Genomic DNA, 57671 nt, shown 5'->3' on the forward strand with positions numbered 1-57671 from the left:
CATCCCCCACCACCACACAAGGCGGAAAAAGGAACGCAGTGGATGTTCAACCAAAGGAATCCGTCCCCCACCCCAAAAGGTGGGTTGAACGGGGTTGTGCATCATGCACTGGCTTTTAACACACTGTTGAGTTCTCAAGAAACGGACGCGTACACCATCACCCTGACCAGCCAGATCGGCCGACCCGAACTCCGGGGCGTTCGTTTTGTTTTATTCTGTTCTTTCGTTGTGCCTTTATTCTTTCAGGTCCGCTTTTTCGTGTCAAACCGGCTTGTTTTGCTCCGGTTGATTCGATCTAGCTGGTCCTGCTGGAATTCAGGCGACTCCGTTTCCAGAGCAACCCCTCAAACTTACCAGCCCTTGAGCGGCTCTGCGAACCGATCTTCGAGACCGTTGGTTTCAAAGGGATTGTCGGCAAACACGACACAAGCCATACGTAAGTCACCGAAGTGATTGGAGTGGTTTGCGCCGGACCCTGCCGACATCAAAAGATTAGCAGCCCTCCCGGACCGCTCGAGACGTAACGACGAACCCCGCGGCCGTATTCCCCGGGCGGGCCTCGGCCCGCGAGCCGGGCGGGCCGAGCCGGCTGAGAGGCCCAGCCCGGCCAGGCGGGCCCAGCAGTCCAAAGCCGACAGCGAAACGGACCGGCCAAGCGGGGCGAGCCGACAGAGTCGACAGAGTCGGCCGTGCCGGACGAGGCGGCAGCCGGGCGGAACCGCCGAGCCGCCCGTACAGGACGACGGTCGAGCGGGTGCACCCCGAACAGGCACCGGCGGAAACATAGACTCGGCTGAGTGAGCAGCCAGACGCCGCCGACGGCGAAGAAGGTTCCCAGCGAGCGCGTGCACCACGGGGACACCGTGGTCGATGACTACGCGTGGCTGACGGTCAAGGACGACCCGGAGGTGGTCGCCTACCTGGAGGCGGAGAACGCCTACACGCAGGAGGCGACCACCCACCTCAAGCCCCTGCAGGAGACGCTCTTCCAGGAGATCAAGGGACGCACCCTGGAGACCGATCTCTCGGTCCCCACCCGCAAGGGCGGCTGGTGGTACTACTCCCGGACGGAGGAGGGCAAGCAGTACGGCATCCAGTGCCGGGTGGCAGCGGACGGTGAGACGCCGCCCGAGGTGAAGGCCGGGGAGTCACTTCCCGGCGAGGAGGTCCTGCTCGACGGCAACGAGCTCGCCGGAGACTCCGACTTCTTCTCGATCGGCACCAGCTCGGTCAGCCCCGACGGCACCCTGCTGGCGTACTCCACCAACTTCACCGGCGACGAGCGCTTCACCCTGAGGGTGAAGAACCTCGCCACCGGCGAGACCCTCCCCGACGAGATTCCCGGCATTTTCTACGGCGGCGCCTGGTCCGCCGACGGCACGACGTTCTTCTACACGACGGTCGACGACGCCTGGCGGCCCAACCAGGTCCACCGGCACGCGATCGGGAGCCCCGCGCAGGACGACGTGCTCGTCCACGAGGAGTCCGACGAGCGGTTCTGGGTCGGCGTCGGGCTGAGCCGCAGCGAGCGCTACCTGATCCTCTCCGCCGGGAGCAAGATCACCAGCGAGGTGAGCGTCCTGGAGGCCGACGACCCCACCGGCGAGTTCCGGGTCGTCAGGCCACGGGAGACCGGCGTCGAGTACGGCATCGACCACGCGGGTGACCACTTCCTGATCCTGCACAACCGGAACGCGGAGAACTTCGAGCTGGCCACCGCGCCCCTCGACGACTCCGGCAGCTGGACGCCGCTCATCGGGCACCGTGCCGACACCCGGCTGCTCGACGTCGACGCCTTCGAGGGTCACACCGTCGTGCACTTCCGCAGGGACGGCCTCACCGGCATCCGCATCCTGCCCCGCGACGGGGAGGCGTACGAGATCTCCTTCCCCGAGCCGATCTACGACGTGGCCCCGTCGGGCAATCCGGAGTTCGTCACGGGACGGCTGCGGCTCGGCTACACCAGCATGATCACTCCGCCGTCGGTCTACGACTACGACCTGGGCGCGGGCGAGCTGGTCCTGCTGAAGCAGAAGGTCGTGCTGGGCGGTTACGACCCGGCCGACTACGAGCAGTTCCGCGAGTGGGCGACCGCCTCGGACGGCACCCGCGTCCCGATCTCGATCGTGGTCAAGAAGGGCACGGAGCGGCCCGCCCCCACCGTGCTGTACGGCTACGGAAGCTACGAGATCTCGATCGACCCGTCGTTCTCCATCGCGAGGCTCAGCCTGCTCGACCGGGGCTTCGTCTTCGCCGTCGCGCACGTCAGGGGTGGCGGTGAGATGGGCCGCCGCTGGTACGAGAACGGCAAGTTCCAGCAGAAGAAGAACACCTTCACCGACTTCGTCGCCGCCGCCGAGCACCTCTCCGCCACGAACTGGTCGAGCGCGGTCGTCGCCAGGGGCGGGTCGGCGGGCGGGCTGCTGATGGGCGCGGTCGCCAACCTCGCGCCGGAGACCTTCGCGGGCGTGGTGGCGGAGGTGCCCTTCGTGGACGCGCTGAACACGATCCTCGACCCGTCGCTGCCGCTGACCGTGATCGAGTGGGACGAGTGGGGCGACCCGCTGCACAATCCCGAGGTGTACGCCTACATGAAGTCGTACACGCCCTACGAGAACGTGGACGGCCGGGTCTACCCGCCGATCCTGGCGATCACCAGCCTCAACGACACCAGGGTCTTCTACCACGAGCCCGCCAAGTGGGTCGCGAAGCTCCGCGACGTCGCGCGCGGCGGGCCGTTCCTGCTCAAGACGGAGATGGGCGCCGGACACGGTGGCCGCAGCGGCAGGTATGACTCCTGGCGCGAAGAGGCTTTCACCCTCTCCTGGATTCTCGATACGACAAAGGTGGCTCAGTGACATATATCGCGGCGAACGACAGGTACGACGATCGCCAGCCGTACAACAGGGTCGGCAAGAGCGGGCTCAAGCTGCCCGCCGTCTCCCTGGGGCTCTGGCACAACTTCGGTGACGACAAGTCCTTCGAGGTCCAGCGGGACATCCTCAGGAGGGCTTTCGACCTGGGGGTGACCCACTTCGACCTGGCCAACAACTACGGCCCGCCCCCCGGGACCGCGGAGAGCAACTTCGGCCGGCACTTCCGCGAGGACTTCGCCCGGTACCGGGACGAGCTGGTCATCTCCACCAAGGCGGGCTACGACATGTGGCCGGGGCCGTACGGCGAGTGGGGGTCGCGCAAGTACATGCTGTCCAGCCTGGACCAGTCGCTGGAGCGGATGGGGATCGACTACGTCGACATCTTCTACAGCCACCGGTTCGACCCGGACACCCCGCTCGAGGAGACGATGGGCGCGCTGGACCACGCGGTCCGGTCGGGCAAGGCGCTGTACGCGGGCATCTCCTCCTACTCGCCCGAGCACACCAAGGAGGCGGCGCGGATCCTGCGGGAGATGGGCACGCCGCTGCTGATCCACCAGCCCTCGTACTCGATGCTGAACCGGTGGATCGAGGGCGGGCTGCTCGACGTCCTGGAGGAGGAGGGCGTGGGCTGCATCGCGTTCTCGCCGCTGGCGCAGGGCATGCTGACCGACCGCTACCTGAACGGGATCCCCGAGGGGTCGCGGGCCTCGCAGGGGCGCTTCCTCACCCCGGACATGCTCACCGACGAGACGATGCGGCACATCCGCATCCTGAACGAGATCGCGGGCCGGCGCGGCCAGTCGCTGGCGCAGATGGCGCTGGCGTGGGCGCTGCGCGACAGGCGCGTCACCTCGGTGCTGATCGGCGCGAGCAGCGTCGAGCAGCTGGAGAACAGCCTCGCGGCGGTGGAGAACCTGTCGTTCGACGCCGATGAGCTGGAGGCGATCGACAAGGACGCGGTCGAGGCGGGCATCAACATCTGGGCCACGTCCAGCGAGGCCTGACCTCACCCGCCCGTACGTCCACATGGAGGCCGCCGGTCCAGGTGATCGGCGGCCTCCGCCCGTGAAGGGCGCGAGGGGACCGCTTGAGGACACGGGTGAAGACGGGGCCGGACGGGGTCAGAGCGCGTTGTGCCGCTGCAGGTACGTGAACGCGGCCCAGCCCGGCAGGACCGGCAGCCAGAAGGTCAGCAGCCGGAACAGCAGCACGGCCGAGGGCGCCACCTCCTTGGGCACTCCCGCCAGGGTCAGGCCGGCCGTGAGGGACAGCTCGACGGCACCGAGCCCGCCGGGGGTCGGGGCGGCCGAGCCGATGGCGTTGCCCGCGAGGAAGACGATGGCGACGGCGGCGAAGTTGATGGAGCCTCCGAAGGCGCGGACGCAGGCGTCCAGGCAGGCCACGAAGAACAGGGTGAGCAGCAGGGTGCCGCCGAAGCCCTCGATGATCTTCCGGGGCGACTGGAGGATGTCGAGCAGGCGCGGGATGACGCCGGAGAACAGCGAGCGGAGCTTCGCGGTGATCATGCGGCGCAGGCGTGGCACGCTCACGGCGACCAGCATCAGCACGGCCACGGCGAGCAGCGTGATCACGAGAGTGCGCGACGGCGTGAACGACGAGGCGGTGTTGGAGCCGGTGATGTAGGCGAACAACAGCAGCAGGGCGATGTGACAGGCCAGCCCGATGAGCTGGGAGGCCCCCACGCTGGCCACCGCCTGCCCCGAGGGGATACCGCGTTTCTGCAGGTAACGGGTGTTGACCGCGACCCCGCTCACCGCGGCGGGCGCGACGAGCTTGACGAACGACCCGGCGAACTGGGCGAGCACGGTACGGCCGAGGGGCAGCTTCTCCGGCACGAACCCCATCAGCATGAGGGCGGCGGCGACGTAGCTCAGCATCGCGGCGACCAGCGCCATGCCGGTCCAGCCCCACTTGGCCGACGTGATCATGTCGAGGTTGATCCGGCTCAGGTAGTAAACCAGGAAGTACGCGGCGAACGCGGTGCCGATGATGGTGATCAGGGTCCGGGGACGGAAGCGCTCCAGGCGCACCTCGTCGGCCTCGACCCTCGGCTTGAGCTCGACGATCCGATCGCGGATCTCGGTGAGCAGTTCCTTGTTCCTGGTGAGCGCGGCCCTGGTCTCGCGGGTCAGCGCGATCCGCTGGAGCAGGGGGAGAGCGTCGGCGAGCACCCCGGACCCGGCCACGGCCGCGGCGGCGGCGACCGCCCGCTGGGCGCCGACCCGCAGGCTGAGGTAGGTGAGCAGCTGGGCGATGTCGAGGCGGAGCAGCAGGTCACCGGCGGCGATCTCGCCGCTGCGGGCGTCCATCAGGATGACCCGGCCCTCGCCGTCGACGTGGATGCTGTCGCCGGTCAGCCGCCGGTGGGCGAGCCGCTGGACCTGCAGCAGCAGGACCTGCTCCCAGATCTGGGCGAGCAGGTTGTCGTCGATCTCCTTGTCGGGGATGTTGTCGAGCGCGCGGGTGGGGGTGTGCTCGTAGGCGAGCAGCGCGGCCTCGGTGCCGATCTCGCTGGTGCCGACGAGCCTGGGGGTGCTCGCCCCCGCCGCCTGCGCGGCGTACGCCATGAGGGCCTCGCGCTCCAGCTCGGCGCGGAGCGAGCGGATGGCCTTGCGGCGGGTCTCGGAGTTGAGGCGGATGCGCCGCCAGAGGCGGTAGAGCACCCCGGCGACCTGGCGGTCACGGTCGAGGACGGTGACGTCGAGGCGGCTGCCGTCCTTGAGGTCGACGGCGTAGCGGCGGCTGCTCTGGTGGTCGTCGTCGAGCCTGCGGGCCCTGAGGGGGACGAAGCCCAGCTTGCGGAGCGCCACGACGACCGCGCTGCCCGGGGGGCGGGTGTTGGGGCTGCCCACGCCGTACAGGGTGGCGTAGCCGACGGCCAGCCCGACCAGGATGGAGACGACGATGCCGAGGATGGTGGCGGCGAGCCCGGCGAACAGGGCGACGGCGTTGAGCGCGACCGCGCTCCACAGGGCCGCCCGCCAGGTGGGACGGCGGGATATTCGCACCGCGGTGACGTAGGCGATGATCGGGGTGAGCAGGGTGTTGATCGGCTCGACACCGGTCCGGCCGCCGGTCAGCAGGACCCGCAGGTCCTCGGGGCCCGCGTTGAGGATCCACTCGCCGAGCACGAAGGAGAACACCATCGCGGCGATGGCCGCGAAGAGTCCCTCGGCCACCCGGAGGCCGTCGCGGTGGAGCACCCGCTCGATGGCGAAGGCGACGGGCACGCCGAGCATGGCCGACGCGCTCAGCACCCCGGCCAGACCGCTGAGCAGGAACGGCGCCCGGCTGGTGCCGTCGGCGACGTCGCCCTCCAGGCCGTTCAGGGTCTTCTTGGCCACGAGGGCGAGCAGGACCACGGCCACGAGCGCGAGCAGGGTCGCCAGGAACCTCAGCAGGTCGGAGGGGCGGCGGATCCGCTGCGGGAGCAGCGGCTCGACGACGTGCACGGCGAGATCGTCGTCCGTCGTCGACCTTGTGCCGTCAACGGACGCCGTTTCGTCCAGTTCCCTGATTTCCGTCACCGCCTGCGATTCTGCACGCTCCGCATTACAGGTGCGTCACCGATCTTCTTCTTGAGTGTCCACAATCAGAGTCATGCGTATCTCAGTGGCCTCCGACAGTCTTGACGGTGTGGCTTCCATCTTGGTCTCTGAAATCGAAAAAAGAGGTCACACGGTGATACCTCACGGTGCCGTGACCGACGAGCGGGCCGACTGGGCCTGGTGCTGCGCGCGTGCCGCCGAAGATGTGGCCTCGGGATCGGCCGACCAGGCGATCGTGTGCTGCTGGACCGGGACGGGCGCGTCGATCGCGGCGAACAAGGTGCCCGGCGTCCGGGCGGCGCTGTGCGCGGACGCGGCCACGGCGGACGGGGCACGTCGCTGGAACGACGCCAACGTGCTGGCGATCAGCCTCCGGTTGACCTCCGCCCCCCTGCTCGGGGAGATCCTGGACGCCTGGTTCGCGGGAAGCCCCAGCCTCGACGAGGGGGACCAGGCGAACGTAGCGTACCTGTCGCAGATGGAGAATTGACCATTCTACCTGCGGGAACAATCGATTTGATGGGTGACGGCCTGAAAGGCTGAACGGCATGTTCCGTCACCCGCCCGCGTCCCGTCGAGCCGCGTCCGAGGGCCGGAAAGCCCCTGCCGCCGCTCCGAGGAAGTCGACGGCCACGGTCATCATGGTCTCGGTGATGTCCCTGGCCGCCGTGTCCACAGCGTCCGCCGTCCCCGCCGGCGCGGCGCCGGTTCCCGGAGGCGGCTCCGGACCGGCCGCCGTGTCCGCGGTGTCCACTGTCCCGACCGGCGTGGAGCCGGTTCCCGAGGGCGGTGGCTCCGAACCGCCGGGCGGGAGCCTGCTGACGCCGGACGCGAAGAGATTCGGTCTGTCGATCACTTCCGCGGACCTCAAGCGGCACCTGAGGAGGCTTCAGGACATCGCCGGCGCCAACGACGGCACCCGGGCGGCGGCGACGCCGGGCTACGACGCCTCGCTGGCCTACGTCGCGGACAGGCTCCGCGAGGCCGGATACCGGGTCACCTCGCAGGAGTTCAAGTTCTCCTTCTTCCGCGAGACCGCGGCCCCCGTGCTCAGGCGGACACGGCCCTCCGTCAAGGCGTACGTGCCCGGCACCGACTTCAGGACCATGACGTACTCCGGCTCGGGGGACGTGACGGCCCCGGTGCAGGGGGTCGACCTGGTGCTGCCGCCGCGGAGGACGTCGGAATCCACCTCGGGGTGTGAGAGGAGCGACTTCTCCACCTTCGTCCGGGGCAACATCGCGCTGATCCAGCGCGGCACCTGCAGTTTCCAGGTCAAGGCGGAGCAGGCCGAGGCCGCGGGCGCGTCCGGCGTGATCATCTTCAACGAGGGCCAGGCGGGCGAGGGGCCCGCCGACCGCAGGCCCCTGCTCGGCGGCTCGATCAACACCTCCACCGTGCGCATCCCGGTCGTCGGCACCAGCTTCGCGACCGGTGAGGAACTGGCGGTCCCGGGGACGAGGGTGACGCTCACCGTGAACGCCGAGAGCGCTCCCGACCGCAGGACGCGCAACCTCTTCGCCGAGAGCCCCTGGGGCGACCCGGACAAGGTCGTCATGCTCGGCGCCCACCTGGACAGCGTCATGATGGGCCCCGGCATCAACGACAACGGCTCGGGCACCGCGGGCATCCTGGAGACGGCGCTGGCGGCGAAGTCGCTGCGGACGAAGAACAGGCTGCGCTTCGCCTTCTGGGGCGCCGAGGAGCTGGGCCTGCTCGGTTCGAAACACTACGTGGCCGCCCTGCCCCCGGCGGAGCGCGCGAAGATCAAGGTTTACCTGAACTTCGACATGATCGCCTCGCCGAACCACGTTTTCGGGATCTACGACGGCGACTCGTCCGGCGAGGTCCCCGGCGCGACCCCGCCTCCCGGATCGGGCCACATCGAGAAGCTCTTCCAGGCGTACTTCACGGCGGTGGGCGAGCCGTACCAGGACGCCGAGTTCAGCGGCCGGTCCGACTACGGCCCCTTCATCGCGGTCGGCATCCCCTCGGGCGGGCTGTTCACCGGCGCCGAGCGCCTCAAGACCGCCGAGGAGGCCGAGAGGTTCGGCGGCACCGCCGGGGTCGCGTACGACAAGTGCTACCACCAGGCGTGCGACACCATCGCCAACATCAACGACAAGGCGCTGGGGGTGAACGGCGGCGCGATCGCGGCGGCGGCGTTCGCCTACGCGCACGCCCTCGAACTCCCCGGCTCCGGCCGTCCCAGCGGGCCCCAGGCTCCCGAGGGGCCCGAGGGGCCCGGTAAAGGCGCTGCCACCCCCGGCGCCCCGGACACCACTGGGCCGGGAACCGGCGCGGGCGGCCTGAGGCCCGGCCACGATCACGACCACGGACACGGGCCCGGACACGGCGGCCTTCTCAGGTGACACGCCTTCCCCGGTGACACCGGGACCGCGGGGCGTGCCGCCACGGGAGGGCCGGGCGTGCGGGGTGGGAAAGGGGAACGCGCGTGCGCTCCGGGCGGGGGGCGCGGCTACAGTCGGGGCATGTCGTCAGGCGAATTGCGAGTGCTGGGGGCGTGCCCGCTGGACTGCCCCGACACCTGCTCCTGGGTGGTGACCGTCCAGGACGGCAGCGCCGTCAAGATGCGTGGCAACCCGGATCATCCGTACACCCGCGGCGCGCTCTGCGTGAAGGTCAACCGCTACCTGGAGCACACCCGGGCGGCCGACCGCATCCTGCACCCGATGCGGCGGGTCGGTCCCAAGGGATCCGGCCGGTTCGAGCGGATCAGCTGGGACGAGGCCCTGGAGGAGATCTCCGTACGGCTGCGGGGCATCGTCGACGAGCACGGCGGCGAGGCGATCTGGCCCTACCTGGGCACCGGCACGCTGGGATACGTCCAGGGCTCCGAGGGGATCGCCGGGAGGCGGTTCTGGAACGTCCTCGGGGCGTCGAGGCACTTCCTGAACATCTGCTCCTCGGCCGGGAACTCCGGACTGCGACAGGTCTACGGCACGCCCGGCGGCATGGACCCGGAGACGTTCGCCCTGTCCAGGCTCATCCTGCTGTGGGGGACGAACACGCTGACGACCGGGCACCACCTGTGGAAGTTCATCCAGGACGCCCGCGCGGCCGGGGCGCACGTGGTGGCGATCGACCCGATCCGCACCCGCACCGCCGAGCAGGCCGACGAGCACCTGCCGATCCGGCCCGGCACCGACGCGGCCCTCGCCCTGGGGCTGATGAACGTCGTCCTTTCCGAGGGCGCCGAGGACCGCGACTACCTGGAGAACCACACGAGCGGCTGGGAGAACCTCCGCGAGGAGATCCTGCGCCATCCCCCGGCACGCGTGGCGGAGATCACCGGACTGCCCGAGGCCGACATCCGGGCCCTGGGGACACGCCTGGCACGTACGCGGCCCACCGGCATCCGGGCCACCATGGGCGTGCAGCGGCACGCGGGCGGCGGCACCGCGATGCGCACGATCTCCTCCATCCCCGGCGTGACCGGCGACTGGCGCCACCCGGGCGGCGGGATCGTGTACTCCACCAGCGGGCACGTCCACCTGAACATCGACACCCGCGACGACCTGCTCCCCGGGCCGGTCCGCACGCTCACCATGACCCGGCTGGCCGACGAGCTGGACGAGTCGGTGAAGTGCCTGTGGGTGTACGCGGCCAACCCGATGGGCTCCACCTCCGGCCAGAACCGGGTCCGCGAGAGGCTGCTGCGCGAGGACCTGTTCACCGTCGTGATGGAGCAGTTCCCGACCGACACCGTCGACTACGCCGACATCGTCCTTCCCGCCACCATGCAGATCGAGCACGCCGACCTGCACGCGGGGTACGGGCACATGTACCTGATGTGGAACGAGCCCGCCGTCGAGCCGCCGGGCGAGTGCCTGTCCACCACCGAGACGTTCCGCCGCCTGGCGCGGCACATGGGGCTCACCGAGCCGTCCCTGTACGACTCCGACCTGGAGCTGGCCGAGCAGCTGCTCACCTCGGGGCACCCCTCCCTGGAGGGGATCACGCTCGACCGGCTGCGCAAGGAGGGCTGGGTCCGCCTCAGCATCCCCCAGCCGTTCGTGCCGTTCACCGACGGCTTCCCGACGCCCTCGGGGCGGATGGAGTTCGGTTCGGGCCCGGCCTACGTCCCGTCGCACACGGCCTCGGCCGCACCGGGACCGTACCCGCTGGCGCTCATCACCCCCGCCTCCCACACGTTCCTCAACACCACCTTCGGCAACAACCCCGAGCTGCTGAAGCGCTCGAAGGGCCCGCGGGTCCTGGTCAACCCCGAGGACGCCTCGCGGAGGGGGCTGAGCGAGGGGCAGCGGGCCCGGGTGTTCAACGACGAGGGCGAGTTCGAGGCCGTGGTCGAGATCAGCGAGAAGGTACGGCCCGGCGTGGTCGCGTCCACCAAGGGACACTGGCGCAAGCTCAGCCCGGGAGGCGCGACGGCGAACGCCGTGGTGGCCGCCCGCGACGCCGACATGGGCCGGGGCGCCGTCTACCACGACAACCTGGTGGAAATCGCTCCGTGCTCCACCACCGAACGACCGGCGAACCCGTAAGCGACCAGATCGGCGCGAACCCGCTGGACGATCAGGTCAGCGCGATCTTGTAGCCCACGAGGGCTGCTTGTAGCCCACCACCTCGCCGTCCGGCTCCGCGACGATCAGCTCGTCGCCGGGGTCCGCGTCGATGATCTCGCAGGCGGCCGAGGGGTGATCGTCGAACGAACGACACCGCGCGTACGACCTCCCCCGAGGGGGCGACTCCGGGGACAGTCAGGGTTGCTCCCCGATGTGAGCAAGGGGGCGTGAAAGGCACGCTGGTGGCATGAAAGAAGAACTGACTCGAAGTGACGAGATGTCCATCGCCGGAGCGGCGCTGCGCGGTGCTCCCTGGAAGACCGCGGCGGTGGCCGGTGGCGCGACGGCGGCCACCGGTTTCGTGCTGAGCGTGTTCGCCAACGGCGGAGACCTGCCGTGGGCGATGGCGATCGGTATCGGCCTGTTCTCGCTCATCGCGGCCATCGGCTCGATCAGCAGGCCCGCCGTCGGGGACCGGGTGACCCGGGAGGCACGGCTCTGGGCGCTGCGCCACCCCTGGAGGTTCGCCCTCTATCCGGCCCTCGGCTCCGCGATCCTCCTCTATCCCGTGCAGCTCGTCCTCGACCGCGAGGGCGTCTTCGGGGCGGCGCTGGACGCGCTGCAGGGGGGTCTCGCGATCTACCTGATCACCGCGTTCGTGGCCATGACCCTCAAGGGACGCGGCCAGACCTCGCTTCCCGGTGGCCGCTGAACCTCACGGCCCGGCCGTTCGGGCCCCGGTGGCCCCCGGACCCCTTCGGGTGGCCGTCCGGTCTCACGCGGTCACCCGGCCTCACACGATCGTCCGGTCGTCCGGTCTCACCCGGTCGTCCGGTCTCACGGCCCGGCCGGCCTTTCGGCGTGACCGGGCCGAAGGCCGCCCCGGGACGCTAGACCCTCTCGTACTCGGCGCGGCAGACGCAGAACTCGTTGCCCTCGGGATCGAGCATCGTGACCCAGCCGCCGCCGTCGGGGGCGCGGTGATCCTCGGAGATCGTGGCGCCGAGTTCGGCCAGGCGCTCGACCTCCTCCTCGCGGGTGGTGCCCGCCGAGCCGGTGAGGTCCAGGTGGACGCGGTTCTTGACCGCCTTGCCCTCGGGGACCTTGATGAACAGCAGGTCGACCCGGCCGCCCTGGAGAAGGATCTCGTCGTCGTTCTTCTCCGTATCCGGGTGGAGCTCCCCGCCGGTGGCGTCGCGCCAGAAGGTCGCCAGCTCGTACGGCTGGGCGCAGTCGAAGGTCACGCAGTGAACGTCAATCATCGCCCCACCCAACCCGACACCACCAAAACCGTCAAGCCGGTTTCCGGTGAGTCGGTTCAGGACCCCGGCCACAGGTCGCGCCGGTAGCCCTGCCCTCGTCGCCTGCACCCCGCCCCTCAGAGGGCGCCGGGACGCCCAGGGGCGGTCAGTGGCCGCCTCCGACGAGGTTGAGCCCGACGACGCCCGCGATGATGAGCAGGATCGAGGCGATCTTGAGAACCGACGCGTCCTCGCCGAGCGCGACGATGCCGAGCGCGGCGGTGCCGACGGCTCCGATGCCCGTCCAGACGGCGTAGGCCGTACCGACCTCCAGCGTCTTCAGACCCACGGCGAGCAGGCCGAAGCTGAGCACGCTGAAGACCACGAAGCCGATGCTCGGCAGCGGCACGGAGAATCCGTCGCTCAGCTTGAGCGAGTACGCCATCGCGACTTCGAACAGACCGGCGACCAGAATGAAGACCCAGGCCATGACAGCTCCCCCTTGATCAGGAGCGTCGTCTTTGCCTACCGGGTACGGCGCGTCTCGTCCGGGAACGTCTCTTTTGAGGGTCCGCTCATGGAACGCGGCCGGATCTCACTTTGATTCCCACCAGAGTGTGAACCACCGGTCGCGGGGCACCGGCCACATGTCCAGCTCGACCACCGCCGCGATGACCTCGTCGGCCCGCTCCCGCCCGAGGCAGAGCCTGCGGCAGGCGCTCTCCGCGAGGTCGTCGAGCCTGGTGAAGCGGGGCAGCGGGGCCACGCGCCACTCGTGGTGGACCTCGTGGCCGAGCCCTTCGGCGATGGCGATCACGTCGTGGGCCGTGGGCCGGTGGGGGCGGGTGACGCCGTGGAAGTGCTGCCACAGGGGGTTGAGCCAGCTCATCGGGTGCTGCCCGGTGAGCTCCAGGACGACTCGGACGCGGGCGTGGCGGGTGAGCTCGGTGAGGAACTCCGCCAGCTCGGGCACGTCGTAGACGACGTGGGCGGAGACCGCGACGTCCGCGACCGGTGTCCGCGCCGCGACGTCCGGCCAGCGGCCCTTGACGATCCGGGTGGCGACACCGAGCGCCGAGGCCCGGGAGGTCAGCTCGGCGAGCATGGCCTCGGAGGCGTCGACCGCGATCAGCTCCCCCAGGGCCGGGCCCAGCGGCAGGGAGGCCGCCCCGGTCCCCGCGCCGACGTCCAGCACGCTCCCGCCGGGTGGGAGCGCCTCGGCGAGCCGCGCCAGGGTCGGCCCCTCGGGGAGCGCGAGGGCGAGGTCGGTGCGCTCGGCGAACCGCGCCGGGGAGTGACCCCAGGGATTCACCGGCGCCCTGGCCGCGATCTCCTCGGGAATGCCCCACATCCCGAGGTCGGCCCGCCACTGCTCGTCCATGGGACGAGCCTAGGAGAGCTTTCCCCGCCCGTCGATCATCCCCGCTGGAGCGCCCGCGGGCAGAGCGGCGAATGTCCGGATCGGGGTTGTTTTCTAGGGGTTACTCGCGGGTAGCATTACGGGTAACGTTACTGGCGAGTATGGAAGTCCCGGATCCTCGGTTTCAAGGAGCAGACCCCATGGGCCACTACAAGAGCAACGTCCGTGACCTGGAGTTCAACCTCTTCGAGGTCTTCGGACGCCGGGACATTCTGGGCACCGGCCTCTACGCCGACCTGGATGAGGACGTCGTGCGGAGCATCCTGGAGGAGGTCAACCGTCTCGCCACAGGCGTGCTCGCCGACTCCTTCGAGGAGGGTGACCGCACACCGCCGGTGTTCGACCCCGCCACCTCGACGGTGACGATGCCGGAGGGCTTCAAGAAGTCCTTCGCCGCCTACCGCGACGCGGGCTGGACCAACCTCGGCCTCCCCGTCGAGATGGGCGGGCCCGGCCTGCCGAGCAGCGTGAACTGGGCCCTGGCCGAGCTGATCCTCGGTTCCAACCCCGCCGTGTGGATGTACTCCAGCGGCCCGGCGTTCGCCCACATCCTGCACTCGATCGGCACCGAGGAGCAGCGGCGCTACGCCGAGCTGGCCATCGAGAGGCAGTGGGGCGCCACCATGGTCCTCACCGAGCCGGACGCCGGCTCCGACGTGGGCGCGGGCCGCGCGAAGGCCGTACGGCAGGACGACGGCACCTGGCACATCGAGGGCGTCAAGCGCTTCATCACCAGCGCCGAGCACGACCTGACCGACAACATCTTCCACCTGGTGCTGGCCCGCCCCGAGGGACACGGCGTCGGCACCAAGGGCCTGTCGATGTTCCTGGTCTCGAAGTATCACGTGGACCTGGAGACCGGCGAGCTGGGCGAGCGCAACGGCGTCTACGTCACCAACGTCGAGAAGAAGATGGGCCTCAAGGTCTCCACGACCTGCGAGGTCACCTTCGGCGGCGAGCACCCCGCCGTGGGCACGCTGATCGGCGAGGTGCACGAGGGCATCAAGCAGATGTTCATGATCATCGAGCACGCCCGGATGATGGTCGGTTCGAAGGCGATCGCCACGCTCTCCACCGGCTACCTCAACGCCCTCGCCTACGCCAAGCAGCGGGTGCAGGGCGCCGACCTCACCCAGATGGCCGACAAGTCGGCCCCGCGCGTGACGATCACCCACCACCCGGACGTACGCCGGGAGCTGATGCTCCAGAAGTCGTACGCCGAGGGCATGCGGGCCCTGGTCATGCTCACCGCCACCTACCAGGACGACGTGCTGATCGCCGAGCACGAGGGCCGCAGGAACGAGCACGCCGAGGCGATGAACGACCTGCTGCTGCCGCTGGTCAAGGGCGTCGGCTCCGAGCGCTCGTACGAGCTGCTGGCCCGTTCACTGCAGACCCTGGGCGGCTCCGGCTACCTGCAGGACTACCCGATCGAGCAGTACATCAGGGACGCGAAGATCGACTCCCTCTACGAGGGCACCACCGCGATCCAGGGCCTGGACCTGTTCTTCCGCAAGGTCCTGCGCAACCAGGGGACCGCCCTCGGCTCGCTGTACGGCGACGTGAAGGCCTTCGCCGACTCCGAGGCGGGCAACGGGCGGCTGAAGAAGGAGCGCAGGCTCCTGGGCGAGGCCGCGGACGAGGTCAAGGCCATGGCCGACACCATGGCGGGCTGGGCGATCGGCTCGCTGGAGACCCCGCAGGAGGTCTACAAGGTCGGCCTCAACACCACCCGGTTCCTGCTCGCCCTGGGCGACGTGGTGATCGGCTGGCTGCTGCTGCGCCAGGCCGAGGTGGCCCTGACCGCGCTGGGGTCGGCCACCGAGGGGAGCGACCACGCCTTCTACACCGGCAAGGTCTCCGCGGCCGCGTTCTTCGCCCAGACCGTCCTGCCCCGCATCGCCGCCGAGCGCCGCACGCTCGACGCCACCGACCAGGACCTGATGGAACTGCCGGAAGAGGCCTTCTAACCCGGCCCGACCCGACCCACCCGACCCCACCTGACAGACCCCGAGCCGACCCTGTCGGCCCGGGTCGGAAGACCACCTGCTCCCGCGGCAGGCGCGATGAGGGACCGCCCCCGTTCTCAGAGGGCCGGTCCCTCACTCGTTTTCGGCCCCCCGCGTCGTGATGTGACCTCCCGGACGTCCAGATCCACCTCGTTTCGCTCCTGCCCCGGCCACGCGGGGCGGTCGGATCACGGGATGGGCGGCGCAGGGGCGAAGAAGGATGGATCACCGCAAAGTCATTGACATCGATCCTTTGTTATTCTCATACTGAGATTGTCTCAACTTGAGAAGGACATGGGATGGATGAATCAGAGTTCCTGGCCGGCTACGACCCTCGGGCATACCCGGCGGTCGCGGTGACGGTCGACGTGGTGGCGCTGACCATTCGCGGGGGCGGGTTGCGCGTTCTGCTGATCAGGCGGGCCGAGCAACCCCATGCGGGGCTGTGGGCGCTGCCCGGAGGGTTCATCCGGCCGGAAGAGGATCTGCCGCAGGCCGCGGCGCGAGAGCTGGCCGAGGAGACGGGGCTGTCCGGGCCGTCGGACCGAATTCACATCGAGCAGCTCGCCAGCTACGGGGCGCCCGAGCGCGATCCGCGGATGAGGGTCGTGTCGATCTCCTACCTGGCGTTCGCCCCCGACCTGCCCGATCCCCGGGCGGGCACGGACGCGGCCGACGCCTCCTGGCACCCGGTCGACAAGCTGCCGGAGCTCGCGTTCGACCACGACCGCATCCTGGCGCACGGGCTGGAGCGGGCGCGCGGCAAGCTGGAGTACACCCCGCTGGCCACCGCGTTCGCCGGCGAGAGGTTCACGATCTCCGAGCTGCGCGGCGTCTACGAGACGGTCTGGGGCGTGCCGCTGCACGCGGGCAACTTCCACCGCAAGATCCTGTCGGTGCCCGGCTTCGTGGAGAGCACCGGTGAGACCACCGAGAGCGGCGGTGCCAGGGGCGGGCCGCGCGCCAAGCTCTACCGGGCCGGCGACGCCCGGCTCCTGCACCCCGCCCTGCTGCGACCTGCCAGGGAGGAGCAGATCAGATGACCACCACGGCCGAGGCGATCGCGCTGGTGACCGCCGCCCGCACACCCGGCGACCTGTTCGGCGGAGACGCCCCCCACCGGGCGTACCGGAGGCTGGCGAGGCTGCTCCACCCCGACCTCGCGCCGGGAGCGGAGGCCGCCGAGGCGTTCACCCGGCTGGCGGGCCTGTGGGCGGCCCGCGACGGAGCCACGGAGCCGGCCAAGGAGACGGTGATCACCACCAGGCGGGGGACCTACCGGATCGGGGGCGTCTTCCGGCGGGGCGCGTCGGCCGTACTTTACGAGAGCGGCCCCGACACGCTGCTCAAACTTCCGCGCAGCCACACGGACAACGACCTCATGCGCCGCGAGGCGGAGTCCCTGGGGAAGATCGCGCGTGACGGCGACCCGCTGCTCCTGCCGTACGTGCCCCGCCTGGTGGAGTCGTTCCGGCACCGCTCGGAGGGGGTCGAGCGGCAGGCCAACGTGATCAGCCTGGTGCCGGACGGGTTCCTGAGCCTGGACGAGGTCAGGCGGCGGCGGCCGGTGCTCGACGTGAGGGACGTGGCGTGGATCTGGCGGCGGCTGCTGGTGGCCGTCGGCGCGGCCCACCGGGCGGGGATCGTGCACGGCGCGGTGTTCGGGCACCACGTCCTCGTCCACCCGCTCGACCACGGCCTGGTGCTCGTCGACTGGAGCCAGTCGGTCCCGCTCGGCACCCCGATCACCGCCCTCGTGGCCAGGCACCGCGACGACTACCCGCCCGGGGTCCTGGCCAAAAAGCCCGCGACCCCGGCCACCGACATCCACCTGGCCACCCGCTGCGTGGCCGCCCTGATGGGCGACCGCGTCCCCACCCCGGTCAGGCACTTCGTCCGGGGCAGCCTGCTCAGCCCGCCGGACGACGCGTGGCGGCTCCTGGGAGAGCTCGACGACCTGCTCGACGACCTGTACGGGCCGAGGAAATACCGGCCGCTCCAGCTCTGACCCTCACAACGACCTCATAGAACGTTGCACCCCTGATCCGAGGAGATCACCCGTGGGAAGCGGAATCTGGTCCACCGACGTCTACTCCGCCGCCGCGAGCTACCGCGCGGCCAAGGGTTCGAGCGCCTTCGCCTACAGCGACAGCGGCGCCCGCTCCGCTCACCCCGACCTCGACCCGCACGGAGTGGCGCTCCGCGAGAGCCGCGACTCCGCCGAACACCCCAACTCCCTGGCCGTGGCCGTCCTGTTCGACGTGACCGGATCGATGGGCGGGGTGCCCCGCACCCTCCAGACCAAGCTGCCCGACCTGCTCGGGCTGCTGCTCCGCAAGGGGTACGCCACCGACCCGCAGATCCTCTTCGGCGCGATCGGCGACGCGACCTGCGACCGGGCTCCGCTGCAGGTCGGCCAGTTCGAGTCCGACAACCGGATGGACGACCACCTGGGCAGGATCCTGCTCGAAGGCGGGGGTGGCGGCCAGATGACCGAGTCGTACGAGCTGGCGATGTACTTCATGGCCAGGCACACCTCGATCGACTGCTTCGAGAAGCGGGGCCGCCGGGGCTACCTGTTCATCATCGGCGACGAGCTTCCCTACTCGCAGGTCAGGCGGCGCGAGGTCGAGCGGTTCGTCGGCGATCGGCTCCGGCACGACATCCCGACCAAGGACATGGTCGCCGAGCTGACCAGGATCTACGACGTCTACTACATCCTCCCCGCCGGGGCGAGCTACGCCGGGGACGGCCGGGTGCTGGCCGCCTGGCGCGAGCTGCTCGGGCAGAACGTGCTGGAGCTGGACGACCTGGACGCCGTCTGCGAGACCATCGCGCTCACCGTCGGCCTCGGCGAGGACGCCATCGACCTGCGGGAGGGGCTGGACGACCTCGACGAGCTCGGCTCGAACGCCGGAACCGCCGTGGGCAAGGCCCTCGCCAAGCTCGACCGGGGCACCCTCGTGGTGGCCGACGGGCTCGACCTGGGCGGCGACAGCGGCGTGATGCGGCTCTGAAGACCTCCCCGCCGTGCGGCGGCCACCGCGAAAGCGGCGGGGAGTGCCACCACGAAGGGAGACGGTTCCTCCCCGGCGGGACAACGCCCCGCCGGGGAGGGGCTTTCGGTGGCGGACCCGGCGACGAACGGCTCGCCGGGAAGAAGGGGCAGGGGAAGACGAGGGTGAACGGGTGGCCGTATGCGTGAGCACGTGATCGTGACCGACCTCGGGTACGGCGACGCGGGGAAGGGCACCGTCGTCGACTGGCTCTGCGCCCGCGAGCCCGTCCAGGCGGTCGTCAGGTTCAACGGGGGCGGGCAGGCGGGTCACAACGTCGTCCTGCCCGACGGGAGGCACCACACGTTCGCGCAGTTCGGGTCGGGCACGTTCAGGGGTGTGCCGACCCACCTGTCGAGGTTCATGGTCGTGGACCCGCTGTCGCTGGCCAGGGAGGCGGACCACCTGGGCGAGCTGGGCGTCCCCGACCCGTTCTACCTGCTCACGGTGGACAGGGACGCCCTGCTCGCCACGCCGTACCACGTGGCCGCGGGACGGGCCAGGGAGCTGGAGCGCGGCGAGGACCGGCACGGGTCGTGCGGGATGGGTGTCGGCGAGACCATGGCCTACGCCCTGGAACACCCCGATCTCGCGCCGACCGCGGGCGACTGCGAGGAGCCGGTCCGGCTCGCCCGCAAGCTACGCGCGCTCCGCGAGGCCCTGGGGGTGACCGGGCCGCCCGTGCAGGACTGCGTCGACGCCTACCGGGCGTTCGCCGAGCGGGTGATCCTGGTCGGCTCCTCGTTCATGACCGCGCTGCTGCGCAGGCGGCCCGTGGTCTTCGAGGGGGCGCAGGGCGTGCTGCTCGACGAGTGGCACGGCTTCCACCCGTACACCACCTGGAGCACGACGACCTTCGCCAACGCGCTGGAACTGCTCGACGGGGTGCCCGCGACGCGGCTGGGCGTGCTGCGGACCTACACCCCGCGGCACGGCCCGGGACCGCTGGTCACCGAGGACGCGGCGCTCGCGCCGCCCGAGGCGCACAACGGGACCGGCCCCTGGCAGGGGCCCTTCCGCACCGGCCACTTCGACGCGGTGGCCCACCGCTACGCGCTGGCGGTCTCCGGCGGGGCCGACGCCCTCGCGCTCACCCACCTGGACGCGCCGGTGTCGCGGATGTGTGTGTCGTACGACATCGGCGAGCTGCCGGTGGGCACGGCGGGTGACCTCGACGGGCAGGCCCGGCTGACGGAACGGCTGCGGGGGGCCGGGCCGCGCTACACCGACGGGATCGACGACTGGCCCGCGGCGGTGGCGGAGGCCCTCGGGGTGCCGGTGTGGCTGGGCTCGTCGGGGCCCACCGCCGCAGACAAGGTCCTTCTCGGTGGTGTGATCACGCCTGAGAGGGTATGACCAATCCCAGACTCTCCCTTTACCTGGCGGACAGCCTTACCCGGAGGAACTCATGGGTGTCGGGGTCAGCATCTTCTTTCTCACGCTCGGCGCCATCCTCCGCTTCGCCATCGATCCCGACGTCCTCGGTGAGGCCGTGCACATCGACGTGATCGGCCTGATCTTCATGATCGTCGGCGCCGTCGGAGTCGTGCTGAGCATCGTGATGGCCCCCAAGCGCGGGCACACGTCCGAGGAGCGCCTGATGCACCGCGAGAACCACCCCCCGGACGTGTAGTCCCCCGCGCCGCCCTAGACCTCGAACTGCGCCGCCGCCCGCGAGGCCACGATCGGCTTGATGTGCTTGGCGATCGCCGCCTGGTGCAGCGGGTGGTCGCGGTAGACGAGGAAGTCGTCGGCGCTGTCGAAGTCCGCGACGACGGCGAACTGGTGGTTGCCGGGGTTCACGCCCGCGTCGGGGCCGAGGGTGTAGGAGCGGATCTCGGTGATGGCCTCGGGCAGCTTGGCGAGCTCCGTGGCGACCCTGGCCCTCTGCTCCTCGGTTGACTCTTCCGTCCAGGTGAACAGCACGACATGCCGGAACATGATCTTCCCTTCGTTCGGGTGCCCTGAGTGCCCGGCCAGCGTACGGCCAGGCTCGCCGGGACCCGGCGGCGCCCCGGCGACACGGGAGGGCGCCGATCCCCTATGGGAACCCGCTCTCACGCCGGGCGCGGCGCGGATCCGCGGCGCCTGGCGGACTTGATCCTTATCTGGCTGGAGCGTCTCGGCACGGCTTCGAGCACGATCTTGTGGGCCGCCTCGGGGATGAAGCGGAGGTCGTGGGTGATCAGGATGGTCGTGCGCCCCGCCATGAGCCTCTTGAGCGGTTCCATGATCCGTGCCGCGGTGGGCGCGTCGAGGCCCGTCATCGGCTCGTCGAGGACGAGGACGGGCGCGTCGCGCAGGATGGCCCTGGCGATGGCGATCCGCTGGCGCTGCCCGCCCGATATCAACCGGCCGCGCTGCCCGATCGGCGTGTCGTACCCGAGGGGAAGCGTGGTGACGAAGTCGTGGACGTCCGCCGTCACGGCGGCCCCGACGACGGCGTCCAGGTCCGCGCCGGGACTCCCGTAGGCGATGTTCTCACGTACGGTCCCGGAGAAGAGCAGGTTCTCCTGCTGCAGGATGGTGATGTTGTCACGCAGCGACTCGCGCGACAGGTCCCGGATGTCCGTCCCGTCGAGGAGCACGCGCCCGGCGGTGGGGTCGTAGAAGCGCAGCAGGAGCTTCGCGATCGTGGACTTGCCCACGCCGCTGGGTCCGGTGCACACGACCAGTTCCCCCGGCTCGACGGCGAAGGACAGGTCCCGCAGCGTGGGCCTCTTCCTGTTCGGATAGGTGAAGCCGACTCCCTGGAACTCGATGTGACCTCGTCCGCGGCCCAGGTGGACGGCGTCGTCGCGATCGACGACGGTCGGCCGGGTCGTCAGGATCTCGATGACACGGTCGGAGCCCGCCGCCGCCTCGGAGACGGTGAGGGCGATCTGTCCCAGGTTCTGCACCGCCGGGTAGAGGTAGGCGAGGTAGGCGGCAAAGGCGAGCAGGCCGCCGATGGTGAGGCGTCCCGAGGAGATCTCCCACGCGCCGAACCCGAGGATGGCGATCAGGCAGATGGTCTCGATGACCTGCACGACGGGCCCGTACAGGGAGGAGAGCCACGCCTGCGCCACATTGGCCCGCATCCAGGTGCCTCCCTCGGAGTGCAGTCGCTCGGCCTCGGTGCCCTGACGGTTGTAGGACTGGACGAGCGACTGGTTGGCCAGGCCCTCCTCGATGACGCTGTTCATGGTCCCGTTGCTGAGCCGCTCGCGCGCCGACACGGTCCTGAACCTGCTCGCGAAGACCTTGGAGACCAGCAGGAAGGCCGGGACCAGCAGGAACGTCAGCAGCGCCAGGTCCCACCTGATGTAGAAGGCGGCACCGGCGAAGAAGATGACGCTGACGAGCGTGGTGAAGAGCTTGACCAGGCCCGAGCCGACGAGTTCCTCGATGGCCTCGATGTCGTCGGTGAGCCTGGCCATCAGGTCACCCAGGCGGCGGTTGTCGAAGAAGTCGGGCGTGAGCGTCTGGATGTGCTCGAACACCCTGTCACGCAACCGCAGCAGGAAGCGCTCGCCGCCCAGGGCGGTGAGGTAGGAACCCGCGAAGGAGACCAGCCCCGCGACGGACGCGAGGCCCAGCCAGGCCGCGGCGGGGAACCAGAAGGCCCCCAGGTTCTGCTTGCTGAGAACCTCGTCCGTGATGTAGCCGAACAGGCCGATCGTGGCGACCTCGCAGATGGCCGCGACGATGGCGAGCACGCCACCGGCCACGAGCAGATGGCGGATACCGCGGGTGTAGGGCCAGAACTCCCGGAACGTCCTGCGGATGGAGACCGTCGGCGCCAACGGAGGACGGCGCACAACGGCCTTCGCCCCGTGGGGCGAGAGCGACTCTGAGAATGAGAGCCGACGGTTGACCCGCCGGCTCTCATTTGTCTCCGCTAGCACCGGGCCCGGCTCACCACCAGCCGCATCCACAACAACAACGGCGCCGGCAGCATCCCCAGCCGGCTACCCAGTCCAAGCGTCGGCCAGTCGGGAAGAGCTGCTTGAGAATCATGGCTTCCCCCTTCGCGCTGAGGTTGTCGCGCTTACCAACCCCGACACTAGCACCCATACCGGCATAAATCACCAAATTCGAGGCGCATTAAAGATGTTTTAACAAGCCATTCGTAAAAGCCATAAAACGTATTGAAGGTAAAACACGACCCAACTTTCAAGCGTTGTCCCGGAGTACCGCCCGAGCCAGGGATGCGCACCTTGGAGCTTGATCGACAGTAGGCGAAAAGGGGTTTCCCATTACCGCCCGAGTGGCGGCCGGGGCGGCGTTCCGGCGTCCGCACAGGACCTCTCGAAGTTCTCGCTTGTTTCTCATCGTGGCAATTGACCGGCGAAGTCAGAAAATGTCAGGCAAACGCTCCGGGGGTATATCGGAAGCCCTCTCCGACCCCACCTTCCCGGCTCCACTCCGTTCCCGGACCGTTCGCGGGCCCGCCCCCTCAGAAGAGAGAGCGGGCCCGTCGGTGTCGCGGGGTCAGCCCCAGGCGAGCATGCGGAGAGGGTCCTCAAGCATGGCGCCGACGTCGCGGAGGAACAGCGAGCCGAGTTCCCCGTCCACCACCCGGTGGTCGAACGAGAGGGCGAGCGTGCAGACCCTGCGCGGCACGACCTGCCCGTCCACCACCCAGGGCAGGTCCCTGACCTGGCCGAAGGCCAGGATCGCCGACTCGCCCGGGTTGAGGATCGGGGTGCCCGCGTCCACCCCGAAGACGCCCACGTTGGTGATCGTGATCGTGCCCCCCGCCATGTCGGCGGGCTGGGTGCGGCCCGCCCTGGCGGTCTCGGCGAGGGCTCCGAGGGCACCGGCCAGGTCGGGCAGCGACAGGCGGTGGGCGTCCTTGACGTTGGGGACGAGCAGGCCGCGGGGGGTGGCCGCGGCGATGCCCAGGTTGACGCGATGCTTGACCACGATCTCCTGGCGGGCCTCGTCCCAGGCAGAGTTGATCATCGGGTAGCGACGGGCGGCGACGAGCATCGCCTTGGCGACCATGAGCAGCGGGGAGACCTTGACCCCGGCGAAGTCGGGCAGCCCGCGGAGGCGCTGCACCGCCTCCATGGTGGCCGTCACGTCCACCTGGAGAAACTCCGTCACGTGCGGCGCGGTGAACGCGGAGGCCACCATGGCCTGCGCGGTCGCCTTCCGGACCCCCTTGACCGGGATCCGCTCCTCGTCCTCGCCCTCCCACGTCGCGGCCGCTGCCCGCGCCCTGGCGGGCGCGGCCTGGACCTCGTCCCCCTGGGCGGGGGCGGCGGCGAGCGCGGCCTGGACGTCGTCCCTGGTGATCGACCCGTGCGGGCCGGTCCCCAGGAGGGAGGCCAGGTCGACCCCCAGGTCCTTGGCGAGCTTCCGCACCGGGGGCTTCGCCAGAACCGCGCCCCTCCCCGGCGACGGGGCCGTACTCGCGCCGGGCCCGTTCACGCCGGGTTCCTCCACGCCGGCCCTGTTCACGCCGGACGGCACCGTCTCGGGAGCCCGCGCCACGGACACCGTCCCGGCGGGCGCTCCCGGCGATCCCTCACCGGGCCGCGCCGCCGCCGGAGACGTACCGGACGTACCCGAGGGAGGGGTTTCGGGGGAGGACGGTTTGCGGGGGCGGCGCTTGGCCGTGCCCGGCTTGACGCCGTACCCCACCAGCACCGGCTGGCGCACCTCGGCCGGCGGGGTCGGCACCATGTCGTCGGCCAGGGCCTCCGCCCGATCCGCGGCGGGAACGGGGGCCGAAGGGGGGCCCGTGCCGTCGTCCACCGAGATGATCGGCCTGCCGACGTCCACGACCTCGCCCTCGTCCGCCATCAGGGCGGCCACCACGCCCTCGAACGGGCAGGGAAGCTCGACGACGGCCTTGGCGGTCTCGATCTCCACGATGATCTGGTTGACCTTGACCGGGTCCCCCGCCTTGACGTGCCAGCGGACGATCTCCGCCTCGGTCAGGCCCTCTCCCACGTCGGGGAGCTTGAACTCCTTCATCTCCAGCCCCTCCTCAGAACGCGAACGCGCGGTCGACGGCGTGCAGGACCCGGTCCAGGTCGGGCAGGTAGTGGTCCTCGAGCCGCGAGGGCGGGTAGGGGGTGGAGGGTCCTCCGGCCCTCAGGACCGGGGCCTCCAGGTGGTAGAAGCACTCCTCGGTCACGCGGGCGGCGACCTCGGCGCCGAAGCCGTTGAAGACGGGCGCCTCGTGCACCACGACGCAGCGCCCGGTCCTGCGCACCGACTCCACGATCCTCGCGGTGTCGAGCGGATTGAGCGAGCGCAGGTCCACGACCTCCAGGGAACGGCCGTCCTCCTCGGCCGCCTTGGCGGCCTCCAGGCAGGTCTTCACCATCGGCCCGTACGCGAGCAGGGTGAGGTCCGTCCCCGGCCGCACCACCCTGGCCTCCTCGAAGGGGGTCCAGCCGGTGGAGTCGACGTCCACCTCGGCCTTCTCCCAGTAGCGCCGCTTGGGCTCGAAGAAGACCACCGGGTCGTCGCAGCGGATCGCCTGCTGGATCATGGTGTAGGCGTCGGCCGGGTTGGAGCAGGCCACGACGCGCAGGCCCGCGGTGTGGGTGAAGTAGGCCTCGGGCGACTCGCTGTGGTGTTCCACCGCCCCGATGCCCCCGCCGCACGGGATGCGTACGACGACCGGCAGTTTCAGCTTGCCCAGCGAGCGGAGCGGCATCTTGGCGAGCTGGGTGATGATCTGGTCGGCCGCGGGGAAGACGAACCCGTCGAACTGGATCTCGCAGACCGGGCGGTAGCCGCGTAGCGCCAGGCCGATGGCCGTCCCGATGATGCCCGACTCGGCCAGGGGGGTGTCGATGACCCGCTGCTCGCCGAAGTCCTTCTGCAGGCCGTCCGTCACCCGGAACACCCCGCCGAGCTTGCCCACGTCCTCGCCCATGACGAGGACCTTGGGGTCGTCCTCCATGGCCTTGCGCATCCCCTCGTTGAGCGCCTTGGCCAGCGTGAGAATGCTCATGCCTCGAACCCCTCCAGGTAGGTGGCGAACTCGGCGCGCTCGGCGTCCATCAGGGAGTGCCGCTCGGCGTAGACATTGTCGAAGATGGCCAGCGGCTCGGGGTCGGGCAGTTCGAGGCAGCGTTTGCGGACGTCCCGGCCCAGCTCGTCGGCCTCGGCCTCGACCGCGTCGAAGAACTCCTGGTCGGCGATCTGGTTCTTGAACATGTAGGCCCTGACCCGCTCGATCGGGTCCTTGAGCTTCCACGCCTCCAGCTCGGCCGCCACCCGGTAGCGGGTTGGGTCGTCGGAGGTGGTGTGGGCCCCCATCCGGTAGGTGAAGGCCTCGATCAGCATGGGCCCCTGCCCGGATCTGGCGTCGGCCAGCGCCTTGCGGGTGACGGCCAGGCAGGCGAAGACGTCGTTGCCGTCGACCCGGACGCCAGGGAACCCGAACCCGCTCGCCCTGCGGTACAGGGGGATGCGCGACTGCTTCTCCAGCGGCTCGGAGATGGCCCACTGGTTGTTCTGGCAGAAGAACACCACCGGCGCGTTGAACACCGACGCCCAGATGAACGACTCGTTCACGTCGCCCTGGGAGGTGGCGCCGTCGCCGAAGTAGACGATGCTGGCGGCCTCGGCGCCGTCGCGCTGGATGCCCATCGCGTAGCCCACCGCGTGCAGGGTCTGGCTGCCGATCACGATGGTGTAGAGGTGGAAGTTGTGCTCGGCGGGGTCCCAGCCTCCGTGGTTGACGCCGCGGAACAGGCCGAGCAGGTTGACCGGGTCGACCCCCCGGCACCAGGCCACCCCGTGCTCGCGGTAGGTCGGGAAGGCCATGTCGGCCTCGGTCAGCGCCCGGCCGGAGCCGATCTGCGCGGCCTCCTGCCCGAGCAGCGAGGCCCACAGACCCAGCTCGCCCTGGCGTTGCAGGGCCACGGCCTCCAGGTCGACGCGGCGGACCATGATCAGGTCCCGGTAGAGCCCGCGGATCTCCTCTGGTGTCAGGTCTATGTCGTAGTCGGGGTGCTGGACCCGTTCTCCTTCGGGGGTCAGCAGCTGGATGAGCTCCGGAGGTGCTTCCGCACCACGAGAGGCGTCGGCTGTCACGTGCCACTCCTGTGTGCTCGGGGCCGTCTGGATGGGTTCTCCACCGCTGTCCGGCCGATTCGCGACGCGTTCGACCCGTCTGGTGGTGGTTCGTCCGCGCTTGTGGCCATCGTGGCAGAGGTCACATACATGTGCGCAAGACCTGCCCCGTCGTCCATATGCTCCACGTTCCCCACGCCTCCCCTTTCACCCGCCCGTTTCGCGCGCGGAGCCCGGCTCCGGCCCGCGCGCCGGAGCGCGGCCGGAGCCCGTTACTCTTGAGGCGCCGGACCGTCCCCGTCATAACCAGGAGGAACACCGTGGCGCGCGTCATCGTCGACGTCATGCTGAAGCCCGAGATTCTCGACGCGCAGGGGCAGGCGATCGCCCGCGCACTGCCGCGGCTCGGCTTCTCCGGTGTCTCAGCGGTACGGCAGGGCAAGCGGTTCGAGGTGGAGCTCGAAGGGCCCGCCGACGAGGCGGCACTTGCGGACGTCCGAAAAATGGCCGAGACCCTGCTCGCCAACACGGTGATCGAGGATTACACCGTCACCGTCGAGTCCTAGGCCGCTACCCCACGCAGACCAACCGCCCAGATCCGGCTATATCTGGATTTGTGGACGGAGCAATCCCACGGCTTGACCACCAGTCAATAACATTACGGTTATTTTGCGGTTAGCCCGGATTCTGCAGGGAAGCCTTCACGAGGTGACGTCTGACCCCGGGAGGAAACCGGTGGACATGGAGTTCTCGTTGGCTCTGCCACGACAGGCCGTCGGTATTCCGATGGTCCGCAGGGCGCTCGGTGACTCCCTGCGCTCACTCGGCGTCACGGAAGACTGCGTCTCCGACATCCTGCTGGCGGTGACCGAGGCGTGCGCCAACGCCGTGCGGCACGGGGGTCCGGCCAACCGCTACGAGGTCGAGACCGCCATCGGCCACGGCCGCTGCGACGTCCGCATCATCGACCGGGGCCAGGGCCTCGTCCGGGTGCCCGAGCACTACCCGCCGACCGACGTCGAGAACGGCAGGGGCCTGCTCATCATGCAGGCCGTGGTGGACGAGATCTCCTTCGACATCACCCCCGGCCGGGGGACCGTCGTGCACCTGCGCAAGCATCTCGACTGGAACAACGACGCCGCCCACCGCCGCGACCGGGTGCTCGCCGCCGTCTGAGGGCCGGGTGTCGCGGGGCCCGCCCACGCCGCCCCGCCCGCCCCGGCGGGGCGCGCCCACCGCCGTACGGACCCGGCCACCGTCCGCTGAGCTGTGCGATCGGACCCTCCGCGCCTGACCGCTCGCCGGGAGCGGATAGCCTGGGAGCACCGCCGCAGACCGACATCCGAGTGAGTGAGATGTCGGCGCGGCGCTCGTTTGTGGAGGGGAACGCTGTCATGAGTGCTGCCCGCGTGGGCGTGGTCACTTTTCCCGGAACTCTTGACGATCAGGACGCGGCCCGCGCCGTGCGCCACGCGGGTGGTGAAGCCGTCTCGCTGTGGCACGCCGACCCCGATCTCAAGGGGGTGGACGCGGTCTTCCTGCCGGGCGGATTCTCCTACGGGGATTACCTGCGCTGCGGGGCCATCTCCAGGTTCGCGCCGCTGATGGAGGAGCTGATCCCCGCCGCCAGGGCCGGGCTGCCGGTGCTCGGCACCTGCAACGGCTTCCAGATCCTCTGCGAGGCCCACCTGCTGCCCGGGGCGCTGATGCGCAACGCCGGGCTGCACTACATCTGCCGCGACCAGGGCATCCGGGTCGAGAACACCGCCACCCCCTGGACCTCGGACTTCACCGAAGGCCAGGAGATCGTGCTGCCGGTCAAGCACGGCGAGGGCCGCTACGTCGCCGACGAGGCGACCCTGAGCGCGCTGGAGGCGGGCGGCCAGGTCGTCTTCCGGTACGCGGGCGGCAACCCCAACGGCTCCCTGAACGACATCGCGGGCATCCGCAACGAGGCCGGGAACATCGTCGGCCTCATGCCTCACCCCGAGCACGCCGTCGAGGACCTCACCGGCGCCCCGAGCACGGACGGGCGCGCGTTCTTCTCCTCGATCCTGAAGAAGCTGGTGAACGCATGAGTCTCGACACCGTCAAGCGGGCCGAGGACACCCCCGACGAGCGCCAGCCGTACGCCGAGCTGGGCATGAAGATCGACGAGTACGAGCGGGTCCGCCAGATCCTCGGCCGCCGGCCCACCGGCTCCGAGCTGGCCATCTACAGCGTCATGTGGAGCGAGCACTGCTCCTACAAGTCGTCCAAGGTGCACCTGCGCCAGTTCGGCACCAAGGCCCCCAAGTCGGAGGCGCTGCTCGTCGGCATGGGCGAGAACGCCGGGGTCGTGGACATCGGCGACGGCTGGGCCGCCACCTTCAAGATCGAGTCGCACAACCACCCGTCCTACGTCGAGCCCCACCAGGGCGCGGCGACCGGCGTCGGCGGCATCGTCCGCGACATCATGTCGATGGGCGCCCGGCCGATCGCGGTGATGGACGCGCTCCGCTTCGGCGCGGCCGACGCCCACGACACCCGGCGGGTGCTGCCCGGCGTGGTCGAGGGCATCAGCCACTACGGCAACTGCCTGGGCCTGCCCAACATCGGCGGCGAGGTCGTCTTCGACCCCTGCTACATCGGCAACCCGCTGGTCAACGCCCTGTGCGTGGGCCTGCTGCGCAAGGACCAGATCAAGCTCGCAGTGGCCCCGGGACCGGGCAACAAGGTCGTCCTGTTCGGCGCGCTGACCGGCCCCGACGGCATCGGCGGCGCGTCCGTGCTGGCCTCGGCCACGTTCGAGGACGAGTCGCACGCCAAGCGCCCCAGCGTCCAGGTCGGCGACCCCTTCATGGAGAAGCTGCTGATCGAGTGCTGCCTGGAGCTGTACCAGGCGGACGTGGTCGTCGGCATCCAGGACCTCGGCGCCGCCGGCGTCTCCTGCGCGACCACCGAGCTGGCGGCCAAGGGCACCGGCGGCATGGACGTCAGGCTCGACCTCGTCCCGCTGCGCGATCCGTCGCTGCGGCCCGAGGAGATCCTGATGAGCGAGTCACAGGAGCGCATGATGGCGGTCGTCACTCCCGACGACATCGACGCCTTCATGGCGATCTGCGCGAAGTGGGACATCCCCGCGACCGTGATCGGCGAGGTCACCGATTCCAACCGCCTCGTGATGACCTGGCACGGCGAGACCATCGTCGACATCCCGCCGGGCACCGCGGCCGACGAGGGCCCGGTCTACGAGCGGCCGTTCCACGAGCCCGCCGGCCAGGTCGCGCTGAACGGCGACGACCCCGGCCGCCTCGACCGCCCCGGCGACCTGCGCGCGGCGCTGCTGGAGCTCCTCGGCTCACCGAACCTGGCGTCCAAGGAGTGGGTCACCTCCCAGTACGACCGGTACGTCCGCGGCAACACCGTGCTGGCCCAGCCCGCCGACGCGGGCGTGCTGCGCATCAGCGAGGCCATGCCCGGCGCCGAGGAGACGACCAGGGGAATCGCGCTGGCCACCGACGGCAACGGCCGCTACGCCCGCCTCGACCCGTACGCGGGGGCCCAGCTCGCCCTCGCCGAGGCGTACCGGAACGTGGCCGTGACCGGCGCGACGCCGCTGGCGGTGACCAACTGCCTCAACTTCGGCTCCCCCGAGGACCCCGAGGTCATGTGGCAGTTCGCCGAGGCCGTACGCGGCCTCGCCGACGCCTGCAGGACCCTCGGCGTCCCGGTGACCGGCGGCAACGTCTCGTTCTACAACCAGACGGGATCCGTCCCGATCCACCCGACGCCGGTCGTCGGCGTGCTGGGCGTCATCGACGACGTGGCCACGCGCGTACGAACCGGCTTCACCGGCGACGGCGACAGGATCGTCCTGCTCGGCGAGACCGAGGAGGAGTTCGGCGGCTCGGAGTGGGCGCACGTGGCCCACGGCCACCTCGGCGGGCTGCCGCCCGTGGCGCGGCTGGAGTCGGAGCGCGACCTGGCCCTCGTCCTGACCGAGGCCGCCTCGCGGGGTCTGCTGACCGGTTCCCACGACCTGTCGGACGGCGGGCTGTCCATCGCCCTCGCCGAGGCCTGCCTCGCCCAGGGCGTCGGCTGCGAGGTCTCCCTGACGGGCGACGACGCGTTCGTCGACCTGTTCAGCGAGTCGTCGGCCCGCGCGCTGGTGACCGTCAGGCCGGAGTCGTTCGACGCCTTCGCGGAGCTGTGCGCGGCCCGCGAGGTGCCCTGCTACGGCCTGGGCACCACCGGCGGCGACTCCCTGAAGGTGGGGGGCGTCCTGGACATCCCGATCACCGAGCTCAGGGAGACCCACACGTCCACCCTGCCGGGCATCTTCGGCTGATCGCACGAAACGCGTTCAGAGGTCAGGCTCCCTCCCGTCAGCTGACGGGAGGGAGCCTGACCGATCTATGTGGATCACACGGTCGGTGTCCGGGGGTGTGGCGGATCCCCGCCGTACCCCCGTCACCTCCCGCGAACGGGTCGGACGATCGGAACGATCAGACAGCCGCGCAGATCACATACGCGACGGTCTTGCTGTTGCCCCCGTCACCTTGACCAGCGGGAATGCCTTCCCGCAGTCTCGTGTTCAGCGTTCGGCGCTCACTACGGGATCAGGACATGCAGATCGCGTAGACGGTGCCGCTGCTGTTCTTACCGCTCACGGTCCAGCCGGTGGGCGTGGAGCCGGTGGGCGCGCTCGTGTAGATCTGACCGGAAGAGCTGCCGTTGCCGCTGAAGCCGCCGCCCGTGGCGACCTTGCCCGAACCACAGCTCACGCTCTGGCTGCCGCCCTGGCCACCGAAGCTGAACTGCGCACTGACGGTGGTGACGGTGGGGGTCCCGCCGCCGCCCGATCCCGGCGTACCGGGGTCGCCCTTGGGGCCCTTCAGCGACGCGATGAACTCCGCCTTGGACTTGCCCCTGTTACCCGGCAGTTCGAGCCAGACCTCGTAGGCGCTCTTACCGTCGTCGCCGTCCCGGCCGTCGTCGCCGTCCTTGCCGGGCTTGCCGTCGGCCCCCTTGAGACCGGGGGCACCTGGCTTGCCGTCGTCGCCCTTCGGCCCCTGCGAGCCCTCCGCCCCGTCGGCGCCCTTGGGGCCCTGCGCGCCGTCAGCGCCCTTAGGCCCCTGCGGGCCGATCTCCCCCTTGGGCCCCTGCGGACCCTGCGGACCGGTCCTGCCCTGGAGGCCGCGCGCCCCCTGCGGACCCTGCGGGCCCTGCGGACCGGCGTCGCCCTTGAGACCCTGCGGACCCTGCGGGCCCTGCGGACCGGCGCTGGCGATCCCCTGCTGGCCCTGGGTCGTCTGGCCCCACTTGATCCGGACCTCGGTCGGCCTGCACTTGGCCGTCGCGTTGACGATCCGGGTGTAGCGCGTCTGCTTGTGGACACACGCGTGGATCTCCGCGGCCGCCGACGAGGCGACGGCGCTGCCGCTCGCGGTGAACAGCGTTCCGACGAGCACGCCAACGGTCACGGCGGCGAGCGTGCGTCCGCCCGGCAACTTGATAGCCACTGGGCTTCCTTTCTGCGACACCAGAGCCTGGTGTGATGGGAGGGATACACGTAGTACACGTTTCAAACGTCCCAGCGGTTGGCACTCGGAACATCACGCTTCGGCGTCGGAAGCCCGGCGATTAACTCGCCTGCCGACACCGGCCGCGTACGGGATAATCAGACCGTTCGGGGGAACCCGCCCGCTGGGCGTGGACGAACAAGACAGGGAACCAACAGGGTTCTCCAGACGCGGAGGCCATCGTGCCGACCATCAACCCGACAGGCGCGGTCCCGGAAGACCGTGCCCGACGGGAACCGTACCTGCCGCCGGCGACCCAGCCGATCCGCACCGTGGTGTGGGCGCTGCATCTGGCGCTGCCGATGCTCGGGCTCTGGCTGCTGCTGGCCGAACCCGACCTGAACATCGTCTTACAGGACAACCCCAGCCACTTCTGGTTGATCATCACCATCGCCGGGATCAACCTGGTCCTGGGCCTCATGATCGGCGAGGCGTCGGCCCGGCGGGCGGACGCCCGGCTGCTGCTGGTCTCGCTGGTCTTCCTGAGCGGCGCGGGGTCGTTCCTGGTGCACGGGCTGACCACGCCGGGGGTCATCCTGGACAAGACAAGCTACGGCTTCGACCTCTCCCACCCCGTCGGACTCCTCGTGGCCTCGGTGTTCGCGTTCGCGTCGGCCCTGCCCCTGGGTGAGCGGGCGGCGGCGGCCGTGCTGAGGAACCAGATGTGGCTGCGCGGCGGTCTCGCGGTCCTGATCACCCTGTGGGGGGTGGCCTGCCTGGTGCCGCGCCTGACCCCGCTCAGCGGCTCGCCCCCCGAGGGGGTCGGCCTGGGCGGCGTGGAGTGGATCGGAGTGGCCCTGCTCGCGGCGGCGTCGGCGATGATGTTCCAGCTGCACCGCAGGCGCCCGGCGGTCGTGCTGATCAGCCTGGTCACCGCGTACGCGCTCCTGGCCGAGGCGCTGATCGCGGGGTTGTCCCACCGCAACTGGCACCTGTCGTGGTGGCTGTGGCACGCGCTGCTGACCACGGCGTTCGTCTTCGTCGCCTACAGCGCCTACCTGCAGTTCCGGCGGGAGGGCACGAGCGCGGGGCTGTTCGACTCGGTGGCGCTGTCGGCGACGGTCCGCAGGATCAGGGCCGACTACGAGGCCGCCCTGGAAGAGCTCGTCGGCCACCTGCGGCGCAGGGAGGAGAGCAAGGTCCCGATCGCGGACAGGCTGGCGGGCAAGTTCGGGCTCACCGAGTCGCAGGTGGCGGTGCTCGACCGGGCGGGCGAGGCGCTGGCCAACGAGCGGGAGCTGAGCGACCGGCTCGCGGCGCTGGTCGACATCGGCAGGCAGGCCCGCGTGGGACTGCCGGAGAAGGAGATGCTGGCCCAGGGCCTCGACCGTGTGCGGCAGGCGTACGGGGACGTCCGGATCAAGCTGGTCGACAACGGCCGGGTCACCGTGAGCTCCAAGGAGTACGGCCAGCGGGACTTCCCCGAGAACCAGCCGATCCGGTTGGAGGGGAAGGTCCTCCACCCGCTGACGGTGAAGGGCAGGCTCGCCGGGGCGCTGGAGGTGCCGATCGGCAGGACCCCGCAGGACGAGGCGCTCGCCGCCACGCTGGCCGGCCAGATGTCGATCTCCCTGGAGAACGCCCGGCTCTACAGCGAGCTGGAGACCCTCTTCCGGCAGTACATGTCGCCGGACGTGGCCCAGTCGCTGCTCGCCGACCCGCAGACCGCGGCGCTCGGCGGCGAGCTGGTGGAGCTGACCGCGCTCTTCGCCGACCTGAAGGGCTTCACGAGCTTCTCCGAGCGGGTGGCGCCCGGCGAGATCGTCGAGATGCTGAACCGCTACCACACCGCGGCCGTGCCCATCGTGCTCGGAAACGGCGGCACGATCGTGCAGTTCGTGGGTGACGCGCTGCTGGCGCTGTTCAACGCCCCCGCCCGGCAGGAGGACCACGCCCTCGCCGCGGTCCGGGCGGGCCTGGCGATGCAGGAGGCGGCCGAGGAGATCGCGGCGGGCATGCCTGGATATCCTCGCTTCAGGATTGGTATCAACACCGGTGAGGCGCTTGTCGGAAACATCGGCAGCCCCGAGTTGCGCGGGTTCAACGCGATGGGCGACTGCGTCAACGTGGCCGCCCGGCTGGAGGGGATCGCCGAGCCCGGCAGCGTCGTGATCGGCCAGAGCACCCTCGACCTGATCGGCACCCAGGCCAAGACCCAGTCGCTGGGCTGGCTCAACCTCAAGGGTAGGGAACAACCCGTCCATGCCTACGTGCTGTCTGGGCTCTCGTAAAAGTACCTTTCGCCGCGAGGGCCGTACGAACACAATCGAGATCGCCAGGAGGTGGTTATGACTTCTTCCCCCGAACCGGGCGAATTCATCACATTGCTCACAGAAGACGAAGTAAAAGCCCTGTACGCCGCCGGAAGGCCCCGGCGTTGGGACAGGGGCGCGACGATGTTCACCGAAGGCGACGTGAGCGACTGGGTGCTCATCCTGACCTCCGGCCGCGTCAAGGTGTCCTCGCACACCGCGGTCGGCAGTGAGGTGGTCCTCGCGGTGCGAGGGCCCGGGGCACTGCTCGGCGAGTTCGCGGCGATCGACGGGCTTCCCCGGTCCGCCACGGTCACCGCCCTCGAACCCGTAGAAGGGATCACGGTCCGCGACTTCTCCTCGTACCTGCAAGCCCATGGGAGAGTCGCCGTCCTGCTGATGCAGATGGTGACCGGAAAGATGCGCGACTCCGACCGCAAGCGCATCGAGTACGGCGCGTTCGACACCACGGGCCGCGTGGCCACCCGGCTGGTCGAGCTGGCCGAACGGTACGGCGAGCCGGACAACGGCGGGGTGCGGGTGGCGCTGCCCCTCTCCCAGGACGAACTGGCCGGCTGGACCGGGGCCTCCCGCGAGGCGGTCAGCAAGGCGCTGCGCTCCCTGCGCGATCGCGGTCTGATCGAGACGGGCCGGCGTCGCGTGGTCATCCACGACATGGAGGGCCTGCGCAAACGGGCCCGCTGAGGGCGCGCCGTACGACCGGCGGAGGGGTGTGCCCACCCCGCGAGAGGGAGGGCACACCCTCGGCACGCGAGGGCGGACGCCGGCGTGAACGCGAACGCGCCGGGCGGACGCGCGAGCAGACCCAGACATAAAGACGCGGGAGCGGAACAGGACGCGCGAGCAGAATCAGGCGTGAAACGCGGGAGCGGAGCCGGACACGGCGCGCGAGCGGGACGGGACAAGGCGGGGCGGGCGTGCTTCGGGTGGAGCCGGGACCATGGTCGACGTACAACGTACGTCAGACTGGGAGCCATGGTCGCAATCCCCCAAGACCTGCCCGGATCTCCCGAATACATATCCAAACTCCGCTACGCGTGGCGGGTCTGCTCGGTCACCAGCCTCGGCCTGGTCCTGATCGGCATATCCGGCAGCACCCTGAACGTGGCGCTTCCCACCGTGGTCAGGCACTTCCACGCCGACGCGTTCTCCGCGGGATGGGTCCTGCTCGCCTTCCTGCTCGTCAACACCGCGACGCTGGTGTTCTTCGGCCGGGTGGCCGACCTGCTCGGACGCCGGGAGATCTACCTGGCGGGATTCGTCCTGTTCACCACGGGATCGCTGCTGGCCGGGCTCTCGCCGGACATCTGGTTCCTGATCGCGATGCGCGCGGTGCAGGCGGTCGGTGCCGCGATGATCCTCGCCAACGGCACCGTGATCATCACCGACGCCTTCCCTCCCGACCGGCTCAGCCAGGGCATGGGCGTCTACATCGGCACCCTCTCGATCGCCCAGCTCGCCGGCCCCACCCTGGGCGGACTCATCGCCGAGACCGCGGGCTGGCAGTGGATCTTCTGGATGAACGTGCCCGCGGGGTTGATCGCCCTCACCTGGGGCGCGTTCACGCTGCGCCGCGTCCCGCGGGGAGCGCGCCGGCCGGTGGACGCGCTCGGCAACCTGATCGTGTTCGCCGCCCTCTCCGCGGCCCTGATCGCGCTGTCCGAGGCGGGATCGCGCGGCCTGTCGAGCCCCGTGGTGATCGTCGGCGCGGCGATCGCGGTGGTGCTGGTGCCGGTGCTGGTCGTGGTGGAGCGCCGGGCGTCGCATCCCGTGCTCGACGTGCGGCTGTTCGGCGAGCGCATGCTGGCCTTCGCCAACCTCGCCTCTTTCTGCAACGCGCTGGCGCGCTCCGCGCTGATCCTGCTGGTCGCCCTCTACTTCCAGGCCGCCAGGGGCGTGGACGCCGTCACCGCGGCCCTGGGCGTGCTCCCCGTCCCGATCGGCATGGCCCTCGCCTCCCCGATCGCCGGCGCCCTCGGCCGCCGGGTCAGGCCGTACGCGCTGTCGGTGGGCGGCGCCCTGATGAGCGCGAGTGGGCTGGGCGTCCTGCTGCTGAACACCGATCCCGCCACGCCGTACTGGATCATCGCGGTGGGCCTGTTCCTGTGCGGCTGCGGCAGCGGCACCTTCCTGACCGGCAACACGACCCAGGTCATGTCCGCCCTGCCCCCCGGGAGCCTGGGCGTGGTGAACGGCTTCCGGCTCATGATCATGAATGCCGGGATCGTGCTGAGCGTCGCCCTCACGCTCAGCGTCCTGACCGGCTCGGTCAGCGCCGAACTGCGCGGCCAGGTGTACGCGGGCACGCTGTCGCGCGTCTCCCCCGTCGCCGTCGAGCACCTGATGACCGGCTTCCAGAGGACCTACGCCGTCCTGTTCGCCGTCGCGCTCACGGGCGCCCTGACGGCCGCCCTCGCCCGGCCCCGCCGCCCGGGACGCGCGGGGTCAGCGGCCCCCTGAGCGGGCGGCCAGCGCCTCGATGCCGGCCATGAGGAGGTCGACGCCGAAGGTGTCGTAGAGATCGGGGGCACCGCCCTCTGAGAGGGGCGCGGCCATCTCCACGATGTGCGGGTAGACGTCCGGCGGCAGCGACTGGAGCCTGAGCCGCTTGAGACGCGTCCGCTCGGCCGCCTCCCGCTCGGAGATCCCGGGAGGGCAGTGCCGCCCCGGGCCCGCCGCCAGCGCGATCGCGCCACTGAGCAGGTACTGGGAGATCATGCAGCTCTCGTCGCGCGAGAACCCGCCGCGCTTGGCGAGACCGAGGGCCGTGTCCCAGACCGCCAGGAAGACGGGCACCTCCATCTGGTCCACCGCGCCCAGCACGTCCGCCGCGCACGGGTGGCGCCGGAGCACCCTGACCAGGCCCGCGACGAGTTCCCTGAGCCCCTCCTGCCACGGGCCCGTGTAGCCCCCCTCGATCACGAAGCCCTCGATCAGGTGGCCCGCCATGCCGACGGTCAGCTGATCCTTGTTCTTGAAGTGCCAGTAGAGCGCCATCGGGGTGACGCCCAGCTCCTGGGCGAGCCTCCGGATGGTCACCGCCGACAATCCCTCGGCGTCGCCGATCTCCAGCGCCTGCTCGACGACCGCCTCGCGGGTCAGTTTCCCCATCACGCTTGACAACTATACGCCGTACGGGTTCCACTGTTCACCGTACATGTACGACGTATAAGTACAACGTAGAGGACGGGGAATGACGGACACCCGCAGGTGGTGGGCGCTGGGAGCGATCTCGCTGGCCACCTTCATGACGTATCTCGACAACAACGTGGTGAACGTGGCGCTGCCCACGATCCAGCGTGATCTCGGGCTGAGCATCTCCGGCCTGGAATGGATCGTGAGCGGCTACATCCTGGTGTTCGCCGGGTTGATGCTCGTCGGGGGACGCCTGGCCGACGTCTTCGGGCGGCGGCGCGTCTTCCTGGCCGGCCTCGTCGTGTTCACCGCGGCGTCGTTCGCGGCCGGGATGGCCACCGACGGCGGCGTGCTGATCGCCACCAGGGCGGTGCAGGGCGTGGGGGCGGCGCTCCTCACCCCCACGGCGCTGGCGCTGCTCACCTCGATCTTCCCCGACGCCAGGGAACGCGCGACGGCGGTCGGCCTGTGGAGCGCGGTCGGCGCGCTGGCCCTCGCCCTCGGGCCGCTGACCGGCGGGCTGATCAGCGAGCGCTGGCACTGGGGCTGGATCTACCTGATCAACGTGCCGATCGGGGTCGTGACACTCGGCCTCGGACTCTGGGCGATCAGGACGGTCCCCCAGGAGACGGTACGGCGCGGCCTCGACGTCCCGGGCCTGGTGACGTCGAGCCTGACGCTGTTCGCGCTGACGTACGCGCTCATCGAGGGCGCGGGGGCCGGATGGACCTCGCCGGAGATCCTGGGCGCCTTCGGGATCGCGGCCGTGTCGGCGCTTGCCTTCGTGACGATCGAGCGCCGGAGCCGGGAGCCGATGATCGACCTGTCGCTGTTCAGGTCGCGGGTGTTCAGCGGGGGCACGCTGTCGATGGGCCTGTGGTCCTTCGGGGTGTTCGGCATCTACTTCTTCACCGCGCTGTACCTGCAGAACGCGCTGGGCTTCTCGCCGATCGAGGCCGGGGCGGCGTTCGTGCCGATGGCGCTGGTGATGGCCGCCACCGCCGCCTTCGCCCCGAGGCTGGACAGGGCCCTGGGAACCGCGCGGACCGTGGCGGCCGGGCTCCTGCTGATGACCGTGTCGGTGTTCGGGATCTCGTTCGTCGGGGAGGGCGGGTCGTTCGGCGACCTGCTGCCGTGGTTCCTGGTCTACGGGCTGGGCGGCGGCATGCTGGTGCCGCTCACCACGGCGATCATCGGCGCGCTCCCGGCGGGCAGGACGGGAGTCGCCTCGGGAGTGCTGAACGTCTCGCGCGAGGTATTCGGCCTGCTCGGGATCACGGTCCTGGGGGCGATCCTGAACGCGCGGCAGTCCTCGCTCCTGGCGGAGGGCGCCGGGCAGCTGACCGCCTTCCTGGACGCGTACCGGTACACGCTGGTCGTCGCCGCGGCCATCGTGCTGGTGGGCGTGCCGGTCAGCCTGCTGTCACTACGGGCCACCCGGGCCGCGGACCCGCCGGTGGCCGCCGAGGATCGTCCGACCGTACCGGTGGGCTAGGGGCCCCGAACGCGGAGAGGCACCGGCTCGCGCCCCCACGGGGAGGACGCGAGCCGGTGCCGGAAGCCGGTGCGAGCCGACGGGCGGATCAGGACCCGGCCCGCGTCGCCCCCGAGGCGGCGCGGGCCGGTGCCGGAAGCGGGCCGGATCAGGAACCGATCTTGCCGCCCTTCGCGTGCCAGGCGACCACGACGGAGGGGCGGGGCTGGGAGGCGCCGCCGTCGGGCCAGTGGCTGGTGGGGGCCTCGGGGGTGGCGCCGGTGGTCTCGCCGGGGTGCTGGACGGCCACGAAGACGCTGCGCTGGTCCGCGCTGACCAGCGGGCCGCAGGTCTCCGCGCCGACCGGCACGCTCAGGAACTGCTTCAGGTGGCCGCGCTCGGGACCGCGGACCGGCATGGCGAACAGGCCGTCGTGGGCGCCGAGCTGGCTGCCGTCGGTGGAGATCCAGAGGTTGCCGTCGGCGTCGAAGGCGACGTTGTCCGGGCAGGAGATCGCCGAGACCTTGGTCTTGTCGAACCCCGCGAAGTAGGTCGCCGGGTCGGCCGGGTCACCGCAGACCAGGGGCAGGGACCAGGCGAAGGTCGTGGCCCCGGCGTCGTTGCGCCGCTCGACGATCTCCAGGACGTGCCCGTGCTTGTTGGCCGGACGCGGGTTGGCCTCGTCCACCTGGGCCGGGGTCCGGTTGGTGTTGTTGGTCAGGGCCACATAGACACCGCCGGTGACGGGGTTGCGCTCCACGTCCTCGGGACGGTCCATCTTGGTCGCCCCGACCTTGTCGGCCGCCGTACGCGTGTAGACGAGCACCTCCGCGGCCGTCATCCCCGGGACGTGCGAGACCTTGCCGGTGACCAGCGGGATCCACTCGCCCGAGCCGTCGAACTGCCCGTCGGCGGGGAGCTTGCCGGTGCCGTCGATCTCGGTGGCCGGGCTGTCGCCGGTGAACTTCGCCACATAGAGGGTGCCGTCGTCCAGCAGGGTCCGGTTGTGCCGGTCGAAGCCCCGGATGTAGCGCTGCCGGGAGACGAACTTGTAGACGTACTCGAACCGGGAGTCGTCGCCCATGTAGGCCACCACCCGGCCGTCGGCGGCCAGGGAGGTGGTGGCACCCTCGTGGGCCAGCCTGCCCAGGGCGGTGCGCTTGATCGGGGTGGAGTCGGGGTCGAACGGGTCGATCTCCACGATCCAGCCGGTGCGGTTGATCTCGTTCGGGTGCTTGGCCAGGTCGAAACGCTCCTCGACCCGGTCGAACCGGCGGTTGCCGCTCGGGATGCCCGTCGTGGCGCTTACCCCGTACCGGGTGAGGTACGGCTTCTGCGCCTCGGGCACGCCGTTGCCGTTGACGAAGTACTGGTTGAAGTTCTCCTCGCCGCTGAGCACCGTGCCCCACGGCGTGGTGCCGCCCGCGCAGTTGTTCAGCATGCCGATCGGCGTGGTGCCCTTGGGGTCGGCGGCGGTCTTCAGCAGGTCGCTTCCGGCCGCCGGGCCCGTGAACTTCATGGGGGTGTGCACGGTGATGCGACGGTTGTAGCGACGGGAGCCCCGGGTGACCAGCTTCCACTGGCCGGACCCGCCCACCCGCTCGATCTCGACCACCGAGCCGCCGTGGGCGGCCAGTGCGATCTTGATCTGCTCCTCCGTCGCGGAGGTGCCGTCCTTGTAACCGCGGAACATCAGGTTCTCGTCGGTGTACTCGTGGTTGACCCAGAGCAGACCCCGGTGCTGCCCCATCGGGAACAGGGTGACGTAGTCGCAGTTGTAGCCGAACTGCTTGGCCTGCGCGGCGGCCGTCTGGTTCTCGAAGTCGAACGCGGGGGCACCGGGCAGGACCGGGTCGCCCCAGCGCACCACGGCCGCCGACAGGTAGCCGGAGGGGACCGTCACCTTGTCGTCGGTGTTCGGCGCGATGGCGGTGAAGCGGAGGCCGTTCTTCTGGCCGGGACCGTGGCCGGGGCCGTGACCCCCGCCGAAGGTGTTCGCGTCCACGTCAGGGTCGGCGAGGGCGGGCACCGCCGTACCGAGCCCGACCCCGGCGACGATGGCGCCCAGGGCACCGGCGCGCAGCATGCCGCGGCGGGTCATCGCCTCGGCGACCACGTCGCCGAAATAGGTGTTTTCGCTGGTGTTCACTACATCGTGGGCGCACTGGTCACCGCAGCGGAACCGGCAGGTGAGCGCGCTGCGTCCACCCTTGTGAGGGCTCGTGAGCAGGGGGAGCAGTCGGCGCGGCGACGTGTTCGCCACAGGGTCCTCCAAAAAGGGGCGAGGTCTTCCGGCCCGGAGGCTACGTGCGCCAGCCGAACCGGAGGTGAACGACGTTTGCCTGGATGATGAACCGTTTACCCGAATGAGCTGTTCGGATGGGTATCGCACGCTCCGACAAGCCGCTCGTGACGGCGTCGCACCGTCCGGACAAGCCGCTCGTGACGGCGTCGCACCGTCGGGACGAGTCGGCTTCGCACCGTCCGGACGAGCCGCTCGTGACGGCCCCGCACCGCCTGAACCGGCCGCCCCGCAGGGCTCGTGGCGCTCGTACGGGCGTCACACCGTCCGGAGGCGGGACTCCGGCGGGCATCATGGAGGGCGTGCCACCTCACAAGCCCGACGCAGCCAAGGTCCGCGCCGCCCTCGACACCCAGCTGAGCGCTCTCGACGAGCCGCCCTACGACGGGCCCGGAGGGCTCGCGGCGCTGCTGGGCGCCTGCGTGAGCGTGGTCCTGCGAGCCTTCGAACGGGGTGTCCGCCCGGAACGGGAGATCACCCGCTTCGCCGTACGGCACCTGCTGGACGAGCTGGCGACGGCGGCCCCGGGCAGGACCGTCGAGGTCCGGGTCCCGCCCTACGCGGCGGTGCAGTGCGTGGAGGGACCCCGTCACACCCGGGGCACCCCTCCCAACGTGGTGGAGACCGACGCGCGCACCTGGCTGGAACTCGCCACCGGCGGCCTGACCTGGTCCGAGGCGATGGCCGCCGGGAAGATCGCGGCGAGCGGGGCCCGCGCCGACCTGTCCGGCCACCTGCCTCTCCGATAGCCGCCCCTGGCAGGGCCCGGGCCCCGTCCGACAGCCGCCCCGGGCACGTCGTGAGCTCCATCCGACAGCCGCCCCGGGCACGGTCGTGAGCTCCATCCGACAACCGCCCCGGGCACGGCCGTGAGCCCCGTCCGCCTTTACGGGGCGGGCGAGATCTGGACGCCGAACCTCTCCTCGACACAGCGCCGCTGGAGCTCGGGCGGCAGGTTCATGCAGTCGCCGACCCTGTTGTAGAGCCAGCTCAGGAACACCGCGGCGATCAGCAGAGTGAGGAGGCTCAGCGCGATCCCCACCCAGGCGCGGCCCGTCCTGGACTTCTTGACGAGCGCGACGATGCCGACGATCAGGCCGACGAGCGCCACCGGCACGCCGAGGCCGCAGACGACGAGCGACAGGATCGCGACGATCCCGAGCACGAGCGCGGCGGTGCCCAGCCCCCCGCCGGACCGGCGGCCCTCATCCGGATACGCCGGATAGGGCGTGGCGTACGGATAGGCCGGCGGTGCCGGGTACGGCGTGCCGCCCTGGGGCGGCTGGGAGGGGGCGGGCGACGGCTGCGCTCCCGGACCGCCGTAGGGCTGCCCGGCCTGCTGTGCCTCCCCGTATCTCGGCTGCTCCCCGTAACCCGGCTGCCCGTAACCCGGCTGGGCCGCTCCCGGGGTGCCCGGGGCGGGCGGCCGGTCCGCCTGGCCACCGGCGGGCTCGGCGGGCCGCTGCGGAGCCCCCGGCTCCTCGGAGGGCTCCGACGGCTCGTAGCGCGAGGGCGGGGTGGGGGCGGCGGGCGTCCCGGGGTGCTCCGCCCCGGGCTCGCCGGGGGTCTCCGAGGCGCTCTCCCAGCCGGGGTAGGCGGACGGCGTGGTGCCGGGCACCGTGTAGGGCTGCCCCTCGGGCTCCCCGGTCCCCTCAGGCGTCCCCTCGGGCGTTCTCTCGGACGACGGGCCGCCCGCCTGGTCGGGCTCGGGGATCTCCGGCGCGGACGGCGTGTCCGGATGCGGCGGAACCTGCGGTTCGGCGGGAACGGAGGACGGCGGCCGGGCCGGGACCTCGCCGGGCTCGGGCACGGGTGTCTCGGGATCCGGCTCCTCCCACGGCTCCGGGGTCGGCGGCGTCCGGGGCGTCGAGGCCCCCGACCCCCACACGGGGCCCTCTCCGGCCTCCCAGCCCGGCGACTCGGCCCTGCCGGGGATCTCCGTCCACCCGGTCGGCTCGGTCCTGCCGGAAGGCTCGGCGGGACCCGAAGGCTCGGCGGGACCCGAAGGCTCGGCGGCACCGGGGGCCCCGGTGCCGCCTGAAGGCCCGGACTCACCCGCCGGGGCCGGGGGCTGCCTCCACGTGGGTGGCTCGTTCGAGGGAGGGACGGGCCAGGCGGCCGGTTCCGGGGTGACGGGCTCGGGCCCGGGCTCGTGCTCGCCACCGGCGGCCGACTCCTCGGAGGTGCCCGGCGGCTCCTCCGAACCGGACTCTTCCCGGTCGGAGCGCCTGTCCCGCGGCACTCGCCGCGGGCCGGGCCGGTTCGGGTCCTCAGGTGTTGTCACGTCTCTTCTCCCGACGCTCGGGCATGCCGGATATCTCACACTCCCCTGTGGACCACCGGCGAAACAGGCTGACACGGCAAAACACCGATGATCGTTCGGTCAGGGTGCGACATGCCACGGAACGGACCCTGGGTGCGAGCAGGGAAGAAGCCGACCTAGAATGAAGCATGTGCTGAAGGGCGACGGCCATCTGAGCCATGACCTTGACCCCCACGACCTGCCTCCGAAGGACGCATGTGGCGTCTTCGGGGTCTGGGCCCCTGGGGAAGAAGTCTCCAAACTCACCTACTACGGGCTGTACGCGTTGCAGCACCGCGGTCAGGAATCCGCGGGCATCGCGGTCAGCGAGGGCAGCAGGATCCTCGTCTACAAGGACATGGGCCTGGTGGCCCAGGTCTTCGACGAGTCCGTGCTCGGGACCCTCCGCGGCCACCTGGCGATCGGTCACTGCCGCTACTCGACGACCGGATCGAGCGTCTGGGAGAACGCGCAGCCGACACTGAGCTCGACCGAGTCCGGCGGGCTCGCGCTCGCCCACAACGGAAACCTGATCAACACCCCGGAGCTGTCCAGGCGTCTGGCCCCCGGGTCCACCCGGGCGACCACCGACACCGAGGTGCTGACGACCCTCCTGGCCCAGGACCGCAGCCAGCCCATCGACGACGCGGCCGCCGAGTTGCTTCCGCAGGTCAGGGGCGCCTACTCGCTCGTCTTCATGGACGAGAAGACCCTCTACGCGGCCCGCGACCCGCAGGGCGTCCGCCCGCTGGTCCTGGGACGCCTGGAGCGCGGCTGGGTGGTCGCCTCGGAGACCGCGGCGCTGGACATCGTGGGCGCCACGTTCGTCCGCGAGATCGAGCCGGGCGAGCTGATCACCATCGACGAGCGCGGCGTGCGTTCTCGCAGGTTCGCGCTCGCCGAGCCCAAGGGCTGCCTGTTCGAGTACGTCTACCTCGCCCGCCCCGACACCACGATCGCCGGGCGCGGCGTGCAGACCACGCGCGTCGAGGTCGGCCGCGTGCTGGCCCGCGAGCACCCGGTCGAGGCCGACCTGGTCATCCCGACCCCCGAGTCGGGCACCCCCGCCGCCGTCGGCTACGCCGAGGAGAGCGGGATCCCCTACGGTCAAGGTCTGGTCAAGAATTCCTACGTGGGCCGGACCTTCATCCAGCCCTCCCAGACGATCCGCCAGCTGGGTATCCGGCTGAAGCTCAACCCGCTGAAGGAGGTCGTCGCGGGCAAGCGCCTGGTGGTCGTGGACGACTCGATCGTGCGGGGCAACACGCAGCGGGCGATCGTCAAGATGCTGCGCGAGGCGGGCGCCCTGGAGGTGCACGTCCGGATCTCCTCCCCGCCGGTCAGCTGGCCGTGCTTCTACGGCATCGACTTCGCCACCCGGGCCGAACTGATCGCCGGTTCGCTCAGCGTGGAGGAGATCCGCGCCTCGCTCGGCGCCGACTCGCTCGGATACATCTCGCTGGAGGGCCTGACCGCGGCCACCACGATCCCCGCCGACCGGCTCTGCCGCGCCTGTTTCGACGGCGAGTACCCGATCCCGATCGACCAGGACAACGTGGGCAAGTACGTGCTGGAGGCCAAGCGTTGAGCGGGCCGGGCGCGCAGAGAGAGGCCTCATGACCAGCTACGCCGCCGCCGGAGTGGACATCGACGCGGGCGAGCGCGCCGTCGAGCTGATGAAGTCGAAGGTCGCGCGGGCGCGCAGGCCCGAGGTCGTGGACGACGCCAGCGGTTTCGCCGGCCTCTTCGACGCCTCGGCCCTGCTGTCGTACAGGCGTCCGCTGCTCACCACGTCGACCGACGGCGTCGGCACCAAGGTCATGCTGGCCCAGCGACTGGACAAGCACGACACGATCGGGATCGACCTGGTCGGCATGGTCGTCGACGACCTGGTGGTCTGCGGCGCCGAGCCTCTGTTCATGACCGACTACATCGCCTGCGGCAAGGTGGTCCCCGAGCGGATCGCGGAGATCGTGGGCGGCGTTGCCGAGGGCTGCCGCCTGGCGGGCTGCGCCCTGGTCGGCGGGGAGACCGCCGAGCACCCCGGGGCCATGGACGCCGGCGAGTACGACCTCGCGGGCGCCGCCACCGGGGTGGTGGAGGCCGACAGGATGCTCGGCCGCGACAGGGTCCGGGCGGGCGACGTGGTCCTCGCGCTGGCCTCCTCGGGCGTGCACTCCAACGGCTACTCGCTGGTCAGGCACATCATCGACCGGGCCGGGCTGTCGCTGGAGACCGAGCTGCCCGAGCTGGGGCGGACGCTGGGCGAGGAGCTTCTGGAGCCGACCAGGATTTACTCGCTCGACTGCCTGGAGCTGGCCCGCGCGGTCGACGTCCACGCGTACGCCCACATCACGGGCGGCGGCCTGGCGGCCAACCTGTCCCGCTCGCTGCCCCCCGGGCTGGACGCGCTGCTCGACCGCTCCTCATGGACCCCGCCCGCCGTCTTCGAGCTGCTCGCGGGGCACGGCGGGGTGGCCCAGGCCGACATGGACCGGACGTTCAACATGGGCGTGGGCATGGCCGCGGTCGTCCCCGCCGAGGCCGTGGAGCCCGCCCTGGCGCTGCTCGGCGAGCGGAGCCTCCCCGCCTGGGTGCTCGGCGAGATCGTCGAGGGCTCGGGCCAGGCGCGTTTCCGCTGACCCATCCGTAATTCGCCGCGGGGAGGATCCACGCGCGGTCCTCGTCCCTCCCGGCCGGTGCCACCGGCCGGGAGGGACGGCGCCGGATACGGGGTGGGCACGGCGAAAAGCGCTCCGGACCACCGGAGCGCTGAATATCGTCGACTCACAGCGAGAAGAACACCCGGCTGCTTGTGCTCACCGCCGGGTGCCCTGCTCACGTCAACCTGAAATCCGCCTAGCGGCGGCCGGATGTCCCGTCGTCGCGGTCGTCTCCGGAGCCGAAGTCATCGGCGTAATCGGCGTACCGATCCGCCAGCTCGTCGTAGGCGTCGTTGGAGTCGTCATTGTGGTTGGAGTCGTCTCTGACTCCGAGCTCGTCGCGCAGACGCTCAAGATCAGTGCCACCGCTGTTGTACTTCAGCTGGCGAGCAACCTTGACCTGCTTGGCCTTTGCTCGGCCGCGCCCCATTGGCTCGACCCCCTCGTGTGGGGTCGTGCCCGACCCCTCGTCGCTAACGCACCACGCACTGACGCCACCTGACTTGAGGCGTCAGCTCTCGTTCGCCTACAACCGTACCCGTTTTACGCCCGGCTCGGTACGTCGTATGGGCGTGTGGGGCTAGTGGCCCAGCCAAATGCCCCTAATTCGCCCGACTTCCGACATTCTGCGCTCAGCCAGCCTATCGGCTGCGACGGCCGGGGGGACGCCATCCTCCGCCGCACTGGAGAAGATCTTGAGAGTCGTGTCGTAGATCTGGGTGGCCTTTGCCTGCGCCCGCTCCATGTTGAACCCCCCGATCTCATCCGCGACCTGGATGACCCCGCCGGAGTTGACCACGTAGTCGGGCGCGTAGAGGATCCCGCGGTCGGCGAGCTGCTTCTCCACGCCGGGGTGGGCCAGCTGGTTGTTGGCCCCGCCGCAGACGATCGTGGCGCGCAGGCGGGCCACCGTCTCGTCGTCCAGCGCCCCGCCGAGGGCGCACGGCGCGTAGACGTCGATGTCGGCGGCGGTGATCTCCAGCCGGTCGGCGACGACCTCGATCTGAGGGTGGATCCGCCGCAGCCGCTCCACGGCTTGCTCACTCACGTCGCAGACCACGACCTCCGCGCCGTCCTCGATCAGATGGCCGACCAGGCGGTGGCCGACCTTGCCCACACCCTCGACTCCGACGCGCCTGCCGCGCAGCGTCGGCGTCCCGTACACGTGCTCGGCGGCGGCGCGCATGCCCTGGAACACGCCTAGGGCGGTCAGGATCGACGAGTCGCCGGCCCCGCCGTTGGCCAGCGTGCGACCGGTCACGTAGGAGCACTCGCGGGCCACGATGTCCATGTCCTCGCTGAAGGTGCCCACGTCGCACGCCGTGTAGTAGCGGCCTCCGAGCGACTGGACGAACCTGCCGTAGGCGCGCAGCAGCGCCTCGCTCTTGTCCGTCGCCGGGTCGCCGATGATGACGGCCTTGCCGCCACCGAGGTCGAGCCCCGCCAGGGCGTTCTTGTAGGCCATCGCCCGCGAGAGGTTCAGCACGTCCGCCAGCGCGGCCTGCTCGCTCTCGTAGGGATAGAACCTGGTGCCGCCCAGGCCTGGGCCCAGGGCGGTGTTGTGGATGGCGATGATCGCGCGGAGGCCGCTGCGCTCGTCGGAGCAGAAGACGACCTGTTCGTGCCTCGCCTGGCCGGTTGCCGGGCCCGCGTCCTTGTGGGACAGCCCGAAGACGTCGGTCACTGTGGTGACTCCCAGTCGTTCATTCCCGCCGCACCGTCGCGGCGGAGATCACCCTCAGCGTAACCACAAGTCCTTAATGGGGACGACGTGCGGGAACGTCCCATCTCAGTGACCGAGACGCCCCCCTCGGAAGCGGGCCCGCTACGGACAACGGCCGGTCCTTCGTGACACGATGCGGTCGTGCTGCCCTACGCCGCGTACCTCCGCGTCTACGAACCGCTGGTCGCGTTCGCCCCGGCGGAACGCGTCTCGTGGGCCGCCTACGCCGAGGCGGCCGACCGACCGCGCCGAGCGAGCGCCCTCCACGCCGAACACGGCGAGGCGGTGCGACGCCTCCTCGGGGTGCCGCCGGCTCCGGCACCCGTCCAGGAGAGCCCCAACGCCTATCTGAGGCGCGTGGAGGAGGTCCTGTACGTCTGCCCGTGGCAGAGCAGGCTGAGGTCCTGGATCGCCTTCTCACGCTTTCGCGGGTCGACCCCGCCCAAGCTGCTGGAGCGTTTCGTCCCGCCCGCCGTCGCGGAACAGACGGCCGACGACTTCGACCGGTTCAAGCGCCGCACCGACTCCGCCGCGCTGCGCACGCACATCCGCGGCTCCACATGGCACGTTCCCACCTCGTGGTTCGTCCCCTTCGACGGCAACGAGCGCTGGCTGGTCATCGACGGCGGCGAGGGCCAGGCGGGTACGACCACCACGCGCAACCTGATCTACGTCACGTCCATGGCCCACGCCAGGCGCCGCAGCGCCCGCGCCCTGCAGATCATCAGGAGGCAGGTCGGCGAGGTCTCGGTCACCGCCGAGGTCGAGGACGTGGCACGCTGGCTGGAGGAGTTTCACCCGCATTCGCTGGTCGAGCTCGACTACGGCGGCATCGTCAACCTCATGGACGACGAGACTCTCCAGGCCGACGAATCCGTGGCGGAGCTCGCGGCGGCGCTGACAGGTCTGGAAAAAGGCGAGGAAGAACTGGCGTTCGCCATGTACCAGCGCGTCATCCTCCGCTGGCGATCAATACAACTTCTCGAATCAGCAAACTGAGTCGCAAATCATCCCTCCGACCTGCGTAAGTAGGTCCGTCGATGACCGGGGATGCACCTACGAACTGAGTAGTTTGCCGTTTTCACTGCGATACCACGAAACGTGTCGCTAGAATCACCGAGCGTGACAACAACACGTGCACAAGAGAGATGAGTCGCTCAAAGGCTCGCCAATCGCTCTACGTGGCTGTATGGTCACATCGGGTGATGCCGCATATGGCCCAAACAGCCGCACGCAAGGGCCATAGGCGGACATCCGTGACAAGCGTCAAGTCGCAGGATCGCTGTCGCCGGTCCACATGGAGGAGAGGCCGCACAAATGTCAGCTCGTACACCCGAGGCAGAGCCGCTGCTCACCCCGGCGGAGGTCGCAACCATGTTCCGCGTCGATCCCAAGACCGTGACCCGGTGGGCGAAGGCGGGCAAGTTGACGTCCATCCGCACCCTGGGTGGACACCGCCGGTACCGGGAGACTGAGGTTCGCGCACTGCTCGCGGGGATTCCGCAGCAGCGCTCAGAGTAAAACGGGGGCCGTCACTGACCTAGGGGGATTGGTGCGCGCTCACCCTTTGAGCGTGTAGGCCACACGGGTTTGTGGGGAGCGGCGTCGCCCGCCCGGCGCCGCCCCAGCACGTGTCCCGCCCTCCGGCACGTGCTCCGAACGGCCGGCGCACACCCGGCGAACAGCCCGCGCAGGCGCCTCGAACGACGGCACGTGCTCTGAACAGTCCACACGGGCGCCCTTGAAGCGCCTGCTTCGAACGACCCGCGCGGGTGTCCCGGACGGCCGGGCGCGTGTCCACGAACGGCTCAGCGGTGCCCGAGGGCTCAGCCGCCCGCCCCGGATCTCTCCCGGTCCGCGAGGTGGCTCGCCTGGTCTCCGACCAGGTTGTCCAGCAACTCGCCGACTTGCGCGTCGTGCTCGGCCGCCACGCCGAGCAGCGCCACCATCTGACCGATCAGCATCCGCTCCAGCGCCGGTCGCTCGATGTCGCGGCGTTCCAGCCAGTCGAGGCCCGCGGTCTCGACGGAGGCGATCCACGAGCGCAGCGTGACCCGGAGCACGGACCCCGGCTCCTCGACCCGCAGCTGCTTCATGATCAGCCTGAGCAGCCGGTGCCTGACCGAGTCGACGACCTCCCCGATCTCGCCGCTGCGATTGGCGGGACCGCCCTTGAGCAGCGCGGCGAAGCCCGCCGCGTGCTCCTCGACGAAGTCGAAGTATCGGGTGAGGCCTCCGGCCAGCTCGTCCAGCGGGCGTCCGCCTCCCTGGGGTCTGAGCCTGGCCTCCAGCTGGGCCGCGGCGCTCTTCAGCGCGGCGACGTAGAGCTCCTGCTTGCCGCCGAAGTAGTGGTAGACCAGGGCTCGCGACGCGCCGGCCTCTGAGGCCACGTCGTCGATCGACACGTATTCGGCGTCGCGCCTGCTGAACAGCTCCAGGGCCGCCGCCATGAGCTCCTCGCGGCGCCGGTCGACGCTGAGCCTGCGCCGCGCCGGTCGCGCGACGCCCGCCGCGGGCTTCGCCCGTTCGGCGGCTCCGGATGTCGACCTCACACCGTGAAGACTATCGGAGCCGATCCGCCCGGCGGCTTGGTCAAGATCGGAGTTCCCTTCCGCGCAAGCCGTACCCCATTCGGAACTCGATCGTTTTGAGTGACAGGTGCCCATCCACCATCGCGGGGGAGAGCCATGTCAGGACCGCCGGTCAACACCACCGTCACCCGAGCCCGCGGGTTCGCCGAACCCGTCCTGTCCGACGGGGGCGGCGGGCCACGCCCGAGACCCACGATCCGCAACGTGGCAGAACGAGCCGGTGTCTCCAAATCACTGGTCTCGCTCGTCCTGCGCGGATCGCCCCACGTCAGCGAACATCGCAGGCAGGCCGTGCTCCAGGCGGCCAGAGACCTCGGCTACCGGCCCAACGCGGTCGCGCGCAGCCTTGTCGAGGGCCGTACCCACCTGGTCGGGGCGCTCGTCGCCGACCTGCACAACCCGTTCTACGCGGAGTTCCTGGACGGCCTGCAGGAGAGCCTGCACGGCGACGGGCTGAGGCTTCTCATCGGCAACAGCCAGTGGGACCCCGCCTTCGAGGACGAGGCGGTCGAGGCGTTCCTCGAACTGCGCGTCGACGGTCTCGTCCTGCTCGGCATCGCGCCCACCAGCGGGACGCTCATCGAGGCCACCGGCTACACGCCGACCGTGGTGGTGGGCGAGCGCGACATCGACCTCGGCGGCGTGGACATCGTCGTCGACGACGACCAGCTCGGCGCCCGCCTGGCCGTCGACCACCTCGTGGAGCTCGGTCACCGCAGGGTCGCCCACATCGAGGCCGCCGGCATCTCCTCCGGGCGCTTCCGGTGCGAGGGCTACCTGGTCGCGATGCGCAGGCACTCCCTGGCTCCGTACATCATGGTCGAGGAGGGCGAGTCCAGCGAGGAGGGCGGCGCCAGGGCTGCGCACAGCCTGCTCACGCGTGACCCCCGGCCCACAGCGATCTTCGCCGCCAACGACAGGGTGGCCATGGGCGTGCTCTCCGCGGCGGCCAACCTGGGTCTGCGGGTGCCCGAGGACCTGTCCGTGGTCGGGTACGACAACATCCACCGCGTGGGGACCCAGCCGATCTCGCTGACCACCGTGGACCAGCCGCGCCGCGCCATGGGCCGCTCCGCCGCCGCGCTGCTGAACGACCGGATCGGCGACCCCGGCAAGGCCTCACGCCTGCGCCAGGTCGCGCCCCAGCTGGTCGTACGGAACAGCACGAGCCCCGCAGAACGCTAAGGAGCCTGCCTGGAGCGTTACAGCGCGCCCAGGCAGGCTCCATGACCTCCCCAAGAACAGGTCAACATCGTGAACGGCGGCGCGTCGCCGGTGTTGACTCCGGTCAAGACGAGGGGGGTAACAATGCGTGATCCGGAACTGGTGTCATGCGCCCAGCGGGCCGCCGCCGAGCTTGAGCGGGCATGGGCGCACTGGCGGGCCGCCCGGGGCCGCAACGGCGATGCCGGGGCAGAGTCCGTGGCCAGCTACGTGGCCCATTCGATCGACCACCCGTGGGGACGGCCGCGCGTGGTCCTCGGCCTGGACGCCGAGGACGCCAGGGAGCTCGCCTCACTCCTGCAGAAGCAGGAGGTCGGCGAGCACGCCTGGTGACAGACAGGCACATATCGCGACAACGGCTGAGTCACGCCTCCGGTACACGTAAGTTGGGTGGTTGACGACTTTCTTGGGGTTTCTTGGGGGCGATGAGCATGACCGGTAAAGCAGTCGCGGCGACCTTGGTCCTGTGCGGCCTTGGCATCGCCGCCTGCGGCACCACCTCGGGCGCGGATCTCGCGCGGGAGCGCGGGCCCGTCCCTCCCGCGGCCGGCACGGCCGCGGCTCCGGCGGCCGACGCCCCGGCGGCCGGCACGGCGAGCGACTCCGCGGCGAGTCCCGCCTCGGAGCGAAGCGACCGAGGCGCCCAGGCCGACAAGCCGCTCAGCGGCAAGGTCGTGGTCATCGACCCCGGCCACAACGGGCAGAACTACCGCCACCCCGCTGAGATCAACAAGAAGGTCAACGTCCTGACCCAGTGGAAGGCCTGCGACACCACGGGCACCGCCACCGCGAACGGCTACAGCGAGGCGGCCTTCACCTGGGACGTCTCGCAGCGTCTGGCCAAGATCCTCAAGAGCCGCGGCGCGACGGTGAAGCTGACCCGCGACGGCAACTCCGGCGTCGGGCCGTGCATCACCCAACGGGCCGCGATCGGCAACAGGGCGAAGGCCGACGCGGCGATCTCGGTCCACGCCGACGGGTCGAGCACCGCCAACCACGGCTTCCACGTGATCATGCCGGAGAAGATCGGCGGCCCGGTCGACCCGGTGGTCAAGGCCTCCAGGAAGCTCGGCCTGGACGTGCGGAACGCCTTCAGGCGCGGCACCGGCCTGTCGTACTCCACCTACATCGGCAGGGACGCCCTCGACTACCGCAACGACCTCGGCGGCCTGAACCTCTCCACGGTTCCCAAGATCTTCATCGAGTCGGGCAACATGAAGAACCCCGCCGAGGCGGCCAAGTTCCAGCAGGCGGCGTTCCGGCAGAGGATCGCGCTCTCCCTGGCGAACGGGCTGCAGCAGTATCTGAAGTAGTCCGGGCGGCCCGGCGAGCGCCTCAGTGGCCCCCTAGGCCGTCCAGGCCCAGGGATTCGAGATTGTCGCGCGCCGGGTGGCGCCGCGCGGCCGGGCCCGCGGCGAAGGCGCGCAGGATGTTCCCCGTGGCCCTGCGGACGAAGGCCCCGGCCCGTTCCGTGACGCCGTGGCCGCAGCGGGCGCCCCGCATCGCGCACACCCAGCGCATCGTGCCCGAGCTGAACACGGCGGCCCCGCTCGGCACGGTGTAGTAGGCGCTGTGCGCGACCGTGGCGCGACCGCCGCAGTCGACCGGGGAGACCGACAGGACCTCCATCGGGCGCGGCACGCCCGCGCCGACCCTGTCGGTCTCCACGCCCACCATCCCGGGGAAGGTGGTGCCGCGCCGCACCCCGGTCCCCTTGAAGATCCAGTTGCCGGGACGCCTGACCACGTAGGCGGACTCGGAGGGAAAGCAGTCGTACATCGGGCCGGTCAGCGAGCTCTCCGGCCTGCCGGTGGCACGCCACAGGACCGTCCGGGCGTCCTCGGCGGCGTCCTTGTGGCAGACGACCAGCCTGCGGGGGCCCAGGGGCGTCGCGGCGAAGCGGACCCGCCAGTAGACGGCGTTGGCGCCGAGGAAGGCCAGGTTGGTGCCGTGGTCGCGGGCGGCCTCGACGGTGCGGCGCATGCCCGGCGACCAGTACTCGTCATGCCCCAGTGACACCAGGCCCCTGGCCCCGTCGAGAATGCGCGGGTCGCGGTCCAGGTCCACGCTCGTGACGTAGGCGAGCGGCAGGCCCCGGCGCTCGGCGAGCTCGATGGCGTCGCGTTCCATGTCCAGGAAGAGCCGCGCCCCCGAGGTGTCGTACGGGCGGTCGAAGCTGACCGCCCGGGACCTGTCCTCGAAGCCGCCGGGGCCCCTGTAGAGGCTGCGGCCGCCCCAGTCGTTGTACGCCTGCCAGGTGGTGACCGCGTTGACGACGACCAGGCGTCCCCGGGTGGAGGCGGACCTGACCGTGAGGGGAACGTAGCGCCGTCCCCCGGTGGCGGCGTCCAGCCGGATCAGGTAGGAGCCCTCGGGCCAGCCCGAGGTGTCCACCTCGGGGCCCGGTTTCCAGTGGGCGGCGGTCACCGTTCCGGTGGCGGCGATCGTCCTGGGTGGGGCCTGCCTCGTGCCGGGCAGCCCGGTCGCCCGCCAGACCTGCCTGGCCCCGGCCCCGCCGTACCAGCCCATCCGGAAGGCCCTGGCGGTGTAGCGGTCCGCGGTGGTCGAGACGTACAGCCGGAAGCTCTGTCCCGGCAGCACGCTCACCCGGTCGGCGAAGCCCTCGATCTCGTGCTCGGCACCGCGCCGGCGCACCCGCCAGCCGGGATCGCCCTCCCTGGCGTTCTCCGCCGCGGTGGCGTCGGGGCCCTGGGCGCTCCTGATCGCGGAGGAGGTCGTCGTGGGAGTGGGCGAGGGCGTGTCCGGGGGGCGCTCGACGGTGGCGGAACACCCGGCGGCCAGCATGATCGCCACCGATATCGTCACCAGGATCGCCAGCGGTGTGCGGGCCGGGTGCCTGGACGCTTGGAACATGAGCAGCAGCATGTCCGCGCGCGAGGCCTCCCCCGGTTCTCCCTCGCTGTACTTGGGCGGTTCTTGATCCCATGTCCAGGATCGCCGGCGTAGAGGGCTCATTTCTCTGGCGGTTTGGCATGATTTAAGCCATGACTGACCTCCTGCCGTTTCCCTCCGCTTTCACGCCTGCCAGCGGTTTCCTCGGCCTTCCCCACGGAGTCGTCGTCTCCGGCCCCGCCGAGCTGGTCGACGCCGTACGCCTCGCCCTCGCCGTCCTCGACCCGCGGCCCGGTGAGGCGGGAACGATCACGCTGGAGTCCGACGCCTCGCTCGGAGCCGAGTCGTACGTCCTGGACGTGACGGACGGGGGCGTACGGATCGCGGCCGGAGACCGGGCCGGAGCCTTCTACGCGGGCCAGACACTGCGGCAGCTGCTGCCCGCGGCGGCGTTCCGCGCGGTGGCGGGTACGGGGGCGAGCTGGAGCGTTCCCCTCGGCCAGGTGCGGGACGCGCCCCGGTTCTCCTGGCGCGGGGTGCACCTGGACGTGGCGCGGCACTTCATGCCCAAGCGCGAGGTGTTCAGGATGGTCGACATCATGGCGGCGCACAAGCTGAACCGCCTCCACCTGCACCTGGTGGACGACCAGGGGTGGCGGGTCGAGAGCCGCGAACACCCCCGGCTGCACGAGGTGGGCGCGCACCGCCCGCGCACGGCCACCAACTACTACCGGGAGGAGATCGCCTTCGACGACGTACCGCACGGCGGCTACTACACGCTGGAGGACCTCGCCGAGATCGGCGCCTACGCCCGCGCCCGCGCCGTGACGGTCGTGCCCGAGATCGACGTGCCGGGACACGCCTCGGCGATCCTCGCCGCCTACCCCGAGTTCGACGCCCGCGCCACCGGCGGCCGCCGGCCCGAGCCCTTCACGGTGCTGGACCGCTGGGGCATCTCTCCCGCGATCCTGTCCCCGCTGCCGGAGACGATCGACTTCCTGACCGGCGTGATCGAGGAGATCACGGGAGCGCTGGGCGAGACCCCGTACATCCACATCGGCGGGGACGAATGCGTGCTCGACGACTGGGCCGCCTCCCCCGAGATCGTCGCGTTCCAGGCGGAGCTGGGCCTGGAGAGCGTGAGCGACCTGCACGCCTGGTTCCTGCGCAGGCTGGCGGACGAGCTGGCCGAGCGCGGCAGCAGGGCGGTGGTGTGGGACGAGGCGTTCGTCAGCGGCACGCTCAGGCCCGACACGATCGTGATGCCCTGGCGCGGGCAGGGGGTGGCCAGGCGCGCCGCCGCCGCCGGGCACGACGTGGTGCAGACCCCCGTCTTCCCGCTGTACTTCGACTACGCCGAGGCCTCCTCCGAGCAGGAGCCCGTGGCGATCGGCGACGCGATCACCGTCTCGGACGTCGCGGCCTTCGCCCCGGCACCCGAGTCGTGGACGGCCGGGGAGCGGGAGCGCGTGCTCGGGGCGCAGTTCCAGCTGTGGAGCGAGCGGATGCCCGACGGGCGCGCGGTGGACTACCGGGCCTGGCCCCGGGGGTGCGCGCTGGCCGAGGTCACCTGGTCGGGCTCGGCCGGGAACGGGTTCGACGCCCGGCTGGAGACGCACCTGGGCCGCCTCGACGCGCTCGGCGTCGAATACCGGCCGCTGACCGGCCCGCGTCCCTGGCAGATCGGCGGGGCCGGCCACCGGCGCCACCGTCCGGGGGTCGTCAAGGTGGACGAGGTCATGAAGCACCTGGAGGAGATGACCCACGAGGCCGACTCGACCCGTCCCAGCATGTGACGGTCTCCCGGCCTCGAGGTCGGGGGTGACGCGGGCGGTGCCGGGACGGGAGACGTCCGTCCCGGCATGTGGTGATTTCCCGGTCCTCGGAAACGGGGATCTCTCAGGGAGACAAAGGGTTCGAGGTTCACGGCCCGGCCCGGCGGCCGAAGGGCTCCCCGCGCCACGGGGTCCGTCGAACGGTCACGGTCCGGCCCTTGACGACCCCGCCGGCGGGGATCCCGCCCGGTCGCTCGATCAGACGGCGACCTCGTAGCCCGCTTCCCTGACGGCGGCGCGGATGGCCGTGTCGTCGAAGGAGTCACCGGAGACGTCGACCTTGCCGGTCTCAAGGTCGACGTCGACACCGGTGACACCCGGAACCTCGCCGACCTCCTCCTTGACCGAGCTCACGCAGTGGCCGCAGGTCATTCCGGTGACGGTGTATGTGGTCGTGCTCATCGCGCCCTCCAATGTCTCGGGGTTACCCACCCAGGGTATAGCGTCGGCCGCCTTCCGGCCCGTTGGGGGTAACGAATCAGGCCCCGCCGCAAAGGTTCGGGCGGGATCACTTCGGATCGCACCGCGACCGAATCAGGCGGCGGCCGGAGCGCGGACCGGAACGCGGACCGGAGCGCCGCGACCGCACCGGGCCGCGATCGGATCGCGTCGCAGCCGGATCGGGCCGCGCGAACGGGTCATCGCGTCGCGGCCGGGCCAGGTCGTGACCAGGCCGGGCCAGGTCGTGACCCGGTGGTGACCAGGCCGGGTCAGGTCGTGACCCGGTGGTGACCAGGCCGGGTCAGACGGTGGTGCTCCGGCCCGCGGTGCGGCCGATGATCTGGCGGAGGTCGGCCACGCCGTGACGGCGGAGGCGGCGGGAGAGGTCACGGTTGACGCGGTACGCCCAGAAGGGCCCCTCGTAGATCAGCGCGCTGTAGCCCTGGACGAGCGTGGCCCCGGCGAGCAGGCGCTCCCAGACGTCGTCCACGTCCTCGACCCCGCCGACGGAGACGAGCACCAGGCGGTCGCCCACCCTGGCGCGC

48 protein-coding genes and 1 riboswitch (1 of these 49 running past the window's edge) are annotated in these 57671 nt (G+C 70.5%); of the genes, 29 read left to right on the plus strand and 19 right to left on the minus strand.

Features of this window, described 5'->3' with window-relative positions; genetic code table 11:
• The first annotated feature begins 797 nt into the window (after positions 1–797).
• On the plus strand, positions 798–2858 hold the full coding sequence (locus ACSDR0_RS37090; protein WP_435293626.1) for a S9 family peptidase: 2061 nt from the start codon (positions 798–800) through the stop codon (positions 2856–2858).
• Complete coding sequence (mgrA, locus tag ACSDR0_RS37095; protein ID WP_435293627.1) at positions 2855–3883, plus strand: L-glyceraldehyde 3-phosphate reductase; 1029 nt, start codon at positions 2855–2857, stop codon at positions 3881–3883. Before ACSDR0_RS37090 ends, mgrA begins: the two co-directional genes overlap by 4 nt.
• Positions 3884–4000: 117 nt before the next feature.
• On the opposite strand, the gene ACSDR0_RS37100 is transcribed toward mgrA, so the two are convergent.
• On the minus strand, positions 4001–6427 hold the full coding sequence (locus ACSDR0_RS37100) for a lysylphosphatidylglycerol synthase transmembrane domain-containing protein (RefSeq protein ID WP_435293628.1): 2427 nt from the start codon (positions 6425–6427) through the stop codon (positions 4001–4003).
• A gap of 73 nt (positions 6428–6500) precedes the next feature.
• On the opposite strand from ACSDR0_RS37100, the gene ACSDR0_RS37105 reads away from it, so the two are divergent.
• The 4 genes from ACSDR0_RS37105 (at position 6501) to ACSDR0_RS37120 (ending at position 11707) form a co-directional block, all read left to right on the plus strand.
• Positions 6501–6938, plus strand: a complete 438-nt coding sequence (locus ACSDR0_RS37105; RefSeq protein WP_435293629.1) for an RpiB/LacA/LacB family sugar-phosphate isomerase — start codon at positions 6501–6503, stop codon at positions 6936–6938.
• A gap of 163 nt (positions 6939–7101) precedes the next feature.
• Entirely contained in the window at positions 7102–8820 is a 1719-nt protein-coding gene (locus ACSDR0_RS37110) for a M28 family metallopeptidase (protein ID WP_435293630.1), read from the plus strand.
• A gap of 120 nt (positions 8821–8940) precedes the next feature.
• A complete protein-coding gene (locus tag ACSDR0_RS37115; RefSeq protein WP_435293631.1) occupies positions 8941–10974 on the plus strand; it encodes a molybdopterin-containing oxidoreductase family protein in 2034 nt (677 codons plus the stop codon).
• 268 nt (positions 10975–11242) lie between these two features.
• On the plus strand, positions 11243–11707 hold the full coding sequence (locus ACSDR0_RS37120; RefSeq protein ID WP_435293632.1) for a hypothetical protein: 465 nt from the start codon (positions 11243–11245) through the stop codon (positions 11705–11707).
• A gap of 178 nt (positions 11708–11885) precedes the next feature.
• On the opposite strand, the gene ACSDR0_RS37125 is transcribed toward ACSDR0_RS37120, so the two are convergent.
• The 3 genes from ACSDR0_RS37125 to ACSDR0_RS37135 form a co-directional block, all read right to left on the minus strand.
• A complete protein-coding gene (locus ACSDR0_RS37125; protein WP_435293633.1) occupies positions 11886–12257 on the minus strand; it encodes a VOC family protein in 372 nt (123 codons plus the stop codon).
• Between the two features lie 145 nt (positions 12258–12402).
• A complete protein-coding gene (locus tag ACSDR0_RS37130) occupies positions 12403–12726 on the minus strand; it encodes a DMT family transporter (protein ID WP_435293634.1) in 324 nt (107 codons plus the stop codon).
• A gap of 19 nt (positions 12727–12745) precedes the next feature.
• Positions 12746–12811, minus strand: a riboswitch (guanidine-III (ykkC-III) riboswitch).
• A 20-nt stretch (positions 12812–12831) separates the two neighbouring features.
• Positions 12832–13617, minus strand: coding sequence for a class I SAM-dependent methyltransferase (locus ACSDR0_RS37135; RefSeq protein ID WP_435293635.1), 786 nt, complete (start codon positions 13615–13617; stop codon positions 12832–12834).
• Between the two features lie 179 nt (positions 13618–13796).
• Here ACSDR0_RS37135 and ACSDR0_RS37140 point away from each other — a divergent pair, with 179 nt between their 5' ends.
• The 6 genes from ACSDR0_RS37140 to ACSDR0_RS37165 all read left to right on the plus strand — a co-directional run bounded on the left by ACSDR0_RS37140 (position 13797) and on the right by ACSDR0_RS37165 (position 20354).
• The gene (locus ACSDR0_RS37140) at positions 13797–15626 is read left to right on the plus strand and encodes an acyl-CoA dehydrogenase (RefSeq protein WP_435293636.1); all 1830 of its coding nucleotides are present in this window, start codon (positions 13797–13799) and stop codon (positions 15624–15626) included.
• Positions 15627–15964: 338 nt separating this feature from the next.
• Entirely contained in the window at positions 15965–16708 is a 744-nt protein-coding gene (locus tag ACSDR0_RS37145) for an NUDIX hydrolase (protein WP_435293637.1), read from the plus strand.
• On the plus strand, positions 16705–17673 hold the full coding sequence (locus tag ACSDR0_RS37150; protein ID WP_435293638.1) for a molecular chaperone DnaJ: 969 nt from the start codon (positions 16705–16707) through the stop codon (positions 17671–17673). The genes ACSDR0_RS37145 and ACSDR0_RS37150 overlap by 4 nt, the downstream gene beginning before the upstream one ends.
• 52 nt (positions 17674–17725) lie before the next feature.
• The gene (locus ACSDR0_RS37155; protein ID WP_435293639.1) at positions 17726–18682 is read left to right on the plus strand and encodes a hypothetical protein; all 957 of its coding nucleotides are present in this window, start codon (positions 17726–17728) and stop codon (positions 18680–18682) included.
• 180 nt (positions 18683–18862) lie between these two features.
• Complete coding sequence (locus tag ACSDR0_RS37160; protein WP_435293640.1) at positions 18863–20077, plus strand: adenylosuccinate synthetase; 1215 nt, start codon at positions 18863–18865, stop codon at positions 20075–20077.
• Between the two features lie 52 nt (positions 20078–20129).
• The gene (locus tag ACSDR0_RS37165) at positions 20130–20354 is read left to right on the plus strand and encodes a DUF6458 family protein (protein WP_329087014.1); all 225 of its coding nucleotides are present in this window, start codon (positions 20130–20132) and stop codon (positions 20352–20354) included.
• 14 nt (positions 20355–20368) lie between these two features.
• Here ACSDR0_RS37165 and ACSDR0_RS37170 read toward each other — a convergent pair whose 3' ends face one another.
• The 5 genes from ACSDR0_RS37170 to pdhA form a co-directional block, all read right to left on the minus strand.
• Positions 20369–20662, minus strand: coding sequence for a Dabb family protein (locus ACSDR0_RS37170; protein WP_435293641.1), 294 nt, complete (start codon positions 20660–20662; stop codon positions 20369–20371).
• 116 nt (positions 20663–20778) lie between these two features.
• Positions 20779–22506, minus strand: a complete 1728-nt coding sequence (locus ACSDR0_RS37175; protein ID WP_435293642.1) for an ABC transporter ATP-binding protein — start codon at positions 22504–22506, stop codon at positions 20779–20781.
• Positions 22507–23194: 688 nt separating this feature from the next.
• Positions 23195–24688: a 2-oxo acid dehydrogenase subunit E2 gene (locus ACSDR0_RS37180; RefSeq protein WP_435293643.1), complete on the minus strand. Its 1494-nt coding sequence runs from the start codon at positions 24686–24688 to the stop codon at positions 23195–23197.
• A gap of 13 nt (positions 24689–24701) precedes the next feature.
• On the minus strand, positions 24702–25679 hold the full coding sequence (locus tag ACSDR0_RS37185) for an alpha-ketoacid dehydrogenase subunit beta (RefSeq protein WP_435293644.1): 978 nt from the start codon (positions 25677–25679) through the stop codon (positions 24702–24704).
• The gene (pdhA, locus tag ACSDR0_RS37190; RefSeq protein ID WP_435293645.1) at positions 25676–26767 is read right to left on the minus strand and encodes a pyruvate dehydrogenase (acetyl-transferring) E1 component subunit alpha; all 1092 of its coding nucleotides are present in this window, start codon (positions 26765–26767) and stop codon (positions 25676–25678) included. The genes ACSDR0_RS37185 and pdhA overlap by 4 nt, the downstream gene beginning before the upstream one ends.
• A 299-nt stretch (positions 26768–27066) precedes the next feature.
• Between pdhA and purS the strand changes: the two genes are divergently transcribed.
• The 4 genes from purS (at position 27067) to purL (ending at position 31076) form a co-directional block, all read left to right on the plus strand.
• The gene (gene purS, locus ACSDR0_RS37195; protein ID WP_329087025.1) at positions 27067–27312 is read left to right on the plus strand and encodes a phosphoribosylformylglycinamidine synthase subunit PurS; all 246 of its coding nucleotides are present in this window, start codon (positions 27067–27069) and stop codon (positions 27310–27312) included.
• 187 nt (positions 27313–27499) lie between these two features.
• Positions 27500–27922 (plus strand): ATP-binding protein, encoded by a 423-nt coding sequence (locus ACSDR0_RS37200; protein WP_435293646.1) that lies wholly within the window; start codon positions 27500–27502, stop codon positions 27920–27922.
• 218 nt (positions 27923–28140) lie between these two features.
• The gene (purQ, locus tag ACSDR0_RS37205) at positions 28141–28824 is read left to right on the plus strand and encodes a phosphoribosylformylglycinamidine synthase subunit PurQ (protein WP_435293647.1); all 684 of its coding nucleotides are present in this window, start codon (positions 28141–28143) and stop codon (positions 28822–28824) included.
• Entirely contained in the window at positions 28821–31076 is a 2256-nt protein-coding gene (gene purL / locus ACSDR0_RS37210; RefSeq protein WP_435293648.1) for a phosphoribosylformylglycinamidine synthase subunit PurL, read from the plus strand. The genes purQ and purL overlap by 4 nt, the downstream gene beginning before the upstream one ends.
• A gap of 271 nt (positions 31077–31347) precedes the next feature.
• On the opposite strand, the gene ACSDR0_RS37215 is transcribed toward purL, so the two are convergent.
• Positions 31348–32250: a hypothetical protein gene (locus tag ACSDR0_RS37215; protein ID WP_435293649.1), complete on the minus strand. Its 903-nt coding sequence runs from the start codon at positions 32248–32250 to the stop codon at positions 31348–31350.
• A gap of 242 nt (positions 32251–32492) precedes the next feature.
• Between ACSDR0_RS37215 and ACSDR0_RS37220 the strand changes: the two genes are divergently transcribed.
• From ACSDR0_RS37220 to ACSDR0_RS37230, 3 genes are all read left to right on the plus strand, one after another.
• The gene (locus tag ACSDR0_RS37220) at positions 32493–34541 is read left to right on the plus strand and encodes an adenylate/guanylate cyclase domain-containing protein (protein WP_435293650.1); all 2049 of its coding nucleotides are present in this window, start codon (positions 32493–32495) and stop codon (positions 34539–34541) included.
• 57 nt (positions 34542–34598) lie between these two features.
• Positions 34599–35267, plus strand: a complete 669-nt coding sequence (locus ACSDR0_RS37225; RefSeq protein WP_435293651.1) for a Crp/Fnr family transcriptional regulator — start codon at positions 34599–34601, stop codon at positions 35265–35267.
• Between the two features lie 291 nt (positions 35268–35558).
• Complete coding sequence (locus tag ACSDR0_RS37230; protein WP_435293652.1) at positions 35559–37043, plus strand: MFS transporter; 1485 nt, start codon at positions 35559–35561, stop codon at positions 37041–37043.
• On the opposite strand, the gene ACSDR0_RS37235 is transcribed toward ACSDR0_RS37230, so the two are convergent.
• Entirely contained in the window at positions 37029–37694 is a 666-nt protein-coding gene (locus ACSDR0_RS37235) for a TetR/AcrR family transcriptional regulator (RefSeq protein ID WP_435293671.1), read from the minus strand. The genes ACSDR0_RS37230 and ACSDR0_RS37235 overlap by 15 nt on opposite strands.
• A gap of 82 nt (positions 37695–37776) precedes the next feature.
• Here ACSDR0_RS37235 and ACSDR0_RS37240 point away from each other — a divergent pair, with 82 nt between their 5' ends.
• Positions 37777–39213, plus strand: a complete 1437-nt coding sequence (locus ACSDR0_RS37240) for an MFS transporter (RefSeq protein WP_435293653.1) — start codon at positions 37777–37779, stop codon at positions 39211–39213.
• 148 nt (positions 39214–39361) lie between these two features.
• Here ACSDR0_RS37240 and ACSDR0_RS37245 read toward each other — a convergent pair whose 3' ends face one another.
• A complete protein-coding gene (locus ACSDR0_RS37245) occupies positions 39362–41455 on the minus strand; it encodes a PhoX family protein (protein ID WP_435293654.1) in 2094 nt (697 codons plus the stop codon).
• Between the two features lie 332 nt (positions 41456–41787).
• Between ACSDR0_RS37245 and ACSDR0_RS37250 the strand changes: the two genes are divergently transcribed.
• Positions 41788–42243 (plus strand): sterol carrier family protein, encoded by a 456-nt coding sequence (locus tag ACSDR0_RS37250; RefSeq protein ID WP_435293672.1) that lies wholly within the window; start codon positions 41788–41790, stop codon positions 42241–42243.
• A gap of 137 nt (positions 42244–42380) precedes the next feature.
• Here ACSDR0_RS37250 and ACSDR0_RS37255 read toward each other — a convergent pair whose 3' ends face one another.
• Positions 42381–43778, minus strand: a complete 1398-nt coding sequence (locus ACSDR0_RS37255; protein WP_435293655.1) for a hypothetical protein — start codon at positions 43776–43778, stop codon at positions 42381–42383.
• Positions 43779–43938: 160 nt separating this feature from the next.
• Between ACSDR0_RS37255 and purF the strand changes: the two genes are divergently transcribed.
• Together purF and purM are read left to right on the plus strand one after the other, a co-directional pair.
• Positions 43939–45384: an amidophosphoribosyltransferase gene (gene purF, locus ACSDR0_RS37260; protein ID WP_435293656.1), complete on the plus strand. Its 1446-nt coding sequence runs from the start codon at positions 43939–43941 to the stop codon at positions 45382–45384.
• Between the two features lie 28 nt (positions 45385–45412).
• The gene (purM, locus tag ACSDR0_RS37265) at positions 45413–46438 is read left to right on the plus strand and encodes a phosphoribosylformylglycinamidine cyclo-ligase (RefSeq protein ID WP_435293657.1); all 1026 of its coding nucleotides are present in this window, start codon (positions 45413–45415) and stop codon (positions 46436–46438) included.
• A gap of 217 nt (positions 46439–46655) precedes the next feature.
• Here purM and ACSDR0_RS37270 read toward each other — a convergent pair whose 3' ends face one another.
• A complete protein-coding gene (locus ACSDR0_RS37270; protein WP_344747622.1) occupies positions 46656–46889 on the minus strand; it encodes a DUF3073 domain-containing protein in 234 nt (77 codons plus the stop codon).
• A 150-nt stretch (positions 46890–47039) separates the two neighbouring features.
• Entirely contained in the window at positions 47040–48143 is a 1104-nt protein-coding gene (locus tag ACSDR0_RS37275; RefSeq protein WP_435293658.1) for a Leu/Phe/Val dehydrogenase, read from the minus strand.
• Positions 48144–48323: 180 nt separating this feature from the next.
• On the opposite strand from ACSDR0_RS37275, the gene ACSDR0_RS37280 reads away from it, so the two are divergent.
• Positions 48324–49181: a hypothetical protein gene (locus tag ACSDR0_RS37280; protein ID WP_435293659.1), complete on the plus strand. Its 858-nt coding sequence runs from the start codon at positions 48324–48326 to the stop codon at positions 49179–49181.
• Between the two features lie 318 nt (positions 49182–49499).
• Positions 49500–49703 carry a developmental transcriptional regulator BldC gene (gene bldC, locus ACSDR0_RS37285; RefSeq protein WP_013133571.1) on the plus strand — a complete coding sequence of 68 codons (204 nt, stop codon included), beginning with the start codon at positions 49500–49502 and terminating at the stop codon, positions 49701–49703.
• Between the two features lie 305 nt (positions 49704–50008).
• Here bldC and ACSDR0_RS37290 read toward each other — a convergent pair whose 3' ends face one another.
• Positions 50009–50734 carry a TetR/AcrR family transcriptional regulator gene (locus ACSDR0_RS37290; RefSeq protein WP_435293660.1) on the minus strand — a complete coding sequence of 242 codons (726 nt, stop codon included), beginning with the start codon at positions 50732–50734 and terminating at the stop codon, positions 50009–50011.
• A gap of 135 nt (positions 50735–50869) precedes the next feature.
• Between ACSDR0_RS37290 and ACSDR0_RS37295 the strand changes: the two genes are divergently transcribed.
• The 3 genes from ACSDR0_RS37295 to ACSDR0_RS37305 all read left to right on the plus strand — a co-directional run bounded on the left by ACSDR0_RS37295 (position 50870) and on the right by ACSDR0_RS37305 (position 53310).
• Positions 50870–51958 carry a LacI family DNA-binding transcriptional regulator gene (locus ACSDR0_RS37295; RefSeq protein ID WP_435293661.1) on the plus strand — a complete coding sequence of 363 codons (1089 nt, stop codon included), beginning with the start codon at positions 50870–50872 and terminating at the stop codon, positions 51956–51958.
• A 123-nt stretch (positions 51959–52081) separates the two neighbouring features.
• Positions 52082–52330: a hypothetical protein gene (locus ACSDR0_RS37300; protein ID WP_329087060.1), complete on the plus strand. Its 249-nt coding sequence runs from the start codon at positions 52082–52084 to the stop codon at positions 52328–52330.
• A 98-nt stretch (positions 52331–52428) separates the two neighbouring features.
• Entirely contained in the window at positions 52429–53310 is an 882-nt protein-coding gene (locus ACSDR0_RS37305; RefSeq protein WP_435293662.1) for an N-acetylmuramoyl-L-alanine amidase, read from the plus strand.
• A 22-nt stretch (positions 53311–53332) separates the two neighbouring features.
• Here ACSDR0_RS37305 and ACSDR0_RS37310 read toward each other — a convergent pair whose 3' ends face one another.
• The gene (locus tag ACSDR0_RS37310) at positions 53333–54871 is read right to left on the minus strand and encodes a N,N-dimethylformamidase beta subunit family domain-containing protein (protein ID WP_435293663.1); all 1539 of its coding nucleotides are present in this window, start codon (positions 54869–54871) and stop codon (positions 53333–53335) included.
• Between the two features lie 131 nt (positions 54872–55002).
• Here ACSDR0_RS37310 and ACSDR0_RS37315 point away from each other — a divergent pair, with 131 nt between their 5' ends.
• A complete protein-coding gene (locus ACSDR0_RS37315; RefSeq protein WP_435293664.1) occupies positions 55003–56646 on the plus strand; it encodes a beta-N-acetylhexosaminidase in 1644 nt (547 codons plus the stop codon).
• A gap of 237 nt (positions 56647–56883) precedes the next feature.
• Here the strand turns inward: ACSDR0_RS37315 and ACSDR0_RS37320 are convergent, their stop codons facing one another.
• Entirely contained in the window at positions 56884–57087 is a 204-nt protein-coding gene (locus ACSDR0_RS37320) for a heavy-metal-associated domain-containing protein (protein WP_435293665.1), read from the minus strand.
• A gap of 340 nt (positions 57088–57427) precedes the next feature.
• Positions 57428–57671, minus strand: the end of a protein-coding gene (locus ACSDR0_RS37325; protein ID WP_435293666.1) for a quinone-dependent dihydroorotate dehydrogenase. 866 nt of this gene lie beyond the right edge of the window; only the last 244 of its 1110 coding nucleotides appear in the window; its start codon lies beyond the right edge, outside the window; its stop codon occupies positions 57428–57430.

This window comes from Streptosporangium sp. G11, assembly GCF_051192615.1.
Lineage (GTDB): Bacteria > Actinomycetota > Actinomycetes > Streptosporangiales > Streptosporangiaceae > Streptosporangium.

Bases quoted from the DNA above. Each gene is read 5' to 3' on its own strand.
- ACSDR0_RS37230 (WP_435293652.1), top strand. From the start codon at position 35,559: ATGGTCGCAATCCCCCAAGACCTGCCCGGATCTCCCGAATACATATCC.
- ACSDR0_RS37320 (WP_435293665.1), bottom strand. From the start codon at position 57,087: ATGAGCACGACCACATACACCGTCACCGGAATGACCTGCGGCCACTGC.
- ACSDR0_RS37185 (WP_435293644.1), bottom strand. From the start codon at position 25,679: ATGAGCATTCTCACGCTGGCCAAGGCGCTCAACGAGGGGATGCGCAAG.
- ACSDR0_RS37110 (WP_435293630.1), top strand. From the start codon at position 7,102: ATGTCCCTGGCCGCCGTGTCCACAGCGTCCGCCGTCCCCGCCGGCGCG.
- ACSDR0_RS37315 (WP_435293664.1), top strand. From the start codon at position 55,003: ATGACTGACCTCCTGCCGTTTCCCTCCGCTTTCACGCCTGCCAGCGGT.
- ACSDR0_RS37130 (WP_435293634.1), bottom strand. From the start codon at position 12,726: ATGGCCTGGGTCTTCATTCTGGTCGCCGGTCTGTTCGAAGTCGCGATG.
- bldC (WP_013133571.1), top strand. From the start codon at position 49,500: ATGTCAGCTCGTACACCCGAGGCAGAGCCGCTGCTCACCCCGGCGGAG.
- ACSDR0_RS37165 (WP_329087014.1), top strand. From the start codon at position 20,130: ATGGGTGTCGGGGTCAGCATCTTCTTTCTCACGCTCGGCGCCATCCTC.
- ACSDR0_RS37125 (WP_435293633.1), bottom strand. From the start codon at position 12,257: ATGATTGACGTTCACTGCGTGACCTTCGACTGCGCCCAGCCGTACGAG.
- ACSDR0_RS37115 (WP_435293631.1), top strand. From the start codon at position 8,941: ATGTCGTCAGGCGAATTGCGAGTGCTGGGGGCGTGCCCGCTGGACTGC.
- ACSDR0_RS37270 (WP_344747622.1), bottom strand. From the start codon at position 46,889: ATGGGGCGCGGCCGAGCAAAGGCCAAGCAGGTCAAGGTTGCTCGCCAG.
- ACSDR0_RS37310 (WP_435293663.1), bottom strand. From the start codon at position 54,871: ATGTTCCAAGCGTCCAGGCACCCGGCCCGCACACCGCTGGCGATCCTG.
- ACSDR0_RS37240 (WP_435293653.1), top strand. From the start codon at position 37,777: ATGACGGACACCCGCAGGTGGTGGGCGCTGGGAGCGATCTCGCTGGCC.
- ACSDR0_RS37145 (WP_435293637.1), top strand. From the start codon at position 15,965: ATGGATGAATCAGAGTTCCTGGCCGGCTACGACCCTCGGGCATACCCG.
- ACSDR0_RS37105 (WP_435293629.1), top strand. From the start codon at position 6,501: ATGCGTATCTCAGTGGCCTCCGACAGTCTTGACGGTGTGGCTTCCATC.
- purF (WP_435293656.1), top strand. From the start codon at position 43,939: ATGAAGCATGTGCTGAAGGGCGACGGCCATCTGAGCCATGACCTTGAC.
- ACSDR0_RS37160 (WP_435293640.1), top strand. From the start codon at position 18,863: ATGCGTGAGCACGTGATCGTGACCGACCTCGGGTACGGCGACGCGGGG.
- ACSDR0_RS37170 (WP_435293641.1), bottom strand. From the start codon at position 20,662: ATGTTCCGGCATGTCGTGCTGTTCACCTGGACGGAAGAGTCAACCGAG.
- purQ (WP_435293647.1), top strand. From the start codon at position 28,141: ATGAGTGCTGCCCGCGTGGGCGTGGTCACTTTTCCCGGAACTCTTGAC.
- ACSDR0_RS37235 (WP_435293671.1), bottom strand. From the start codon at position 37,694: ATGGGGAAACTGACCCGCGAGGCGGTCGTCGAGCAGGCGCTGGAGATC.
- ACSDR0_RS37180 (WP_435293643.1), bottom strand. From the start codon at position 24,688: ATGAAGGAGTTCAAGCTCCCCGACGTGGGAGAGGGCCTGACCGAGGCG.
- ACSDR0_RS37135 (WP_435293635.1), bottom strand. From the start codon at position 13,617: ATGGACGAGCAGTGGCGGGCCGACCTCGGGATGTGGGGCATTCCCGAG.
- ACSDR0_RS37140 (WP_435293636.1), top strand. From the start codon at position 13,797: ATGGGCCACTACAAGAGCAACGTCCGTGACCTGGAGTTCAACCTCTTC.
- ACSDR0_RS37300 (WP_329087060.1), top strand. From the start codon at position 52,082: ATGCGTGATCCGGAACTGGTGTCATGCGCCCAGCGGGCCGCCGCCGAG.
- ACSDR0_RS37150 (WP_435293638.1), top strand. From the start codon at position 16,705: ATGACCACCACGGCCGAGGCGATCGCGCTGGTGACCGCCGCCCGCACA.
- ACSDR0_RS37250 (WP_435293672.1), top strand. From the start codon at position 41,788: ATGGAGGGCGTGCCACCTCACAAGCCCGACGCAGCCAAGGTCCGCGCC.
- ACSDR0_RS37305 (WP_435293662.1), top strand. From the start codon at position 52,429: ATGACCGGTAAAGCAGTCGCGGCGACCTTGGTCCTGTGCGGCCTTGGC.
- purL (WP_435293648.1), top strand. From the start codon at position 28,821: ATGAGTCTCGACACCGTCAAGCGGGCCGAGGACACCCCCGACGAGCGC.
- ACSDR0_RS37295 (WP_435293661.1), top strand. From the start codon at position 50,870: ATGTCAGGACCGCCGGTCAACACCACCGTCACCCGAGCCCGCGGGTTC.
- ACSDR0_RS37120 (WP_435293632.1), top strand. From the start codon at position 11,243: ATGAAAGAAGAACTGACTCGAAGTGACGAGATGTCCATCGCCGGAGCG.
- ACSDR0_RS37225 (WP_435293651.1), top strand. From the start codon at position 34,599: ATGACTTCTTCCCCCGAACCGGGCGAATTCATCACATTGCTCACAGAA.
- purM (WP_435293657.1), top strand. From the start codon at position 45,413: ATGACCAGCTACGCCGCCGCCGGAGTGGACATCGACGCGGGCGAGCGC.